Origin of the sequence: Enterobacter sp. BNK-16 (assembly GCF_048684955.1) — a bacterium.
Taxonomy (GTDB): Bacteria; Pseudomonadota; Gammaproteobacteria; order Enterobacterales; family Enterobacteriaceae; genus Enterobacter; species Enterobacter bugandensis.
On sequence record NZ_JBLQTQ010000001.1, the window covers coordinates 687,107 to 742,278 of the forward strand.

64 protein-coding genes (2 of these 64 running past the window's edge) are annotated in these 55,172 nt (G+C 55.0%); 19 read left to right on the forward strand and 45 right to left on the reverse strand.

Annotated features, from left to right (window positions below):
* The 12 genes from rplN to rpsJ all read right to left on the reverse strand — a co-directional run.
* Positions 1–45: the start of a 50S ribosomal protein L14 gene (gene rplN / locus ACMGGH_RS03345; protein ID WP_002919748.1), read on the reverse strand. It extends 327 nt beyond the left edge of the window; the window shows 45 of its 372 coding nt (coding positions 1–45); the start codon lies at positions 43–45; its stop codon lies beyond the left edge, outside the window.
* A gap of 166 nt (positions 46–211) precedes the next feature.
* The gene (gene rpsQ, locus ACMGGH_RS03350; protein ID WP_008503489.1) at positions 212–466 is read right to left on the reverse strand and encodes a 30S ribosomal protein S17; all 255 of its coding nucleotides are present in this window, start codon (positions 464–466) and stop codon (positions 212–214) included.
* Complete coding sequence (gene rpmC, locus ACMGGH_RS03355; RefSeq protein ID WP_003863282.1) at positions 466–657, reverse strand: 50S ribosomal protein L29; 192 nt, start codon at positions 655–657, stop codon at positions 466–468. The genes rpsQ and rpmC overlap by 1 nt, the downstream gene beginning before the upstream one ends.
* Positions 657–1,067, reverse strand: coding sequence for a 50S ribosomal protein L16 (gene rplP / locus ACMGGH_RS03360; protein WP_002919759.1), 411 nt, complete (start codon positions 1,065–1,067; stop codon positions 657–659). The genes rpmC and rplP overlap by 1 nt, the downstream gene beginning before the upstream one ends.
* A 12-nt stretch (positions 1,068–1,079) precedes the next feature.
* A complete protein-coding gene (gene rpsC, locus ACMGGH_RS03365) occupies positions 1,080–1,781 on the reverse strand; it encodes a 30S ribosomal protein S3 (protein ID WP_000529945.1) in 702 nt (233 codons plus the stop codon).
* Positions 1,782–1,798: 17 nt separating this feature from the next.
* Positions 1,799–2,131 carry a 50S ribosomal protein L22 gene (gene rplV, locus ACMGGH_RS03370; RefSeq protein WP_002919773.1) on the reverse strand — a complete coding sequence of 111 codons (333 nt, stop codon included), beginning with the start codon at positions 2,129–2,131 and terminating at the stop codon, positions 1,799–1,801.
* Positions 2,132–2,145: 14 nt separating this feature from the next.
* Entirely contained in the window at positions 2,146–2,424 is a 279-nt protein-coding gene (gene rpsS / locus ACMGGH_RS03375; RefSeq protein ID WP_001138117.1) for a 30S ribosomal protein S19, read from the reverse strand.
* 16 nt (positions 2,425–2,440) lie between these two features.
* On the reverse strand, positions 2,441–3,262 hold the full coding sequence (gene rplB / locus ACMGGH_RS03380; protein WP_000301859.1) for a 50S ribosomal protein L2: 822 nt from the start codon (positions 3,260–3,262) through the stop codon (positions 2,441–2,443).
* A 17-nt stretch (positions 3,263–3,279) separates the two neighbouring features.
* Positions 3,280–3,582, reverse strand: coding sequence for a 50S ribosomal protein L23 (rplW, locus tag ACMGGH_RS03385; RefSeq protein WP_000617546.1), 303 nt, complete (start codon positions 3,580–3,582; stop codon positions 3,280–3,282).
* A complete protein-coding gene (rplD, locus tag ACMGGH_RS03390) occupies positions 3,579–4,184 on the reverse strand; it encodes a 50S ribosomal protein L4 (protein ID WP_000424395.1) in 606 nt (201 codons plus the stop codon). The genes rplW and rplD overlap by 4 nt, the downstream gene beginning before the upstream one ends.
* A gap of 10 nt (positions 4,185–4,194) precedes the next feature.
* On the reverse strand, positions 4,195–4,824 hold the full coding sequence (gene rplC / locus ACMGGH_RS03395; protein WP_003863274.1) for a 50S ribosomal protein L3: 630 nt from the start codon (positions 4,822–4,824) through the stop codon (positions 4,195–4,197).
* 32 nt (positions 4,825–4,856) lie between these two features.
* Positions 4,857–5,168 (reverse strand): 30S ribosomal protein S10, encoded by a 312-nt coding sequence (rpsJ, locus tag ACMGGH_RS03400; protein WP_001181005.1) that lies wholly within the window; start codon positions 5,166–5,168, stop codon positions 4,857–4,859.
* A 381-nt stretch (positions 5,169–5,549) separates the two neighbouring features.
* Here rpsJ and ACMGGH_RS03405 point away from each other — a divergent pair, with 381 nt between their 5' ends.
* Positions 5,550–6,023, forward strand: a complete 474-nt coding sequence (locus tag ACMGGH_RS03405) for a prepilin peptidase (protein ID WP_188246100.1) — start codon at positions 5,550–5,552, stop codon at positions 6,021–6,023.
* Here ACMGGH_RS03405 and bfr read toward each other — a convergent pair.
* The 11 genes from bfr to fkpA all read right to left on the reverse strand — a co-directional run bounded on the left by bfr (position 6,007) and on the right by fkpA (position 14,207).
* Positions 6,007–6,483 carry a bacterioferritin gene (bfr, locus tag ACMGGH_RS03410; RefSeq protein WP_028014636.1) on the reverse strand — a complete coding sequence of 159 codons (477 nt, stop codon included), beginning with the start codon at positions 6,481–6,483 and terminating at the stop codon, positions 6,007–6,009. The two genes, ACMGGH_RS03405 and bfr, sit on opposite strands and share 17 nt — an antisense overlap.
* Before the next feature lie 72 nt (positions 6,484–6,555).
* Positions 6,556–6,750, reverse strand: a complete 195-nt coding sequence (gene bfd / locus ACMGGH_RS03415; protein WP_003863268.1) for a bacterioferritin-associated ferredoxin — start codon at positions 6,748–6,750, stop codon at positions 6,556–6,558.
* Between the two features lie 176 nt (positions 6,751–6,926).
* Complete coding sequence (gene tuf, locus ACMGGH_RS03420) at positions 6,927–8,111, reverse strand: elongation factor Tu (protein WP_014068448.1); 1,185 nt, start codon at positions 8,109–8,111, stop codon at positions 6,927–6,929.
* 69 nt (positions 8,112–8,180) lie between these two features.
* Positions 8,181–10,295, reverse strand: a complete 2,115-nt coding sequence (gene fusA, locus ACMGGH_RS03425) for an elongation factor G (protein WP_028014637.1) — start codon at positions 10,293–10,295, stop codon at positions 8,181–8,183.
* 96 nt (positions 10,296–10,391) lie between these two features.
* Positions 10,392–10,862, reverse strand: a complete 471-nt coding sequence (rpsG, locus tag ACMGGH_RS03430; RefSeq protein ID WP_003861706.1) for a 30S ribosomal protein S7 — start codon at positions 10,860–10,862, stop codon at positions 10,392–10,394.
* A 96-nt stretch (positions 10,863–10,958) separates the two neighbouring features.
* Positions 10,959–11,333, reverse strand: coding sequence for a 30S ribosomal protein S12 (gene rpsL / locus ACMGGH_RS03435; protein ID WP_000246815.1), 375 nt, complete (start codon positions 11,331–11,333; stop codon positions 10,959–10,961).
* Positions 11,334–11,457: 124 nt separating this feature from the next.
* Entirely contained in the window at positions 11,458–11,745 is a 288-nt protein-coding gene (gene tusB / locus ACMGGH_RS03440) for a sulfurtransferase complex subunit TusB (protein ID WP_041911943.1), read from the reverse strand.
* 7 nt (positions 11,746–11,752) lie between these two features.
* Positions 11,753–12,112, reverse strand: coding sequence for a sulfurtransferase complex subunit TusC (gene tusC / locus ACMGGH_RS03445; RefSeq protein ID WP_028014639.1), 360 nt, complete (start codon positions 12,110–12,112; stop codon positions 11,753–11,755).
* A complete protein-coding gene (gene tusD / locus ACMGGH_RS03450) occupies positions 12,112–12,498 on the reverse strand; it encodes a sulfurtransferase complex subunit TusD (protein ID WP_063438500.1) in 387 nt (128 codons plus the stop codon). The genes tusC and tusD overlap by 1 nt, the downstream gene beginning before the upstream one ends.
* Positions 12,498–13,220, reverse strand: coding sequence for a helix-turn-helix transcriptional regulator (locus tag ACMGGH_RS03455; RefSeq protein WP_014885489.1), 723 nt, complete (start codon positions 13,218–13,220; stop codon positions 12,498–12,500). The genes tusD and ACMGGH_RS03455 overlap by 1 nt, the downstream gene beginning before the upstream one ends.
* A gap of 165 nt (positions 13,221–13,385) precedes the next feature.
* Complete coding sequence (gene fkpA, locus ACMGGH_RS03460; protein ID WP_023331457.1) at positions 13,386–14,207, reverse strand: FKBP-type peptidyl-prolyl cis-trans isomerase; 822 nt, start codon at positions 14,205–14,207, stop codon at positions 13,386–13,388.
* 238 nt (positions 14,208–14,445) lie between these two features.
* Here fkpA and ACMGGH_RS03465 point away from each other — a divergent pair, with 238 nt between their 5' ends.
* Positions 14,446–14,664: a protein SlyX gene (locus ACMGGH_RS03465; RefSeq protein WP_028014642.1), complete on the forward strand. Its 219-nt coding sequence runs from the start codon at positions 14,446–14,448 to the stop codon at positions 14,662–14,664.
* A gap of 51 nt (positions 14,665–14,715) precedes the next feature.
* On the opposite strand, the gene slyD is transcribed toward ACMGGH_RS03465, so the two are convergent.
* From slyD to kefG, 4 genes are all read right to left on the reverse strand, one after another.
* Positions 14,716–15,306, reverse strand: a complete 591-nt coding sequence (slyD, locus tag ACMGGH_RS03470; RefSeq protein ID WP_003861691.1) for a peptidylprolyl isomerase — start codon at positions 15,304–15,306, stop codon at positions 14,716–14,718.
* A gap of 94 nt (positions 15,307–15,400) precedes the next feature.
* Complete coding sequence (locus tag ACMGGH_RS03475; RefSeq protein ID WP_003861689.1) at positions 15,401–15,601, reverse strand: YheV family putative zinc ribbon protein; 201 nt, start codon at positions 15,599–15,601, stop codon at positions 15,401–15,403.
* Positions 15,602–15,614: 13 nt separating this feature from the next.
* On the reverse strand, positions 15,615–17,420 hold the full coding sequence (gene kefB, locus ACMGGH_RS03480; protein WP_028014643.1) for a glutathione-regulated potassium-efflux system protein KefB: 1,806 nt from the start codon (positions 17,418–17,420) through the stop codon (positions 15,615–15,617).
* Complete coding sequence (gene kefG / locus ACMGGH_RS03485; RefSeq protein ID WP_006812200.1) at positions 17,420–17,971, reverse strand: glutathione-regulated potassium-efflux system ancillary protein KefG; 552 nt, start codon at positions 17,969–17,971, stop codon at positions 17,420–17,422. The genes kefB and kefG overlap by 1 nt, the downstream gene beginning before the upstream one ends.
* Positions 17,972–18,103: 132 nt before the next feature.
* On the opposite strand from kefG, the gene ACMGGH_RS03490 reads away from it, so the two are divergent.
* From ACMGGH_RS03490 to ACMGGH_RS03505, 4 genes are all read left to right on the forward strand, one after another.
* Positions 18,104–20,008, forward strand: a complete 1,905-nt coding sequence (locus ACMGGH_RS03490) for an ABC transporter ATP-binding protein (RefSeq protein ID WP_232949161.1) — start codon at positions 18,104–18,106, stop codon at positions 20,006–20,008.
* A gap of 111 nt (positions 20,009–20,119) precedes the next feature.
* Positions 20,120–21,142, forward strand: a complete 1,023-nt coding sequence (locus tag ACMGGH_RS03495; protein ID WP_045259342.1) for a hydrolase — start codon at positions 20,120–20,122, stop codon at positions 21,140–21,142.
* Positions 21,139–21,357 (forward strand): YheU family protein, encoded by a 219-nt coding sequence (locus tag ACMGGH_RS03500; RefSeq protein ID WP_013099053.1) that lies wholly within the window; start codon positions 21,139–21,141, stop codon positions 21,355–21,357. The genes ACMGGH_RS03495 and ACMGGH_RS03500 overlap by 4 nt, the downstream gene beginning before the upstream one ends.
* A 30-nt stretch (positions 21,358–21,387) precedes the next feature.
* Complete coding sequence (locus ACMGGH_RS03505) at positions 21,388–22,257, forward strand: phosphoribulokinase (protein ID WP_028014646.1); 870 nt, start codon at positions 21,388–21,390, stop codon at positions 22,255–22,257.
* Between the two features lie 66 nt (positions 22,258–22,323).
* Here the strand turns inward: ACMGGH_RS03505 and ACMGGH_RS03510 are convergent, their stop codons facing one another.
* Positions 22,324–22,728, reverse strand: a complete 405-nt coding sequence (locus ACMGGH_RS03510; protein WP_008503018.1) for an OsmC family protein — start codon at positions 22,726–22,728, stop codon at positions 22,324–22,326.
* 311 nt (positions 22,729–23,039) lie between these two features.
* On the opposite strand from ACMGGH_RS03510, the gene crp reads away from it, so the two are divergent.
* Both crp and ACMGGH_RS03520 read left to right on the forward strand, forming a co-directional pair.
* Positions 23,040–23,672, forward strand: coding sequence for a cAMP-activated global transcriptional regulator CRP (gene crp, locus ACMGGH_RS03515; RefSeq protein ID WP_000242758.1), 633 nt, complete (start codon positions 23,040–23,042; stop codon positions 23,670–23,672).
* A gap of 57 nt (positions 23,673–23,729) precedes the next feature.
* Complete coding sequence (locus tag ACMGGH_RS03520; protein ID WP_059357226.1) at positions 23,730–25,817, forward strand: YccS/YhfK family putative transporter; 2,088 nt, start codon at positions 23,730–23,732, stop codon at positions 25,815–25,817.
* On the opposite strand, the gene argD is transcribed toward ACMGGH_RS03520, so the two are convergent.
* The 4 genes from argD to ppiA all read right to left on the reverse strand — a co-directional run bounded on the left by argD (position 25,814) and on the right by ppiA (position 28,979).
* A complete protein-coding gene (gene argD, locus ACMGGH_RS03525) occupies positions 25,814–27,034 on the reverse strand; it encodes a bifunctional acetylornithine/succinyldiaminopimelate transaminase (RefSeq protein ID WP_193532537.1) in 1,221 nt (406 codons plus the stop codon). The genes ACMGGH_RS03520 and argD overlap by 4 nt on opposite strands.
* A gap of 86 nt (positions 27,035–27,120) precedes the next feature.
* Positions 27,121–27,684: an aminodeoxychorismate synthase component 2 gene (gene pabA, locus ACMGGH_RS03530; protein ID WP_028014649.1), complete on the reverse strand. Its 564-nt coding sequence runs from the start codon at positions 27,682–27,684 to the stop codon at positions 27,121–27,123.
* A gap of 30 nt (positions 27,685–27,714) precedes the next feature.
* Positions 27,715–28,299, reverse strand: a complete 585-nt coding sequence (locus tag ACMGGH_RS03535; protein WP_028014650.1) for a putative adenosine monophosphate-protein transferase Fic — start codon at positions 28,297–28,299, stop codon at positions 27,715–27,717.
* Between the two features lie 107 nt (positions 28,300–28,406).
* Positions 28,407–28,979 (reverse strand): peptidylprolyl isomerase A, encoded by a 573-nt coding sequence (gene ppiA / locus ACMGGH_RS03540; RefSeq protein ID WP_032644556.1) that lies wholly within the window; start codon positions 28,977–28,979, stop codon positions 28,407–28,409.
* A gap of 278 nt (positions 28,980–29,257) precedes the next feature.
* Between ppiA and tsgA the strand changes: the two genes are divergently transcribed.
* The 5 genes from tsgA to ACMGGH_RS03565 all read left to right on the forward strand — a co-directional run bounded on the left by tsgA (position 29,258) and on the right by ACMGGH_RS03565 (position 35,393).
* The gene (gene tsgA, locus ACMGGH_RS03545; RefSeq protein WP_045259345.1) at positions 29,258–30,442 is read left to right on the forward strand and encodes an MFS transporter TsgA; all 1,185 of its coding nucleotides are present in this window, start codon (positions 29,258–29,260) and stop codon (positions 30,440–30,442) included.
* Positions 30,443–30,702: 260 nt separating this feature from the next.
* Positions 30,703–33,246, forward strand: a complete 2,544-nt coding sequence (gene nirB / locus ACMGGH_RS03550) for a nitrite reductase large subunit NirB (RefSeq protein WP_232949162.1) — start codon at positions 30,703–30,705, stop codon at positions 33,244–33,246.
* Complete coding sequence (nirD, locus tag ACMGGH_RS03555) at positions 33,243–33,569, forward strand: nitrite reductase small subunit NirD (RefSeq protein WP_045259347.1); 327 nt, start codon at positions 33,243–33,245, stop codon at positions 33,567–33,569. The genes nirB and nirD overlap by 4 nt, the downstream gene beginning before the upstream one ends.
* Positions 33,570–33,704: 135 nt before the next feature.
* Positions 33,705–35,078 (forward strand): siroheme synthase CysG, encoded by a 1,374-nt coding sequence (cysG, locus tag ACMGGH_RS03560; RefSeq protein WP_028014655.1) that lies wholly within the window; start codon positions 33,705–33,707, stop codon positions 35,076–35,078.
* 144 nt (positions 35,079–35,222) lie between these two features.
* Positions 35,223–35,393, forward strand: coding sequence for a YhfL family protein (locus ACMGGH_RS03565; RefSeq protein WP_008503029.1), 171 nt, complete (start codon positions 35,223–35,225; stop codon positions 35,391–35,393).
* Positions 35,394–35,465: 72 nt separating this feature from the next.
* Here ACMGGH_RS03565 and trpS read toward each other — a convergent pair whose 3' ends face one another.
* The 12 genes from trpS to ACMGGH_RS03625 form a co-directional block, all read right to left on the reverse strand.
* Entirely contained in the window at positions 35,466–36,470 is a 1,005-nt protein-coding gene (gene trpS / locus ACMGGH_RS03570) for a tryptophan--tRNA ligase (RefSeq protein ID WP_028014657.1), read from the reverse strand.
* A complete protein-coding gene (gene gph, locus ACMGGH_RS03575) occupies positions 36,463–37,224 on the reverse strand; it encodes a phosphoglycolate phosphatase (RefSeq protein WP_048959300.1) in 762 nt (253 codons plus the stop codon). The genes trpS and gph overlap by 8 nt, the downstream gene beginning before the upstream one ends.
* Positions 37,217–37,894: a ribulose-phosphate 3-epimerase gene (gene rpe / locus ACMGGH_RS03580; protein WP_023333698.1), complete on the reverse strand. Its 678-nt coding sequence runs from the start codon at positions 37,892–37,894 to the stop codon at positions 37,217–37,219. Before rpe ends, gph begins: the two co-directional genes overlap by 8 nt.
* 41 nt (positions 37,895–37,935) lie before the next feature.
* Positions 37,936–38,748 (reverse strand): adenine-specific DNA-methyltransferase, encoded by an 813-nt coding sequence (gene dam / locus ACMGGH_RS03585; RefSeq protein WP_028014659.1) that lies wholly within the window; start codon positions 38,746–38,748, stop codon positions 37,936–37,938.
* 67 nt (positions 38,749–38,815) lie between these two features.
* A complete protein-coding gene (gene damX, locus ACMGGH_RS03590) occupies positions 38,816–40,117 on the reverse strand; it encodes a cell division protein DamX (RefSeq protein WP_047367190.1) in 1,302 nt (433 codons plus the stop codon).
* Between the two features lie 92 nt (positions 40,118–40,209).
* Entirely contained in the window at positions 40,210–41,298 is a 1,089-nt protein-coding gene (gene aroB, locus ACMGGH_RS03595) for a 3-dehydroquinate synthase (protein WP_041911921.1), read from the reverse strand.
* A gap of 57 nt (positions 41,299–41,355) precedes the next feature.
* The gene (gene aroK / locus ACMGGH_RS03600; protein WP_003861630.1) at positions 41,356–41,877 is read right to left on the reverse strand and encodes a shikimate kinase AroK; all 522 of its coding nucleotides are present in this window, start codon (positions 41,875–41,877) and stop codon (positions 41,356–41,358) included.
* A 286-nt stretch (positions 41,878–42,163) separates the two neighbouring features.
* A complete protein-coding gene (gene hofQ / locus ACMGGH_RS03605; protein WP_232949163.1) occupies positions 42,164–43,402 on the reverse strand; it encodes a DNA uptake porin HofQ in 1,239 nt (412 codons plus the stop codon).
* Positions 43,314–43,718: a HofP DNA utilization family protein gene (locus ACMGGH_RS03610; protein ID WP_045259352.1), complete on the reverse strand. Its 405-nt coding sequence runs from the start codon at positions 43,716–43,718 to the stop codon at positions 43,314–43,316. The genes hofQ and ACMGGH_RS03610 overlap by 89 nt, the downstream gene beginning before the upstream one ends.
* Positions 43,708–44,163: a hypothetical protein gene (locus ACMGGH_RS03615; RefSeq protein WP_063944158.1), complete on the reverse strand. Its 456-nt coding sequence runs from the start codon at positions 44,161–44,163 to the stop codon at positions 43,708–43,710. The genes ACMGGH_RS03610 and ACMGGH_RS03615 overlap by 11 nt, the downstream gene beginning before the upstream one ends.
* Before the next feature lie 3 nt (positions 44,164–44,166).
* A complete protein-coding gene (locus ACMGGH_RS03620) occupies positions 44,167–44,661 on the reverse strand; it encodes a PilN domain-containing protein (protein ID WP_136344095.1) in 495 nt (164 codons plus the stop codon).
* Entirely contained in the window at positions 44,658–45,434 is a 777-nt protein-coding gene (locus ACMGGH_RS03625) for a DNA utilization protein HofM (protein ID WP_232949164.1), read from the reverse strand. Before ACMGGH_RS03625 ends, ACMGGH_RS03620 begins: the two co-directional genes overlap by 4 nt.
* 120 nt (positions 45,435–45,554) lie before the next feature.
* Between ACMGGH_RS03625 and mrcA the strand changes: the two genes are divergently transcribed.
* Positions 45,555–48,107 (forward strand): peptidoglycan glycosyltransferase/peptidoglycan DD-transpeptidase MrcA, encoded by a 2,553-nt coding sequence (gene mrcA, locus ACMGGH_RS03630; protein ID WP_028014665.1) that lies wholly within the window; start codon positions 45,555–45,557, stop codon positions 48,105–48,107.
* 79 nt (positions 48,108–48,186) lie between these two features.
* On the opposite strand, the gene nudE is transcribed toward mrcA, so the two are convergent.
* Positions 48,187–48,747 carry an ADP compounds hydrolase NudE gene (nudE, locus tag ACMGGH_RS03635; protein WP_028014666.1) on the reverse strand — a complete coding sequence of 187 codons (561 nt, stop codon included), beginning with the start codon at positions 48,745–48,747 and terminating at the stop codon, positions 48,187–48,189.
* Positions 48,748–49,069: 322 nt separating this feature from the next.
* On the opposite strand from nudE, the gene ACMGGH_RS03640 reads away from it, so the two are divergent.
* The 5 genes from ACMGGH_RS03640 to pckA form a co-directional block, all read left to right on the forward strand.
* Positions 49,070–51,205 carry an intracellular growth attenuator family protein gene (locus ACMGGH_RS03640; RefSeq protein WP_420299067.1) on the forward strand — a complete coding sequence of 712 codons (2,136 nt, stop codon included), beginning with the start codon at positions 49,070–49,072 and terminating at the stop codon, positions 51,203–51,205.
* Positions 51,206–51,272: 67 nt separating this feature from the next.
* A complete protein-coding gene (gene yrfG / locus ACMGGH_RS03645) occupies positions 51,273–51,956 on the forward strand; it encodes a GMP/IMP nucleotidase (RefSeq protein WP_028014668.1) in 684 nt (227 codons plus the stop codon).
* Positions 51,953–52,354, forward strand: a complete 402-nt coding sequence (gene hslR, locus ACMGGH_RS03650) for a ribosome-associated heat shock protein Hsp15 (RefSeq protein WP_028014669.1) — start codon at positions 51,953–51,955, stop codon at positions 52,352–52,354. The genes yrfG and hslR overlap by 4 nt, the downstream gene beginning before the upstream one ends.
* Positions 52,355–52,372: 18 nt before the next feature.
* Positions 52,373–53,257, forward strand: a complete 885-nt coding sequence (gene hslO / locus ACMGGH_RS03655) for an Hsp33 family molecular chaperone HslO (protein WP_161495995.1) — start codon at positions 52,373–52,375, stop codon at positions 53,255–53,257.
* Between the two features lie 356 nt (positions 53,258–53,613).
* Positions 53,614–55,172, forward strand: the 5' portion of a protein-coding gene (pckA, locus tag ACMGGH_RS03660; protein WP_028014671.1) for a phosphoenolpyruvate carboxykinase (ATP). 61 nt of this gene lie beyond the right edge of the window; 1,559 of the gene's 1,620 nt are visible here — the first part of the coding sequence; its start codon is at positions 53,614–53,616; the stop codon falls past the right edge of the window.

The window sequence follows — 55,172 nt, forward strand, 5'->3', positions numbered from 1 at the left end:
ACCGGAGTTGTCGGCGACGTTCAGCATAGTCTGTTCTTGGATCATTTTAGTGCTCCGCTAATGTCAACTACTACCTGAGACTCTAAAATCAGAGCCGTTAAAAAGCCCCATATCGAGGGCGCGGCATTATAACACCGCTTCTGCAATATGGGTAGAAAAAATAAACGGCTCATCGCTGAGCCGTTTATTCGTATTGAGAAGGCGTACTGTATTACAGAACCGCTTTCTCTACAACGCGAACCAGCGTCCAGGACTTAGTCTTGGACAGTGGACGGCATTCACGGATTTCAACCTTGTCGCCGATACCACATTCGTTGTTCTCGTCATGTACGTGCAGTTTGGTCGTACGCTTGATGAATTTACCGTAGATCGGGTGTTTCACAATACGTTCGATAGCTACAACAATGGATTTCTCCATTTTGTCGCTAACAACACGACCTTGCAGAGTACGGATTTTATCGGTCATTACGCACCCGCCTTCTGAGTCAGTAAAGTCTTAACGCGTGCAACATTGCGACGCACTTGCTTCAGCAGGTGAGTCTGTTGCAGCTGGCCACTTGCAGCCTGCATGCGCAGGTTGAACTGCTCACGCAGCAGGTTCAGCAGCTCAGCGTTCAGCTCTTCAACGCTTTTTTCACGCAGCTCTTTTGCTTTCATTACATCACCGTCTTAGTTACAAAGGTGGTTTTGATAGGCAGTTTCGCTGCTGCCAGGCCGAAGGCTTCACGGGCCAGCTCTTCCGGAACACCGTCCATTTCATAAAGGACTTTGCCCGGTTGGATCAAGGCAACCCAGTACTCCACGTTACCTTTACCTTTACCCATACGAACTTCCAGTGGCTTCTCGGTGATCGGTTTGTCCGGGAATACACGGATCCAGATCTTACCTTGACGCTTAACTGCACGGGTCATTGCACGACGTGCTGCTTCGATCTGACGTGCAGTCAGACGACCACGGCCAACAGCTTTCAGACCGAAAGTGCCGAAGCTAACATCCGTACCCTGCGCCAGACCACGGTTGCGGCCTTTGTGCACTTTACGGAATTTTGTACGCTTTGGTTGTAACATCAGCGACGCTCCTTATTTACGGCCTTTACGCTGCTGCTTTTTAGGTTGAGCAGCCGGTTTTTCCGGTTGTTCAACAGCAGCCATACCACCCAGGATCTCACCTTTGAAGATCCATACCTTAACGCCGATTACACCGTAAGTGGTGTGCGCTTCAGAGGTGTTGTAGTCGATGTCAGCACGCAGAGTGTGCAGCGGTACGCGACCTTCACGGTACCATTCGGTACGTGCGATTTCCGCGCCGCCCAGACGGCCGCTAACTTCAACTTTGATACCTTTAGCGCCCAGACGCATTGCGTTCTGTACAGCACGCTTCATAGCACGACGGAACATAACACGACGTTCCAGCTGAGAAGTGATGCTGTCAGCAACCAATTTAGCGTCCAGTTCAGGCTTACGAACTTCAGCGATATTGATCTGTGCAGGAACGCCAGCGATATCCGCTACGACCTTGCGCAGTTTTTCTACGTCTTCGCCTTTCTTACCGATAACGATGCCAGGACGAGCAGTGTGAATAGTCACACGGATGCTCTTCGCTGGACGCTCGATAACGATACGAGATACAGACGCTTTAGCCAGTTCCTTAGTCAGGTACTGACGTACTTTAAAATCGCTGTCCAGGTTGTCAGCGAATTCTTTGGTGTTCGCAAACCAGGTAGAGTTCCATGGTTTTACAATACCCAGGCGAATACCATTAGGATGTACTTTCTGACCCATTGCTAGTCTCCAGAGTCTCAGCGATCGGACACAACCACAGTAATGTGGCTGGTGCGCTTCAGGATGCGATCTGCACGACCTTTCGCACGCGGCATAATGCGCTTCATGCTTGGGCCTTCATCTACGAAAATTTTCGCGACTTTCAGATCGTCGATGTCAGCGCCATCGTTGTGTTCAGCGTTAGCAATGGCAGATTCCAGTACTTTCTTGACCAATACCGCAGCTTTCTTGTTGGTATAGGTCAGGATGTCCAGGGCCTGCGACACTTTCTTACCGCGAATCAGGTCAGCAACAAGGCGAACCTTCTGTGCAGAAGAACGAGCATGGCGATGTTGAGCTAATGTTTCCATCTCTTCCTCCTACCTTATTTCTTCTTCGCTTTTTTATCAGCAGCGTGGCCGCGATAAGTACGAGTCGGTGCGAATTCACCCAGTTTGTGACCAACCATTTCGTCGGTAACAAAGACTGGAACGTGCTGACGACCATTATGGACAGCGATGGTCAAACCGATCATGTTAGGAAAGATCGTTGAACGACGGGACCAAGTGCGCAGGGGCTTCTTGTCTCCGCTTTCCACCGCTTTCTCTACCTTCTTCAGCAAGTGCAGGTCAATAAAAGGACCTTTCTTGAGAGAACGTGGCATGGCTTATCCTCTAAAATTATTTGCTACGGCGACGTACGATAAATTTATCAGTACGCTTGTTGCTGCGGGTCTTCTTACCTTTGGTCTGAACGCCCCACGGAGTTACCGGGTGCTTACCAAAGTTACGACCTTCACCACCACCATGTGGGTGGTCGACTGGGTTCATCGCAGTACCGCGAACGGTAGGACGAACACCACGCCAGCGTGCAGCACCAGCTTTACCCAGAACGCGCAGCATATGCTCAGCATTGCCAACTTCGCCCAGAGTAGCGCGGCAGTCTGCTTCGACTTTACGCATTTCACCAGAACGCAGACGCAGGGTGACATAAGCACCGTCACGCGCAACGATCTGAACGTAAGTACCAGCGGAACGTGCCAGCTGACCGCCTTTACCTGGTTTCATTTCTACGTTATGAACGGTAGAACCAACCGGGATATTGCGCATCGGCAGGGTGTTGCCTGCTTTGATTGCAGCATCAACGCCAGACTGAATCTGGTCGCCAGCTTTCAGGCCTTTAGGGGCCAGGATGTAACGGCGTTCGCCGTCTTTGTACAGAACCAGCGCGATGTTCGCGGAACGGTTCGGATCGTACTCAAGACGTTCAACAACTGCTGGGATACCGTCTTTGTTGCGTTTGAAGTCAACAATACGATAAGCCTGCTTGTGGCCACCACCGATGTGACGAGTGGTGATACGGCCATTGTTGTTACGACCACCGGATTTGCTGTTTTTTTCCAGCAACGGAGCAAAAGGTTTGCCCTTGTGCAGCTCAGGGTTAACCACTTTAACTACGTGGCGACGACCCGGAGATGTCGGTTTACATTTAACAACTGCCATTGTATTACTCCTCCGACTTACTCAGCGCCGCCAACGAAGTCCAGGTTCTGGCCTTCTTTCAGGGTGACGTAAGCTTTTTTCCAGTCGCTACGACGACCGATACGCTGTCCGTGACGTTTAACTTTCCCTTTAACTACCAGGGTGTTAACGACTTCGACTTCGACTTCAAACAGTTTCTGCACAGCAGCTTTGATCTCTGCTTTGGTCGCGTCTTTAGCAACTTTGAGAACGATGGTGTTTGTTTTTTCCATCGCAGTAGACGCTTTTTCAGAAACGTGCGGTGCGCGAAGCACCTTCAGCAGACGTTCTTCACGAATCATGCCAGCATCTCCTCAACTTGCTTAACAGCATCAGCAGTCATTACGACTTTGTCGAAGGCGATCAGGCTAACCGGGTCGATACCAGTCGCATCGCGTACGTCAACCTTGTGCAGGTTACGTGCGGCCAGGAACAGGTTCTCGTCCAGCTCACCGGTGATGATCAGCACATCTTCCAGAGCCATGTCTTTCAGTTTCTGTGCCAGCAGCTTAGTTTTAGGCGCTTCAACAGAGAACTTCTCGACAACGATCAGACGATCCTGACGTACCAGTTCGGACAGGATGCTTTTCAGCGCGCCGCGGTACATCTTTTTGTTAACTTTTTGACTGTGGTCCTGTGGACGCGCAGCGAAGGTCACGCCACCTGAACGCCAGATCGGGCTCTTGATAGAACCTGAACGCGCACGGCCGGTACCTTTCTGGCGCCATGGCTTTTTGCCAGAACCAGTTACTTCAGCACGAGTCTTCTGAGCACGAGTACCCTGACGAGCACCAGCTGCATAAGCAACAACAACCTGGTGAACCAGCGCTTCGTTGAAATCACGACCGAAGGTAGTTTCGGAAACAGTCAGCGCGCTCTGCGCGTCTTTCAATACTAATTCCATTGCTATCCCCTTACGCCTTCACAGCTGGTTTAACGATCAGGTCGCTACCGGTTGCACCCGGGACCGCACCTTTAACCAGCAGCAGGTTGCGCTCAGCGTCAACACGTACTACGTCCAGGCTCTGAACGGTTACACGTTCGTTACCCAGCTGACCTGCCATTTTCTTGCCTTTGAACACTTTGCCCGGAGTCTGGTTCTGACCGATAGAACCCGGAACGCGGTGAGACAAGGAGTTACCGTGAGTAGCGTCCTGGGTACGGAAGTTCCAGCGCTTAACGGTACCAGCAAAACCTTTACCTTTAGAGGTACCGGTTACGTCAACTTTTTTAACGTCAGCAAACAGCTCAACGCTAATGTCCTGACCTACGGTGAACTCTTCGCCTTCAGCAAGACGGAATTCCCACAGACCACGGCCAGCTTCTACGCCAGCTTTAGCGAAGTGACCCGCTTCTGGTTTGGTTACACGGTTAGCTTTTTTAGCTCCAGTGGTAACCTGAATAGCGCGGTAGCCATCGTTAGCCAGATCTTTAACCTGAGTAACGCGGTTTGCTTCAACTTCGATTACGGTTACTGGGATAGAAACGCCATCTTCAGTGAAGATGCGGGTCATACCCACTTTTTTACCGACTAAACCAATCATTGTTTCAACCTCTCAATCGCTCGATGACCTGATTAACCCAGGCTGATCTGCACGTCTACACCGGCAGCCAGATCCAGACGCATCAGAGCATCAACGGTTTTCTCAGTTGGCTCAACGATGTCAACCAGACGCTTGTGAGTGCGGATTTCGTACTGATCGCGCGCGTCTTTGTTGACGTGCGGGGAGATCAGAACGGTGAAGCGCTCTTTGCGGGTCGGCAGCGGGATCGGACCACGGACTTGCGCACCAGTGCGCTTAGCAGTCTCGACGATTTCCGCGGTTGATTGATCGATCAGACGATGATCAAACGCTTTAAGGCGGATACGGATTCTTTGGTTCTGCATGAGACCAGAGCTCCAATTATTTTATAAACGAAAATGATTACTCCTCAAACCCATTACGATTGATGGGAGAGTGTAACCGTTCTTACGTAGCCCCCCAATTGGGAGCATTGTTGAGTAACAAAATGAGCTACTCTGGTTCTGATTGAACCCGCCGTCAATTACGACAAGCCCGCGCATTATACGTAAATCAGAGAAAGACGCAAGTGCCGTTTAGAAATTAAGCGTCAAAGGCTCAGTATGCGTAGGACTGCGCAACTTTTTACGCCATATATCCTTTCTGATTTTTTTTATTTGAAGCCGCTACGCAATTGCTGTTTTTGTGCGTTGCCGGACAGGCAGATTGTAACGAGTATGCGCTCAAAACCTTTTGAGGCCTTTTCCATGCTAACCACCCTCCCCTTCCTGATGATCTATTTTTCTCTGACGGCCTTACTCGTACGCGCTGATATTCGCGACGGTTTGCTGCCCGATAAATTTCTCTGCCCGCTGCTCTGGACGGGCCTGCTCTACCAGGTCTTTATCCATCCTGATTTTCTGCCGAGTGCCGTAATGGGGGCGGTGGCTGGATATCTTGGTTTTGCCACGATTTACTGGGGCTATCGGCTTATCTGCCGGCGGGAAGGAATGGGATATGGCGATGTGAAGTATCTGGCAGGACTTGGTGCGTGGCATGGCTGGTGCATACTGCCTAAACTGGCGTTACTCGCCGCGCTTATGGCGCTGCTTTGCATTCTTGTTTTTTCGTTTCTCACCTCAGATAAAGGAGCATTAAAAAACCCACTGCCTTTTGGACCATTTCTGGCAGCAGCGGGTTTATGCGTTGGATGGGAAAATCTGATTAATTTTCCACTTTGATCTGAGACTGTAGGTAGTTCTGAAGGCCAATTTTGCTAATGAGATCCAGCTCGGTTTCCAGCCAGTCAATGTGGCCTTCTTCATCGGCCAGGATCTGGATCATCATATCGCGGCTGACGTAGTCATGTACGCTGTCAGCATAGGCAATGGCTTCACGGAGATCTTTGGCACCTTCAAGTTCCAGCCGGAGGTCAGAACGCAGCATCTCTTCAACATCTTCTCCGATGCCCAACTTGCCGAGATCCTGCAGGTTTGGGATGCCTTCAAGGAATAAGATACGCTCGATGTATTTATCGGCGTGTTTCATCTCATCTATAGATTCATGGTACTCAACGTCATTCAGACGTGTCAGACCCCAGTTTTTAAACATTCTCGCGTGAAGAAAGTACTGGTTGATTGCGACAAGCTCATTTCCCAATAATTTATTGAGATAACTTATGATTTTAACATCACCTTTCATTATATAGTCCCTCCGCTTCCACTCATTGAAGCGTAGAACGGGCTACGGGGATGTCAAAAAAAAGATAGAGGCTTACGCGATCTCTTTGAATTCCGGGATCTGCATCAGTTCGTCCTGCATGATCTCACGCGCTGCGCGAACGCATTTACCGCATTGATTTCCCACCGGAACAAATTTGCGAAGCTGCTGGAAAGATTGTGGCTGAAACTGGCGAACGGCCTGACGAATTTTTTTGTCGCTTACACCATTACATAAACAAACGTACATAGAGACTCCCGTTCAAAATATGCGCAAAGTGTAAGTGAGAATGGTTATGATTACAATAGCACATACGCCAGGATACGGGCCGGGAGCGGTTAAAAAATGCGAAATTTTGTGACAAGGAAAGGTACAGAAAACAAAAAAGGACGCCGAAGCGTCCTTTTTTATTCAGGGATAATTAATTAGCCCAGAACTTTAGCAACAACGCCCGCGCCAACGGTACGGCCGCCTTCACGGATTGCGAAACGCAGACCGTCGTCCATCGCGATTGGGTGGATCAGAGTCACAACCATCTTGATGTTGTCGCCTGGCATTACCATCTCTACGCCTTCTGGCAGTTCGATGGTACCGGTCACGTCAGTTGTACGGAAGTAGAACTGTGGACGGTAGCCTTTGAAGAACGGAGTATGACGGCCGCCTTCGTCTTTGGACAGAATGTACACTTCAGATTCGAACTTGGTGTGTGGCTTGATTGAGCCTGGCTTCGCCAGAACCTGACCACGTTCGATTTCTTCACGTTTGATACCACGCAGCAGAACACCAACGTTCTCACCAGCACGGCCTTCGTCCAGCAGTTTGCGGAACATTTCAACGCCAGTACAGGTAGACTTCGCAGTCTCTTTGATACCAACGATTTCAACTTCTTCACCAACTTTGATGATACCGCGCTCTACACGACCGGTAACAACGGTACCACGACCGGAGATGGAGAATACGTCTTCGATTGGCAGCAGGAATGGCTTGTCAATCGCACGCTCTGGTTCTGGGATGTAAGAATCCAGGAAGCCAGCCAGTTCGATGATTTTCGCTTCCCACTCTGCTTCGCCTTCCAGCGCTTTCAGCGCGGAACCGCGAACGATTGGAGTGTCGTCGCCCGGGAAATCGTACTGAGACAGCAGTTCACGAACTTCCATCTCTACCAGTTCCAGCAGCTCTTCGTCATCAACCATGTCGCATTTGTTCAGGAACACGATGATGAAAGGAACGCCTACCTGACGACCCAGCAGGATGTGCTCACGAGTCTGAGGCATTGGGCCGTCAGTCGCAGCAACAACCAGGATCGCGCCGTCCATCTGCGCAGCACCGGTGATCATGTTTTTAACATAGTCGGCGTGGCCTGGGCAGTCTACGTGTGCGTAGTGGCGAGTCGGGGTGTCGTACTCAACGTGAGAGGTGTTGATGGTGATACCACGAGCTTTTTCTTCTGGCGCGTTATCGATCTGGTCGAATGCACGAGCAGAACCACCGTAGGTTTTAGCCAGAACGGTAGTGATTGCAGCGGTCAGGGTAGTTTTACCATGGTCAACGTGGCCGATAGTACCAACGTTGACGTGCGGTTTTGTACGTTCAAATTTTTCTTTAGACACGGCTATATTCCTTACTATAGTGCTCTCCCCTCTGGAGAGAGCACGGGACTTAGGTTTTAATCCTGTGGATTACTTACCACGGGCTTCAATAACGGCCTGAGCAACGTTGTTAGGCGCATCATCATACTTCAGGAATTCCATGGTGTATGATGCACGACCTTTGGTCAGAGAACGCAGCTGAGTTGCATATCCGAACATTTCAGACAGCGGAACTTCAGCGTGGATCTTAACGCCAGTTACTTCGGATTCCTGACCACGCAGCATACCGCGACGACGGCTCAAGTCACCGATAACGTCACCGGTGTTCTCTTCAGGAGTTTCTACTTCAACCTTCATGATTGGCTCAAGCAGAACTGGTTTTGCTTTCTTAAAGCCTTCTTTAAAGGCAATAGACGCAGCCAGTTTAAACGCCAGTTCAGAGGAGTCAACGTCGTGGTAAGAACCGAAGTGCAGACGGATACCCATGTCAACAACCGGATAGCCAGCCAGAGGGCCCGCTTTCAGCTGTTCCTGGATGCCTTTATCAACGGCTGGGATGTATTCGCCAGGAATTACACCACCTTTGATGTCGTTGATGAACTCGTAACCTTTCGGGTTAGAGCCCGGCTCCAGTGGGTACATGTCGATCACAACGTGACCGTACTGACCGCGACCACCAGACTGCTTAGCGTGTTTACCTTCAACATCGGTAACTTTCGCGCGAATCGCTTCGCGGTAAGCAACCTGAGGTTTACCCACGTTCGCTTCAACGTTGAATTCACGCTTCATACGGTCAACGATGATGTCCAGGTGCAGTTCACCCATACCAGCGATGATGGTCTGGTTAGATTCTTCATCAGTCCATACGCGGAATGATGGGTCTTCTTTCGCCAGACGGCCCAGAGCCAGACCCATTTTTTCCTGGTCAGCTTTGGTTTTTGGTTCAACCGCGATGGAGATTACCGGCTCAGGGAATTCCATACGCTCCAGAATGATCGGGTGATCCGGGTCACACAGGGTGTCACCAGTGGTCACGTCTTTCAGACCGATAGCTGCAGCGATGTCGCCCGCACGAACTTCTTTGATCTCTTCACGTTTGTTAGCGTGCATCTGTACGATACGGCCAAAACGTTCACGCGCCGCTTTCACGGAGTTCAGGATGGTGTCACCAGAGTTAACCACACCAGAGTAAACGCGGAAGAAGGTCAGGTTACCCACGAATGGGTCGGTAGCAATTTTGAACGCCAGTGCAGAGAACGGCTCGTCATCACTTGCGTGACGCTCAGCCGGAGTATCTTTACCGTCGTCCAGGATGCCGTTGATCGCAGGAACGTCAACCGGGGATGGCAGGTAGTCAACTACCGCATCCAGCATCGCCTGAACACCTTTGTTCTTGAACGCAGAACCACAGGTTACCAGGATGATTTCGTTGTTCAGAACGCGCTGACGCAGAGCTTTTTTGATCTCTTCTTCAGACAGTTCTTCACCACCCAGGTATTTCTCCATCAGCTCTTCAGAAGCTTCAGCAGCGGATTCGATCAGGTTCTGGTGCCATTCGTCAGCCAGGTCCTGCATCTCAGCCGGGATATCTTCGTATTCGAAGGTAACGCCCTGGTCTGCATCGTTCCAGTTGATGGCTTTCATTTTCACCAGGTCGATAACGCCGGTGAAGCCTTCTTCAGCACCAATTGCCAGCTGCAGCGGAACAGGGTTCGCGCCCAGACGGGTTTTGATCTGGCCAACAACTTTCAGGAAGTTAGCACCCATACGGTCCATTTTGTTAACGAACGCGATGCGTGGAACTTTATATTTGTTCGCCTGACGCCATACGGTTTCAGACTGTGGCTGAACACCACCAACTGCGCAATAAACCATTACCGCGCCGTCAAGAACACGCATGGAACGTTCTACTTCGATGGTGAAGTCAACGTGGCCCGGGGTGTCGATGATGTTTACGCGATGCGGTTCGTACTGCTTAGCCATACCTGACCAGAATGCAGTAGTCGCTGCGGAGGTGATGGTAATACCACGCTCCTGCTCCTGTTCCATCCAGTCCATGGTGGCTGCGCCGTCATGAACTTCACCGATTTTATGGTTTACACCGGTGTAGAACAGAATACGTTCGGTAGTAGTGGTCTTACCGGCGTCGATGTGCGCACTGATACCGATGTTACGGTAGCGTGCGATGGGTGTTGTACGAGCCATTTGATTCCTCGTTTGTTTCTTTAGGCGTTCAGTTAAGTTACCCAGAGCGGGCAGCTTCTCTGAAGCGCCCGCCTGGTGACTAATACTCCGAAGGGATTACCAACGGTAGTGTGCGAACGCCTTGTTGGCTTCTGCCATACGGTGAACGTCTTCACGTTTCTTAACTGCAGTACCTTTGTTTTCTGCAGCATCAGAAAGTTCGTTCGCCAGACGCAGAGCCATGGATTTATCACCGCGTTTACGAGCAGCTTCAACGATCCAACGCATTGCCAGGGCATTACGACGAACCGGACGAACTTCAACTGGAACCTGATAAGTAGAACCACCAACACGGCGGGACTTAACTTCTACAGTTGGGCGAACGTTGTCGAGAGCGACTTCGAAAGCTTCCAGTTCATTTTTACCAGAACGCTGAGCCAGGGTCTCCAGCGCGCTGTATACGATTGCTTCTGCAGTAGATTTTTTACCATCTACCATCAGGATATTTACAAATTTTGCCAGCAGTTCTGATCCGAACTTCGGATCTGGAAGAATTTTACGCTGACCAATGACGCGACGACGTGGCATGGGAATACTCCGTTGTTAATTCAGGATTGTCCAAAACTCTACGAGTTTAGTTTGACATTAAGATAAATCAGTTTGGCCTTACTTAACGGAGAACCATTAAGCCTTAGGACGCTTCACGCCGTACTTGGAGCGAGCCTGCTTACGGTCTTTAACACCTGAGCAGTCCAGCGCACCACGAACGGTGTGGTAACGAACACCCGGAAGGTCTTTAACACGACCGCCACGGATCAGGATCACGGAGTGCTCCTGCAGGTTGTGACCTTCACCACCGATGTAGGAAGTCACTTCGAAACCGTTAGTCAAACGCACACGGCATACTTTACGCAGTGCGGAGTTTGGTTTTTTAGGAGTGGTGGTATATACACGAGTACATACGCCACGTTTCTGCGGGCAGGCTTCCAGCGCAGGCACGTTGCTTTTTGCAACTTTGCGTGCACGTGGTTTGCGTACCAGCTGGTTAACTGTTGCCATTAAATAGCTCCTGGTTTTAGCTTTTGCTTCGTAAACACGTAATAAAACGACCTCATACAATATGAGGACGCGAAATTTTAGGGCTACGTCGAAAAGGTGTCAAGAAATATACAGCGATCTCAAATCACCAGTTCATTTGACTGGCGTGCGTCACAGTAAGATTGACGAAATCAGTATAGCCAACCACGTCAATTTTGGCTGAAATTTGACCAGAAAGACCCCGCGCATCCAGATCGTCCTTCAGCGCAGAGACCGTTATGGGGGCATTCGTGAGAATTTCAACGAAACGTCCACCTTCAAGTGCAGCGAGCACGCCATCCTGAATCAGCAGCAGATCGTCACCTTCGCGCAGCATGCTCAACAGCGTGTCGATATCACATTGCCATGGTGAATGGCTGAGAATATGGAGCATGGAAGCCTCAGAAAGTCAGAATGGTGTCGTAGTGGGATAGTTGTTCACGCAGTGCTGCGGCAGGTAAGGTCGTCACATCCAGCACAAAAGGCGTCTTGTCGCTTAAACCGCGCGCCGTTAAAGAGTCGGCACAGACATAGCAGGTTTCGATATCGTAAAGCGGCAGCACTTTGAAGGTGGCGATGTAGTCGCGCGCCAGAATGGCCTGCGGCTGTTGGCCCGCCAGAAGCTGAAGCACGCCGTCCCCCAGAAAGAAGACACCGATATCTTCTGTTAACGCCGATGTCGCAAGCAGCGCATCCAGGCCTTCGCGGCCAGAGGTGCTGCCGTGCGGCGCAGAAGTAAAAACAAATGCCACACGCTTCATCAGAATTGCACCACTCTGTCGCAGGTTAACGCCGCCTGAGCCAATGCGCCCAGACCACTCAACGAAAAACCAGGCTGCAGGTTAGCGCCTGAAAACCCCAGGCGCTCGGCTTCGGCTGCATCCGTCACGCCGCGACGCAACGCCGCCGCCACGCAGATATGCAGCTCAACGCCCTGCTTTTCATTTAACGCCTGCCAGGCGCGGACCAGATCAAACTCGTCGCTCGCCGGCGACGTAAACTGGTTCGCGTTATACACCCCTTCCCGATAGAAGAAGACGCTCGCCAGTTCGTGTCCGGCCGCCAGCAGCGCATGCGCAAACTGCAGCGCGCTGCTGGCCTGTTGAGTCCCATACGCCGGGCCCGTCACCATTAATGCAAAACGCATTACTTATCTTGCCCCACGAAATCGCCGCTTTTGAACTGACGGATGTAGAGGTAAACCGTATGCTTGGAGATGTTCAAACGATCGGCCACCTGGTTGATGGCATCTTTAATGTCGAAAATCCCTTTCTCGTAGAGATTGAGTACGATCTGGCGATTCTTGGCGTTGTTCGATACGTTGCGGTCAGCATTGACCTCTTCAATGGTGAACTCAAGCGTCTGCGTGACGAGATCTTCAACGGAGGAGGCAAAGTTAACAGAAGAGCCAACGTCTGGCGTTTCTGGCGGAATAAAGGTGCTCATGATCTGCGAGAATGGCACATCAAGGTTCATGTTGATGCACAGCAGCCCAATCACACGATGCTCGCGATTTCGAATCGCGATGGTTTCTGATTTCATCAGCACGCCGCTTTTGGCGCGGGTGAAATAACATTTTGAGACGCTGCTGTCCGCGCCGGTCATGTCATGCAACATACGCAATGCAAGGTCGGTAATTGGCGAACCAATTTTACGGCCGGTATGCTCACCATTAGCAATGCGGATGGCGGAACACTTCAGATCTTGCAGGGAGTGCAATACGATTTCGCAGTGGGAACCAATGAGCATCGCTAACCCGTCCACTACCGCTTCATAGGATTTCAGAATATCGAAGTCGGTCTGGTCAAAAGGACGTTGATCCAGCAAATCAAGTTCACTGGTTTCGTTGGTTAAAAGCGACCTGGACATGAAAAAAACACTCCTTTTCAGGAGCCTGTCGTTAGGTTTTCAGGGCAGGCTCATTATCTACACGGACAACTAAATTAATACAGCGTGCCTAACGCTTTCCAGTGTTAATTATATCTGCCCCACAATAAAAAACCGCCGCCTTAAAAGGCGGCGGTTTGCATCACATTACTTCTTAGCGTCTGTCGCAGCTTTCTGATCTGCCTGCGCTTCCGGTTTCGCATCCGCTTTCGGCGCTGGTTTGATGTCCAGCAGCTCTACGTCGAAGACCAGCGTGGAGTTAGCCGGGATACCCGGAACGCCAGTTTTGCCATAGGCCAGATCCGGTGGGATAACCAGCTTGATTTTGCCGCCTTTTTTGATGTTTTTCAGGCCTTCAGTCCAGCCTGGGATCACACCGTCAAGACGGAAGGAAAGAGGTTCACCACGGGTGTAAGAGTTGTCGAACTCTTTACCGTCGATCAGCGTACCTTTGTAGTTCACCACAACGGTGTCGCTGTCTTTAGGCGCATCACCAGTACCTTCTTTCTCAACTTTGTACACCAGACCAGTAGAAGAGGTTTTCACACCCTTCTCTTTAGCAAAGGTGTCGCGGTAGGCTTTGCCTTTCGCTTCGTTGTCTTTAGCGTCCGCTTCCATCTTGGTCTGAGCGGCACCCTTCACGCGCGCTTCGAACGCCTGCAGAGTCTGTTCGATTTCCTGGTCAGACAGTTTGCTCTTATCAGCAAAGGCGTCCTGAACACCCGCGATCAGCTGGGCTTTGTCCAGTTTGATGCCCAGTTTCTCTTGTTCTTTCAGAGAGTTTTCCATGTAGCGGCCCAGAGATGCGCCCAGTGCGTAGGCGGATTTCTGGTCGTCATTTTTGAACGCCGCTTTGCTGTCTGCAGTGGCAGCAGGCTTCGCAGCAGTATCAGCAGCGAATGACAGCGGCGCGTTCAGTGCAACAGCCATCGTCGTCGCCAGCAGCGTTACTTTAAACAGTGATTTCATCCATATCTCCAGGGCCTGGGGACTCTCACCCCAGCGTTAAACGTAAATGAGTGACGTACTATAAAACGTTGCGGAAGAAATCTACAGACAGACACTTCCAATTCTCGCCACTTTTCAGACTATTTTTGTTTAAATAAGTTTCTTGCCAACGGGATAGAGACTGCACTTAAGGATAAACTCAGTTAAACTGCGCCGCCGCTGGGCCAATATGGCGTATCAGATATAAACGAGGTGAATGATGAAGGACACAATGATAGAAGCGAGAATGGCTGAGCTGGAAAGCCGCCTGGCTTTTCAGGACATCACCATCGAAGAGCTTAACCAGACCGTGACCGCGCACGAACTCGAAATGGCGAAACTGCGGGATCATATGCGCCTGCTGACGGAAAAGCTGAAGGCGACGCAGCCGTCAAATATTGCCTCTCAGTCGGAAGAGACGCCACCACCTCATTATTGAGGCGTAAAAAAAGCGGGATTATCCCGCTTTTTTATTTTCCGCATGACGGAATTAGTGGCAACCGCAGCCGCCGTTGCCGCAACCACCTTTACCGTGGCCGTGGTCATGACCATGGTCGTGGCCGTGACCACCGCAGCAGCCGTCGTGGCCGTGATCGTGATCATGGTCGTGACCATGAGCACCGTGAACGTGGCCATGAGCCAGCTCTTCTTCGGTCGCTTCACGGATCGCAACAACTTCTACGTTGAACTTCAGGTTCTGGCCAGCCAACATGTGGTTGCCGTCAACCACGACGTGATCGTCTTCAACTTCAGTGATTTCAACAGGAACCGGCCCCTGGTCAGTTTCAGCCAGGAAGCGCATGCCAACCTGCAGCTCGTCAACGCCCATGAACACGTCTTTAGGAACGCGCTGAACCAGGTTGTCGTCATACTGACCGTAAGCGTCGTTCGCGCCTACAGCAACGTCGAATTTATCGCCAACTTCATGACCTTCCAGCGCAGTTTCCAGGCCGGAAATCAGGGAACCGTGACCATGCAGGTAGTCCAGCGGCGCACTCACCGGAGACTCATCAACCAACACACCGTCTTCTGTACGTACCTGATAGGCCAGGCTGACCACCAGGTCTTTTGCTACTTTCATGATATCTCCTGAGCGTGGGAAAATTGCTGGCGCAGATTGTAGCGGAAATCTGCACCCGTGTACCCTTAAGCTTAAAAAAACTCAGAGCATATCGCTAGTCTGGATGAAAAATGCCGATCACTTGCTCTTCTTTGCGAACGTGATCGCGTGCTTCTTTGTCAGCCTCACGCATCTGGTGACCGCACTTAACGCACTCAACTATATCAATATTATTTTCGCGCCACATGGCCAGCGTATCTTGAGCCTGGCAAGACGGGCACTTTGCGCCCGCGATAAAGCGTTTACGTACAGCCATCTTTCGTTACCTTTTATTCAAATTCATCCCAGCCGTCGAGCTGGCGTCGTTCCTGTTGCATCTCTCGCTGAAAGATCTCCTCCAGCTCGCGCCGCGCTTCCCGCACGCGGGAGATCTGCGCCGTATCGCTATGTACAGGCATTAATTCGCGCAGCATGCGCATATCCAGCCGGCGGAAGTGCATCTGGGCGCGCTGCGCCTGGTGAGGATGCATCCCCAGGGAGATTAACGCCTTGCGCCCCAGTTCCAGCGCACTGGAGAACGTCTCACGGGAGAAGTGTTTCACACCTGCCTGCAACAATTCGTGAGCTTCAACACGCCCCCGGGCACGCGCCAGAATATTCAGGTGCGGGAAGTGCTGCTGACATAGCTCCACCAGCTTCATTGTATCTTCCGGATCGTTGCAGGTGATGACGATAGACTCCGCGGCTTCCGCCCCGGCCGAGCGCAGAAGCTCAAGCTGGGTGGCATCGCCGTAATAGACCTTGTAGCCATATTTGCGCATCAGGTTGACCGCGCTGATATCGCGCTCCAGCACCGTAATGCGCATTTTGTTCGCCATCAACAGGCGGCCAATCACCTGCCCGAAGCGGCCGAAGCCCACGACGATCACCTGCGGCTTATCGTCTTCTACCCACGGCGCTTCATCTTCATCGTCTGCCGGATTCAGGCGGCGCGACAGCAGTTTATCCACCATCTTCATCAGCAGAGGCGTGGTCATCATCGACAGCGTTACCGTCACCAGCAGCAGCGCCATCTGGTCATCTTTAAACAGCTTCTGGGAGGAGGCGGTGGAGAACAGCACAAACGCAAACTCACCACCCTGGCTCAACACGCTGGCAAACTGCATGCGTTCAGAACTGCGCAACCCGTAGATACGTGCCATGACGTACAGCACCAGCATTTTCACCGCCACCAGGATCGCAACACTCACCGCAACCCAGAGCAAATGGGTATAAAGCACGCCAAGATTGAGCGCCATTCCCACCGAAATAAAGAACAGGCCTAACAGCAGCCCTTTGAAGGGATCGATGGCAATTTCCAGTTCGTGCCGATATTCACTCTCCGCCAGCAGCACGCCGGCAATAAAGGTGCCCAGCGCCATCGACAGCCCCAGCGCGTCCATAAACAGCGCCGAGCCGAGCACCAGCAGCAGCGTCGCGGCGGTAAACACCTCGCGCACGCCCGAGGCGGCAATAAAGCGGAACACCGGACGTAACAGGAAACGTCCGCCAATCAGCATGCCCGCGAAGGCCAGCACCTTCATGGAAATTTTTGCCCAGTCGAAGTGATCGTCGCCCGAGCCCGCCAGCAGCGGCACCAGTGCCAGCGCCGGGATCACCGCTAAATCCTGGAACAACAGCACCGAAAAGCCCAGCTGTCCGGCTTCATTGCGGTTCATCCCCTTGTCGCGCATCAGCTGCAGCGCCATCGCCGTCGACGACATTGCGAGACCAATCCCGCCAATCACCGCCGCCTGCCAGGAAAAGTTGGTCAGCATTAACAGGCCAGCCAGAATCGCGGCGCTAAACAGCACCTGCGCGGCGCCCACGCCAAAGATAGAGCGTCGAAGCTGCCACAGCTTCGAGGGGTTCAGTTCGAGGCCGATGATGAACATCAGGAACACCACGCCGAGCTCCGAGAAGTGGAGAATTTCATCCACGTCGCTGATGAAACCCAGTCCCCATGGGCCAATGGCGATCCCTGCGAGCAAATACCCCAGCACCGCCCCGATGCCGATACGGGCGGCAAGCGGCACCGCGACGACGGCGGCAAATAAAAATAGCACCCCGGCGAGGAGTAAATTCGATCCTTCCATTAACGACCTCCTGCCGGAATCGGTGATGCCAGCCATTCGCCGTAGGCTCTGGCGTGGCTTGCGAGCGCTTTCGGGTCCTGACGCCGCGCCCAGTAAACAATAATCGGGCTCATCCAGTGCATGCGGCACATGGCCGCCGTCAGCTCGAACGGCCTCAGGATGTCGCTCATGGGATAGCGGTTCAGCCCGTCGTGACGGTAAGCGCTTTCGGGTTCACCGGTGGTAATGACGCTCCGCCAATACTTTCCCGCCAGCTGGTTGCCCCCCACCCCGCTGGAAAAGCCCCGGCTCAGCACGCGGTCCAGCCACTCTTTCAGCAGTGCCGGACAGCTGTAGGTATAGAGCGGATGCTGAAATACAATCACGTCATGCTGACGCAGCAGTTCCTGCTCGTAAGGAATATCGATAAAGAAATCAGGATAGTGCGCGTAGAGATCGTGCACCGTGACGTTACTGAGCTGTGTGGCCGGCTTAAGCAGCACCCGGTTCGCCACCGAATCCTGAGATTCCGGATGGGCATACAGCAGCAGCACTTTCGCTGTCTGAGACATCACTCCCCTCCCGGTTCTGTTTTTGTGTATTGTTGTCGTTTTGGGCTACCATGGCGGCCCGGTGGGGAAAATGGCCCACACCTTACATTATCATAATGACAAATTAACATAGTCGGAACATACGGCGCTTCTATGATTGTTTTCTCCTCGTTACAAATTCGTCGCGGCGTGCGCGTCCTGCTGGATAACGCCACTGCTACCATCAACCCGGGCCAGAAAGTGGGTCTGGTCGGCAAAAACGGCTGCGGTAAATCCACCCTGCTGGCGCTGCTGAAAAACGAGATTAGCGCGGATGGTGGTAACTTTACCTTCCCGGGGAACTGGCAGCTCGCGTGGGTAAACCAGGAGACGCCAGCCCTGAGCGAACCGGCGCTCGACTATGTTATCGACGGCGATCGCGAATACCGTAAGATCGAAGCGGAACTCAACGCGGCCAACGAGCGCAACGACGGTCACGCCATCGCTACCGTTCACGGCAAGCTGGACGCCATCGACGCGTGGACCATTCGCTCCCGCGCCTCCAGCCTGCTGCACGGCCTGGGCTTCAGCAATGAACAGCTTGAACGCCCGGTAAGTGACTTCTCCGGCGGCTGGCGCATGCGCCTCAACCTGGCGCAGGCGCTGATCTGCCGCTCAGACCTGCTCCTGCTCGATGAACCGACCAACCACCTCGATCTCGATGCGGTTATTTGGCTCGAGAAGTGGCTCAAGAGCTATCAGGGCACTCTGATTCTCATCTCCCACGACCGCGACTTCCTCGACCCGGTGGTGGATAAAATCATTCATATCGAACAGCAAACCATGTTCGAGTACACCGGCAACTACAGCTCCTTCGAGCGCCAGCGCGCGACGCGCCTTGCTCAGCAGCAGTCGATGTATGAAAGCCAACAGCAGCGCGTGGCGCACCTGCAGAGCTTCGTGGATCGCTTCAAAGCTAAAGCGTCAAAAGCCAAGCAGGCCCAGAGCCGCATTAAAATGCTGGAACGCATGGAGATGATCGCCCCGGCACACGTGGATAACCCGTTCCACTTCAGCTTCCGCGCGCCGGAAAGCCTGCCGAACCCGCTGCTGAAAATGGAAAAAGTGAGCGCAGGCTATGGCGATCGCATCATCCTCGACTCTATCAAGCTTAACCTGGTGCCGGGTTCGCGCATTGGCCTGCTGGGGCGCAACGGCGCCGGTAAATCAACGTTAATTAAGCTGCTCGCGGGCGAGCTTAACCCAACCAGCGGTGAAATCGGCCTGGCGAAAGGCATTAAGCTTGGCTATTTCGCCCAGCATCAGCTGGAATTTTTACGCGCGGATGAATCGCCGATTCAGCATCTGTCGCGTCTTGCCCCGCAGGAAATGGAGCAGAAGCTGCGCGACTACCTCGGCGGCTTCGGCTTCCAGGGCGATAAGGTGACCGAAAACACCGAGCGTTTCTCGGGCGGCGAAAAAGCCCGTCTGGTGCTGGCGCTGATCGTCTGGCAGAGACCCAACCTGCTGCTGCTCGATGAACCGACCAACCACCTGGATCTCGACATGCGTCAGGCGCTGACCGAAGCGCTGATTGAGTTCGAAGGCGCACTGGTTGTCGTGTCGCACGATCGCCACCTGATCCGCTCCACCACCGACGATCTCTACCTGGTACACGGTGGCAAAGTCGAACCGTTCGACGGCGATCTTGAAGACTACCAGCAGTGGCTGACGGACGTACAAAAGCAGGAAAACCAGCCGGAAGAGTCAGCGAAAGACAACGTCAACAGCGCACAGTCGCGTAAAGACCAGAAGCGCCGCGAAGCGGAACTGCGCACCCAGACCCAGCCGCTGCGTAAAGAGATTGCCCGTCTTGAAAAAGAGATGGAAAAGCTCAACGCCACGCTTGCCGCCGTCGAAGAGAAGCTGGGCGACAGCGATCTGTACGATCAGAGCCGTAAAGCGGAGCTAACGGATTGTCTGCAAACGCAGGCGAAAGCCAAATCCAGCCTCGAAGAGTGCGAAATGGCATGGCTGGACGCGCAGGAACAGCTGGAAGCGATGCTGCAGGCAGACTGAATTTTTACCCCGTTGTGCGAACGGAATCTATCTCTGGTTCGGAAATCCAGGCTAAACGGGGTACAATTCGGAAAGTATAGTGAATTTCTGACAAGAATCAGCATCGTCCTTATGACCCAAATCATTCCATCAGACTTCGACATTACAGCCGAAGACAGCACCGAGTTCGTGCCCATGCGCGGCGTGACCAACTGCCATTTGCAGACCATGCTGCCGCGGCTGATCCGCCGCAAGGTCCAGTTCACTCCGCACTGGCAACGGCTCGATCTGCCGGACGGTGATTTTCTGGATCTCGCCTGGAGCGAAGCGCCGGAACAGGCTCTTCATAAGCCGCGTCTGGTGGTTTTTCACGGTTTAGAAGGCAGCCTGCACAGTCCGTATGCGCATGGGTTAATTGAGGCCGCCAAAGCGCGCGGCTGGCTCGGCGTGGTGATGCATTTTCGCGGCTGTAGCGGCGAGCCGAATCGTCAGAAACGCATTTATCACTCGGGTGAAACCGAAGATGGCACGTGGTTTCTGCACTGGCTGCGGGAAAATTATGGCGCCGCGCCAACGGCCGCCGTGGGCTACTCGCTGGGCGGTAATATGCTCGCCTGTCTGCTGGCCAAAGAGGGCGACAGCGTACCGCTGAATGCAGCAGTGATTGTCTCCGCACCGTTTATGCTGGAGCAGTGCAGCTACCACATGGAAAAAGGCTTTTCTCGCGTCTATCAGCGCTATCTGCTCAACCTGCTGAAAGCCAACGCGGCGCGAAAGCTGAAGGCCTATCCGGATACCCTGCCGGTAAGCCTGCGCCAGCTGAAAAAGGTTCGCTGCATCCGCGAATTCGACGATCTGATCACCGCCAAAATTCACGGCTTCGCCGATGCTATCGACTATTACCGACAGTGCAGCGCCATGCCGCTGCTCAGCAAAATCACGCAGCCGACGCTGATCATTCACGCCAAAGATGACCCGTTCATGGATCATCACTCTATTCCCGCGCAGGAATTCCTGCCTGACAACGTTCACTACCAGCTGACCGAACATGGTGGCCACGTGGGGTTCATCGGCGGCACGCTGCGCAGGCCGAAAATGTGGCTGGAAGCGCGCATTCCTGACTGGCTGACTCCTTATCTGGATGGTGCAAAATGATCATTCCCTGGCAGGATCTGGCTCCCGAAACGCTCGATAATCTGATTGAAAGCTTTGTATTACGCGAAGGCACCGATTATGGTGAACATGAGCGTTCGCTTGAGCAAAAGGTCAACGATGTAAAACGCCAGCTGAAAAGCGGCGACGTGGTGCTGGTGTGGTCAGAACTGCATGAGACGGTCAATATCATGCCCCGCAACGCGTTTCACGGCTGATCTTCCAACCTTTTCCGTCAGGGAGTTGCTATGTCTGCCAGACATCCCATTATTGCCGTTACGGGGTCGAGTGGTGCGGGAACCACCACCACCAGCCTCGCTTTTCGCAAGATTTTCGCCCAGCTGAATCTCCGTTCGGCGGAGGTCGAAGGCGACAGCTTTCACCGCTATACGCGGCCTGAGATGGACATGGCGATCCGCAAGGCACGCGATTTGGGTAAACACATCAGCTACTTTGGCCCGGAAGCCAATGATTTCGGCCTGCTGGAGCAAACCTTCCGCGAATACGGTCAGAGCGGTACCGGGCAGTCCCGTAAGTATCTGCACACATATGACGAAGCCGTACCCTGGAACCAGGTGCCGGGCACCTTTACCCCCTGGCAACCGCTGCCGGAACCCACCGACGTGCTGTTTTATGAAGGATTGCACGGCGGCGTTGTCACACCTCAGCACGACGTGGCGCGCCATGTGGATCTGCTGGTCGGGGTGGTGCCGATCGTTAACCTGGAGTGGATCCAGAAGCTGACGCGCGACATGAGCGAGCGCGGCCATTCGCGCGAGGCGGTAATGGACTCGGTGGTGCGCTCCATGGAAGATTACATCAACTATCTCACGCCGCAGTTCTCCCGCACGCACATTAACTTCCAGCGCGTGCCGACGGTGGACACTTCCAATCCGTTCGCGGCGAAAAGCATCCCGTCGTTGGATGAGAGCTTTGTGGTGATCCACTTCCGCAATCTTGAAGGCATTGATTACCCCTGGCTGCTGGCGATGCTGCAGGGCTCGTTTATTTCCCACATGAATACGTTAGTGGTTCCCGGTGGAAAAATGGGGCTGGCAATGGAGCTGATCATGACGCCGCTGGTGGAGCGACTGATGGAAGGGAAACAGATCGCGTGAACATGTTCCCTCTCCCCGTGGGAGAGGGTTAGGGTGAGGGCATCAACACGCACGATGCCCCAATAATTAAGCCTCGATCACTTCATACGAATGGGTGATTTTTACCGCTTTCTCCAGCATTAACGCCACAGAGCAGTATTTCTCCGCAGAGAGATCCACCGCGCGTGAGACCGCCGCGTCTTTCAGTTCTTTCCCGGTGACAACAAAGTGCAGATTAATGTGGGTGAACAGGCGTGGCGCCTCTTCGCGACGCTCTGAGGTGAGTTTAACCTCGCAATCCGTCACGTCATGACGGCCTTTTTGCAGAATCGACACCACGTCGATCGCGCTGCATCCGCCTGCCGCCATCAGCACCATTTCCATTGGGCTTGGAGCTTTATCGCCGGAGTTACCATCCATCAAAATCTGGTGTCCTGATGCGGACTCGCCCAGGAACGTTAAACCTTCAACCCACTTCACGCGCGCTTGCATATTCATTAACTCCAACGTTGCATTTTTGGTGACAGATTACGCGTGCGTTACATTTCTCGCAATGGAAGGCGACCTGCATCATGCTGAAGCGAGACACCAGGAGACACGCGGCAAAAGCTATGCTAAAACACTCAGGATGCTACAGTAATACATTGACGTTACACATGTATGCAGAGGACATCAAACTTTACTGGCTGCGAAACGTTACGACAGCCGACTTCCCAGGGTATGGGTAAGAATTCGATTGCAACCCCAGAGTCCGGATGCATCTGATGACTCTGGTGACAGCTTATAACAGAGGATAACAGCGCATGGTGCTTGGCAAACCGCAAACAGACCCGACTCTCGAATGGTTCTTGTCTCATTGCCACATTCATAAGTACCCATCGAAGAGCACGCTGATTCACCAGGGTGAAAAAGCGGAAACGTTGTATTACATCGTCAAAGGCTCGGTGGCAGTGCTGATCAAAGATGAGGAAGGCAAAGAGATGATCCTTTCCTATCTGAACCAGGGCGATTTTATCGGTGAACTGGGCCTGTTTGAAGAAGGCCAGGAACGTAGCGCCTGGGTTCGTGCAAAGACAGCATGTGAAGTGGCTGAAATTTCTTATAAGAAATTCCGTCAGTTGATTCAGGTAAACCCTGACATCCTGATGCGTCTTTCTTCCCAGATGGCGCGCCGTCTGCAGGTGACGTCAGAGAAAGTGGGTAACCTCGCCTTCCTGGACGTGACTGGCCGTATTGCGCAGACTCTGCTGAACCTGGCGAAACAGCCAGACGCGATGACCCACCCGGACGGCATGCAAATTAAAATTACCCGTCAGGAAATCGGTCAGATCGTCGGTTGCTCCCGCGAAACGGTGGGCCGTATTCTGAAAATGCTGGAAGATCAAAACCTGATCTCCGCCCACGGTAAAACCATCGTGGTTTACGGAACCCGTTAATCCTGCCTAAACGGCGTGCCATCGCGAGGTGTCACGCCGTTTTTGTCTCTTTTCCCCATGTGGCGCAGGCTGATCTATCACCCGGAAGTTAACTACGCACTACGACAAACGCTGGTGCTGTGTCTTCCCGTGGCCGTGGGCCTGATCCTGGGACATCTTCAGCAGGGCCTGCTGTTTTCTCTCGTCCCCGCCTGCTGCAACATTGCCGGTCTGGACACGCCCCATAAACGCTTTTTCAAACGTCTGATAATTGGCGGCTCGCTGTTTGCTGGCTGTAGCCTCGCGGTGCAGCTTCTGCTGGCTCGCGATATTCCCCTGCCGCTGATCCTGACCGTGCTGGCGATGACCCTCGGCGTCACCGCCGAAATCAGCTCGCTCCATGCCCGGCTGCTTCCCGCGTCACTCATTGCGGCCATCTTCACCCTGAGCCTCGCCGGTAATATGCCCGTGTGGGAGCCGCTGCTGATCTACGCCCTCGGCACGCTGTGGTACGGGCTGTTTAACTGGTTCTGGTTCTGGCTGTGGCGGGAGCAGCCGCTGCGCGAATCTCTGAGCCTGCTCTACGTGCAGCTTGCGGATTACTGTGAAGCCAAATACACCCTGCTCACCCAGCATACGGATCCGGAAAAATCCTTACCGCCGCTGCTGACGCGCCAGCAAAAGGTGGTAGACCTGATAAGCCAGTGCTATCAGCAGCTGCATATGCTCGCCGCCAACAAGAACCACGAATATAAACGGCTGTTGCGCACCTTTCAGGTGGGGCTGGATCTTCAGGAGCATATCTCCGTTAGCCTTCACCACCCGCAGGAGGTGCAAAAGCTGGTTGAGCGCAGCCATGCCGAAGCGGTGATCCGCTGGAACGCGCAGACCGTCTCCGCGCGCCTGCGGGTGCTGGCCGATGATATTCTCTACCACCGCTACCCCACGCGCTTTAACATGGACAAACAGCTCGGCGCGCTGGAGAAAATTGCCCGTCAGCACCCGGATAACCCGGTCGGCCAGTTTGCCGCCTGGCACTTCAGCCGCATCGCCCGCGTGCTGCGCACCCAGCGCCCGCTTTATTCCCGTGACCTGATGGCGGATAAACAGAAACGTCTGCCGCTGCTGCCGGCGCTGAGAAGCTACCTGTCTCTCAAATCTTCCGCTCTGCGCAACGCTGCAAGGATTAGCGTCATGCTCAGTATCGCCAGCCTGATGGGCATGGCGCTCCACCTGCCGAAACCCTACTGGATCTTAATGACCGTGCTGTTTGTTACCCAGAACGGCTATGGCGCCACGCGGGTGCGCATTCTGCACCGGGCAGGCGGCACGATGGCGGGGCTGATTATTGCGGGCGTGACGCTGCATTTTCACGTGCCCGAGGGCTATACCCTGGCAGGGATGCTGGTGGTCACCCTGGTAAGCTATCTAATCATTCGCAAAAACTACGGCTGGGCAATGGTGGGCTTTACGGTGACGGCGGTATATACCCTGCAGCTGCTGACGCTTAACGGCGAACAGTTCATCGTTGCCCGCCTGATCGACACGCTAATTGGCTGCCTGATCGCCTTTGGGGGCATGGTCTGGCTGTGGCCGCAGTGGCAGAGCGGGCTGCTGAGGCAGAACGCCCACGACGCGCTGGAGGCCGATCAGCAGGCCATTCGACTGATCCTGAGCGACGATCCGCAGCCTTCCCCGCTGGCGTATCAGCGGATGAAGGTCAACCAGGCGCACAACGCCCTGTTTAACTCGCTCAACCAGGCGATGCAGGAGCCGGGCTTTAACTCACACTATCTTGCCGATATGAAGCTGTGGGTCACGCACAGCCAGTTTATCGTCGAGCACATTAACGCCATGACCACGCTGGCGCGCGAGCACACCATGCTGACGCCGGATCTGGCGCAGCGCTATTTGCAGTCCTGTGAAATTGCCCTGCAGCGGTGTCAGCAGCGTCTGGAGTATGACGCGCCGGGTGAGTCGGGGGATTCGAACATTCTGGAGGCACCGGAGACGCTGACCCACGGCCCGATGAGCACCCTGGAGCAGCATTTGCAGCGCGTGCTGGGACATCTGAACACCATGCACACCATTTCGTCGGTGGCATGGCGTCAGCGCCCGCATCACGGCATTTGGTTAACGCGGCGGTTAAAGCGAACCGAGTATTAGCCTTTTACGATCTTCTCGACCGCCGCGGCAAAGCGGGTTAACCCGTCGTCAATATCTTTCTCTTCCACTACCAGCGACGGCGCAAAACGCATCACGTCCGGCCCGGCGTTGAGCACCATCACCCCTTCGCGAGCGGCTGCGTGCAGGAAATCGCGCGCGCGGCCTTTGTACTGCGGCTTAAGTTCCGCACCAATCAGCAGCCCCATGCCGCGGATCTCGCTGAAGACGTCGTACTTATTGTTAATCTGCTGGAGATGCTGCACAAACAGCTCGCGTTTCGCGCTAACGCCGTTTAGCACCTCAGGGGTGTTGATGATGTCGAACGCGGCACCCGCCACGGCGCTCGCCAGCGGGTTACCGCCGTAGGTCGAGCCGTGAGACCCGACGTGGAACGCAGAGGCGATCTCCTGCGTCGTCAGTACCGCACTCACCGGAAAACCGCCGCCGAGCGCTTTGGCGCTGGTCAGAATATCCGGCGTCACGCCGTAGTGCATGTAGGCAAACAGCTCTCCGGTACGCCCCATCCCGCACTGCACTTCATCAAACACCAGTAGCGCCTGATGTTCGTCGCACAGTTCGCGCAGCCCTTTCAGGAATTCCGGGGTTGCCGCGGTCACGCCGCCTTCGCCCTGAATCGGCTCCACCACCACCGCGCAGGTGTGGTCGTCCATCACCGCTTTCACCGCGTGCAGATCGTTAAACGGCACGTGGATAATGTCGGCTGGTTTCGGACCGAAGCCGTCGGAATACTTCGGCTGGCCGCCAACGGAGACGGTAAAGAAGGAGCGCCCGTGGAAGGCGTTATGGAAGGCGATGATTTTAGTTTTGTACGGGCTGTGGCGCGTAGTTGCGTAGTAGCGCGCCAGCTTAAAGGCGGTTTCGTTGGCTTCGGTGCCGGAGTTCATAAACAGCACGCGCTCGGCAAACGTGGCATCAATGATCTTGCGGCCCAGGCGCAGCGCAGGTTCGTTGGTGAACACGTTGCTGGTGTGCCACAGGGTTTCACCCTGGGTTTTCAGCGCGTCCACCAGCGCAGGATGGCAGTGGCCCAGCGCCGTGACCGCAATACCGCCAGCGAAATCCACATACTCCTTGCCCTGCTGATCCCAGACGCGGCTGCCTTTCCCCTTCACCGGGATAAACTCAGCCGGTGCATAAATCGGCAGAATCACTTCATCGAATGTCGCGCGGGTAATTGCTGGTTGTTCAGTTGCCATGTCATGCCCATCCATTTTATGTCACATTCATTGTGAAAATATAATCACAAAATATGCATAAAAACTCACAACAAGGCAACAGATATTCAGCGATTGAGGAAATTTGCCAGCAGGGCGTGCCCCTGCTCGCTGAGGATACTTTCAGGGTGGAACTGCACGCCTTCGAGATCCCACTCGCGGTGGCGAATCCCCATGATCTCCTGCGTATCGCTCCAGGCGGTCACGTCAAAGCAGTCGGGCAGCGTCGGTGGGTCAATCACCAGCGAATGGTAGCGCGTCACGGTTAACGGGTTATTGAGCCCTGTGAATACGCCCGTGCCGGTGTGGGTGACCGGCGAGGTTTTGCCGTGCATCACTTTCGCGGCACGCACGATGGTAGCCCCAAATGCCTGGGCAATCGCCTGATGACCGAGACAGACGCCCAGGATCGGCAGCCTGCCGGCATAGTGGTGAATAACCTCCAGAGAAATGCCCGATTCCGACGGCGTACACGGTCCCGGCGAAATGACGATTTTCTGCGGAGCCAGCGTCTCAATATCAGACAGGCTAAGTTCGTCGTTGCGGCGGACAACCACCTCTGCACCCAGTTCACAAAAATACTGGTAAAGGTTCCAGGTGAAGGAATCGTAGTTATCAATCAGCAGAATCATGGCGGCTCCCGAAAAAAATGCCGCCCTATTCTACTCAGATTCCCGCGCTTCGCTCACTACTTTGGCAAAGATAGCGCTCAGCGCGGTCAAATCGCCCGTGGCACCGCTTCGGTTCGCCGCCACCCACTGCTCGGGATCAATATCCCGCCAGTCCAGCGCGTAATTCGCGTGGATGGCCAGCTGCTCAAAGAAGACGCGCTGAGCTATGCCATTACCGCGCATAAAGGGATGCAGCATATTGATTTCACAGTAGTAATGGCTCACTTTTTCAACAAACGCCGCTTTTTCAAGACCCACAAGATACTTATCACTTTCCAGCGCCGCCATCAGTTCGTTACCCATCGTCTCGATGTACTCAAAATGGCAGAAGGGAATGTCACCCTTAAAAATATCGTCGGTACGGAATTCGCCTGCCTGCTTCATCTCTCTGTGATACAGATGGCGATGAATGAGGCACAGATGCGGTAGCCCGGGCGCTGAAGGCCCAAGCTCCAGCGTCTCAATGCCGGGCTCTGAAGGACCATTACCTTTTTCAAGGAGACAACTGGCCTGAAAATTGACGTTACGCTGTTGCTCCCAGAGACGGGATTTTTGCTTATCGGTGAGTTTTTTCAATTAACGCCTCCCTGAATAGTCCGTTTGCCACAAGTATAAGCAGCAAAACGCGCTTTCGCAGGGAGGGCTGAAAGACACGGGCAGGATATGCCCGTGTGGGAGAACGATTACGGCAGCACTTTCGCGGAGAGAATCACCACTGGTTTAGACGGCACATTCTGGTATGGACCGACATCGTGGGTCTGAACCTGAGAGATTTTGTCCGCCACGTCCATCCCTTTCACAATTTTACCGAAGACCGCATAGCCGAAGTCGCGCTGGCCGTGGTCGAGGAAAGCGTTATCCGCCACGTTGAGGAAGAACTGGCTTGTGGCGCTGTCTTTATCCGCCGTGCGCGCCATGGAGATGGTGCCGCGCTTGTTCAGCAGGCCGTTGTCCGCTTCGTTTTTGATGGGTGGGTTAGGCTGTTTCTGCTGCATCTGCTCGTTGAAGCCGCCGCCCTGAATCATGAAGCCAGGGATCACGCGGTGGAAGGTGGTGTTGTTATAGAAACCACTGTTCACATAGTCGAGGAAGTTTTTTACAGAAACCGGAGCTTTCTGGCTATTCAGTTCCAGCTCAATGTTCCCGGCAGAGGTGGTCAGCAGAACGTGAGGGTCCCCTTTGGCTGCCAGCGCAGCAGGGGAAACGGCAGAAAGAGCAAACACAGCTGCGACAGCCGCCAGTGTTGATTTGAGCATGAGAATTCCTTAACAAAGCGCAGTATAAAAAGCGAATGGCTTGATTCTAAAGAGCAGTATGAACCGAGACCAGCCTTTTACCTAATTTTACGAAATTGAAACAATTATTACTGCGCAAACGATTGGTTATACCGCCATTTAGTGTGACTTGGATCACACTAAAACCTGCAATGGCATATTCATTTCCCTTAAAAGATAGGAATAGATCACTTTAGCGACTAAAATCTGCCCGCTCTCAGCGCCCTTCCGGCGCTTTTCTTTTTCTGAACAGGCCAGACATGACTAACAGCAATCGCATCAAGCTCACATGGATAAGCTTCTTCTCCTACGCCCTGACCGGCGCGTTGGTGATCGTCACCGGGATGGTGATGGGAAATATCGCAGACTACTTCCAGCTGCCCGTTTCCAGCATGAGTAACACCTTCACCTTCCTCAACGCGGGGATCCTGATCTCAATTTTCCTGAATGCCTGGCTGATGGAAATCGTCCCGCTGAAAACCCAGCTGCGCTTCGGCTTCGTACTGATGGTTGCCGCCGTGGCGGGCCTGATGTTGAGCCACAGCATCGCCCTGTTCTCCGCCGCCATGTTCGTGCTGGGCCTGGTCAGCGGGATCACGATGTCGATCGGTACGTTCCTTATTACGCACATGTATGAAGGCCGCCAGCGCGGCGCGCGCCTGCTGTTTACCGACTCCTTCTTCAGCATGGCCGGGATGATTTTCCCGATGGTCGCCGCGTATCTGCTCGCGCGCAGCATTGAATGGTACTGGGTATACGCCTGTATCGGTCTGGTCTATGTCGCGATCTTCATTCTGACCTTCGGCTGTGACTTCCCGGTGCTGGGCAAAAAAGCGCAGACCACCTCAGAGCCGGTGGCGAAGGAAAAATGGGGTATCGGCGTGCTGTTCCTCTCCATTGCCGCCCTGTGCTACATCCTCGGTCAGTTGGGCTTTATCTCGTGGGTACCTGAATACGCCAAAGGTCTGGGCATGAGCCTGAACGACGCGGGCAAACTGGTGAGCGATTTCTGGATGTCTTACATGTTCGGCATGTGGGCCTTTAGCTTCATCCTGCGCTTCTTCGACCTGCAACGTATTCTGACCGTCCTGGCGGGTCTGGCGACCGTGCTGATGTATCTGTTCATCAACGGTGCCCCGGAGCATATGCCATGGTTCATCCTGACCCTGGGCTTCTTCTCCAGCGCGATTTACACCTCAATCATCACCCTGGGCTCCCTGCAGACCAAAGTGGCTTCGCCAAAGCTGGTGAACTTCGTGCTGACCTGCGGCACCATCGGCACCATGCTGACCTTCGTGGTCACGGGCCCGATTGTGGCGCACAGCGGCCCGCTGGCCGCGCTGCACACCGCTAACGGTCTGTATGCCGTGGTGTTTATCATGTGTTTCATTCTGGGCTTCGTGACCCGTCACCGTCAGCACAATACGGCAACGGCTACCCACTAATCGTCAAAACCCCTTTGCGTTCTGCAAAGGGGTTTTACTCTGCTTACCCGCTCTGACTGCCGATTCGTAAAAAACCCCGTCAAATTTGTGCGAAAAACAAGCAAGCACAAAAATCAAACAATATCCGTTACTTATAAAAAACCTGACAAATCATAGATATACCCACTAAGGAGTAGGTGAAGGCGTATTTGATTTGCATCAATAAGTGCCCCTGCTGAATCGTTAAGGTAGGCAGTAATAGAAAAGAAATCGAGGCAAAAATGAGCAAAGTCAGACTCGCTATCATCGGTAACGGCATGGTCGGCCACCGCTTTATTGAGGATCTTCTCGATAAAGCCGATGCTGACCAGTTCGATATTACCGTGTTCTGTGAAGAACCCCGCAAGGCGTACGACCGTGTGCACTTGTCTTCCTACTTCTCTCACCATACCGCCGAAGAGCTCTCTCTGGTGCGCGAAGGGTTCTACGAGAAGCATGGCGTAAAAGTGCTGGTGGGCGAACGCGCTATCACCATCAACCGTCAGGAGAAAGTGATCCACTCCAGCGCCGGGCGTACGGTTTTTTACGATAAGCTGATCATGGCGACTGGCTCGTATCCGTGGATCCCGCCGATTAAAGGGTCGGAAACCCAGGATTGCTTCGTTTACCGTACCATTGAAGACCTCAACGCCATTGAATCCTGCGCTCGTCGAAGCAAACGCGGTGCGGTTGTTGGCGGTGGCCTGCTGGGCCTGGAAGCGGCAGGCGCGCTGAAAAACCTCGGCGTTGAAACCCACGTTATCGAATTTGCCCCGATGCTGATGGCGGAACAGCTGGACCACATGGGCGGCGACCAGCTGCGTCGTAAAATCGAAAGCATGGGTGTGAAGGTTCACACCAGCAAGAACACCAAAGAGATCGTGCAGGAAGGCACAGAGGCGCGTAAAACCATGCGCTTTGCCGACGGCAGCGAGCTGGAAGTGGACTTCATCGTCTTCTCCACCGGTATTCGTCCGCGCGACAAGCTCGCCACGCAGTGCGGCCTGGCCGTAGCCCAGCGCGGCGGGATCATGATTAACGATACCTGCCAGACCTCCGATCCGGATATCTACGCCATCGGCGAGTGCGCCAGCTGGAATAACCGGGTATACGGTCTGGTGGCGCCAGGATACAAAATGGCGCAGGTCGCCGTGGACCATATCCTCAGCAGCGAAAACGCCTTCACCGGCGCAGACATGAGCGCCAAGCTGAAGCTGCTGGGCGTGGACGTAGGCGGTATCGGCGATGCGCATGGCCGCACCCCGAACTCCCGCAGCTACGTTTACCTCGACGAAAGCAAAGAGGTCTATAAACGCCTTATCGTCAGCCAGGACAACAAAACCCTGCTCGGTGCGGTGCTGGTGGGCGATACCAGCGACTTCGGTAACCTGCTCCAGCTGGTACTGAACGCCATTGAGCTGCCGGAAAACCCGGACGCGCTGATCCTGCCGGCGCACGCATCCAGCGGTAAACCATCTATCGGCGTAGATAAACTACCGGACAGCGCGCAGATTTGCTCCTGCTTCGACGTCACCAAAGGCATGCTGATCTCCGCCATCAACAAAGGCTGCCACACCGTTGCGGCGCTGAAGGCCGAAACCAAAGCCGGTACCGGCTGCGGCGGCTGTATTCCACTGGTGACTCAGGTGCTGAACGCTGAACTGGCGAAACAGGGCATCGAAGTGAACAACAACCTGTGCGAGCACTTCGCCTACTCTCGCCAGGAGCTGTACCATCTGATCCGCGTGGAAGGCATCAAGTCCTTCGACGAACTGCTGGAGAAACACGGCCAGGGTTACGGCTGTGAAGTGTGTAAACCGACCGTCGGCTCCCTGCTGGCGTCCTGCTGGAATGAGTACGTGCTCAAACCAGAACACACGCCGCTGCAGGACACCAACGATAACTTTCTGGCGAACATCCAGAAAGACGGTACTTACTCCGTCATTCCGCGTTCCGCCGGTGGCGAAATCACCCCGGAAGGGCTGGTCGCCGTGGGCCGTATCGCACGTGAGTTTAATCTGTACACCAAAATCACCGGTTCCCAGCGTATCGGCCTGTTTGGCGCGCAGAAGGATGACCTGCCGGAAATCTGGCGTCAGTTGATTGAAGCGGGCTTCGAAACCGGTCACGCGTATGCCAAAGCGCTGCGTATGGCGAAAACCTGCGTGGGCAGCACCTGGTGCCGCTACGGCGTGGGCGACAGCGTGGGATTCGGCGTCGAGCTGGAAAACCGCTACAAAGGCATCCGTACCCCGCACAAAATGAAGTTCGGCGTCTCCGGCTGTACCCGTGAATGTGCGGAAGCGCAGGGTAAAGACGTAGGGATCATCGCCACCGAGAAAGGCTGGAACCTGTACGTGTGCGGCAATGGCGGGATGAAACCACGCCACGCGGACCTGCTGGCGGCGGATCTCGATCGCGACACGCTGATCCAGTATCTCGACCGCTTCATGATGTTCTACATCCGTACCGCCGATAAGCTGACCCGTACCGCTTCCTGGCTCGATAACCTGGAAGGCGGTATCGACTACCTGAAGTCGGTCATCATTGATGACAAGCTGGGTCTGAACGAACAGCTGGAATCCGAGATGGCTCGCCTGCGCGAGGCGGTGATCTGCGAGTGGACCGAAACCGTCAACACCCCGGCGGCGCAGACGCGCTTCAAACACTTTATCAACAGCACCCAGCGCGACCCGAACGTGCAAGTGGTGCCGGAGCGCGAACAGCATCGTCCTGCAACCCCGTATGAACGCATTCCGGTGATGCTGGTGGAGGAAAACGCATGAGCCAGTGGGTAAACATCTGCAACATTAACGACATTCTGCCAGCAACCGGCGTCTGTGCTTTGCTGGGTAACGAGCAGGTAGCTATTTTCCGCCCTCGCCACGATGAACAGGTCTTTGCCATCAGCAATATCGATCCGTTCTTTGAGGCCAGCGTGCTCTCCCGCGGTCTGATTGCTGAACATCAAGGTGAGCTGTGGGTCGCCAGCCCGCTGAAAAAGCAGCGTTTCCGCTTAACCGACGGGCACTGCATGGAAGATGAAAGCTTCTCCGTGAAGCACTACGACGCCCGCGTGAAGGACGGCAAGGTGCAGCTCAAAGCGTAACCCTCCGCCTTTCCAATAGGAAAGGCTTATGACCCCTTATGGGTAACGGCAGGAAAAACCGTATGTTCTGTACGATTCCTGCTGTTATCCTGACGTCAATTCTTACCCCCTCCTTGAATGCTGTGAGGTAACGTCGTGGACCACCTGCCGATTTTCTGTCAATTACGCCATCGCGACTGCCTGCTTGTGGGCGGCGGCGATGTGGCTGAACGCAAAGCGCGCCTGTTGCTGGATGCTGGAGCCCGACTGACCGTCAATGCCCTCACCTTCGCTCCGCAGTTTGACGTCTGGGCTCAGGAAGGGATGCTCACGCTGGTGCAGGGGGAGTTTGATGAGTCCCTGCTGGATACCTGCTGGCTGACAATTGCCGCGACGGATGACGATGAAGTGAACCAGCGCGTCAGCGACGCCTGCGAAGCGCGCCGGATCTTCTGCAACGTGGTGGATGCGCCGAAAGAGGCCAGCTTTATCATGCCGTCGATTATTGACCGTTCACCGCTGATGATCGCGGTGTCTTCCGGCGGCCGCTCGCCCGTACTTGCCCGCCTGCTGCGGGAAAAACTGGAAGCTATTTTGCCGCAGCATCTCGGCCAGATAGCCCACTACGCCGGGCAGCTTCGCTCCCGCGTGAAGCAAACCTTCTCAACCGTGGGTGAGCGTCGTCGCTTCTGGGAGAAATTTTTCGTTAACGACAGGCTGGCGCAGTCGCTGGCGAATCAGGACGCGAAAGCGGTTGAAGAGACGACCGAGCAGCTGCTGAGCGAGCCGCTGGATCACCGTGGTGAAGTGGTGCTGGTCGGGGCTGGTCCGGGAGATGCGGGTTTACTGACCCTGAAAGGGCTCCAGCAGATCCAGCAGGCGGATATCGTGGTTTATGACCGCCTGGTCTCCGATGACATCATGAACCTGGTGCGCCGCGACGCCGACCGCGTCTTCGTCGGTAAACGGGCAGGCTACCACTGCGTGCCGCAGGAGGAGATTAACCAGATCCTGCTGCGTGAAGCGCAAAAGGGAAAACGCGTGGTGCGCCTTAAGGGCGGCGATCCGTTTATCTTTGGCCGCGGCGGCGAGGAGCTGGAAACCCTGTGCAATGCAGGCATTCCGTTCTCCGTGGTGCCGGGCATAACGGCGGCATCCGGCTGTTCAGCCTACTCAGGCATTCCGTTGACCCATCGCGACTACGCCCAGAGCGTGCGTCTGGTGACGGGCCACCTGAAAACCGGCAGCGAGCTGGACTGGCATAACCTGGCTGCTGAAAAGCAGACGCTGGTGTTCTACATGGGGCTGAACCAGGCCGCCACCATCCAGGCGAAACTGCTGGAACACGGCATGGAGGCTGATATGCCCGTTGCGCTGGTGGAAAACGGGACGTCAATCAAGCAGCGCGTGGTGAATGGCGCGCTGACGCAGCTCGGTGAGCTGGCGCAGCAGGTCGAAAGCCCGGCGCTGATTGTGGTGGGTCGCGTGGTTGAACTGCGCGATAAGCTGAACTGGTTCTCGAATCACTAACGCATATTCTCCCTCCTTCGAGTAGTCCTTAAGCGGACTACTCCCTTCATACCTCAGTCGATAACATACCGCTCGCATAGTGGAACTTTTCCATTTATTCCCTCGTGTTACATCCAATTTAAGATTTTTAGACAAGGAATGCGTATGTTCAAGCTGGCAAAAGCCGCCGTTCTGGTTGGCCTGTTATCGACTCTGACCGCCTGCACCGGTCACGTTCAAAATACTAAAAATAACTGCAGCTACGATTACCTGCTGCACCCGGCGATCTCCATTTCGAAGATCATCGGCGGTTGCGGCCCGGCGGCACAGCAGTAAGCGTTTTTCAGGCGTAAAAAAACCGGGGATTTCCCGGTTTTTTTATTGAGTCCGTATTTGTCGGGTGGCGGCTTAAGGTTTCGCCACAAACCCAATCGCCTCGTATACCGCTTTCAGGGTTTCGGACGCGCGCGCGCTGGCTTTTTCCGCACCGTCTTTCATCACCTTCTGCAGGAAGGCTTCGTCGTTACGGTAGCGGTTGTAGCGCTCCTGCAGCTCGGTCAGCATGCCGGAAACCGCCTCTGCCACTTCACCCTTCAGGTGGCCGTACATCTTGCCTTCGAAGTGTTTTTCCAGCTCGGGAATGCTCTGGCCGGTCACGCCGGAGAGAATGTCCAGCAGGTTGGAGACGCCCGCTTTGTTCTGCACGTCGTAGCGCACCACAGGCGGCTCGTCGGAGTCGGTGACCGCGCGCTTGAGCTTTTTCACCACAGATTTCGGATCTTCCAGCAGGCCGATAACGTTGTTGCGGTTATCGTCAGACTTGGACATCTTCTTGGTTGGCTCCAGCAGCGACATCACGCGCGCGCCGGATTTAGGAATAAACGGCTCTGGCACTTTGAATACGTCACCGTAAAGCGCGTTAAAGCGCTGGGCGATATCACGGCTCAGCTCCAGGTGCTGCTTCTGGTCTTCACCCACCGGCACCTGGTTGGTCTGGTACAGCAGGATGTCGGCCGCCATCAGCACCGGATAGTCGAACAGGCCAGCGTTGATGTTTTCAGAGTAGCGGGCAGACTTATCCTTGAACTGGGTCATGCGGCTCAGCTCGCCGAAATAGGTATAGCAGTTCAGCGCCCAGCCCAGCTGCGCATGCTCCGGCACGTGAGACTGAACGAAAATGGTGCTCTTTTCAGGATCGATACCGCAGGCCAGATAGAGGGCCAGGGTGTCCAGGGTGGCTTTGCGCAGCTTCTCAGGATCCTGACGCGCGGTGATAGCATGCAAATCTACGATGCAGTAAATGCAATGGTAGTCATCCTGCATGCTGACCCACTGACGCAACGCACCCATGTAGTTACCAATGGTCAATTCACCTGAAGGCTGTGCGCCACTAAAAACGATGGGCTTAGTCATTATTCAATTCCTGATGTTCACTGTGCGAAAGCCCGAGTGCGGGCAACAAATCTTTGAAGTGGTCGAACACAACATCCGGCTCACTCAGCGTAATGGCCTCACCGTAGTTGTAGCCATAGGTTAAACCGACGGAAGGACACCCAGCCGCTCGGGCAGCCAGAATATCATTACGCGAATCCCCGACAAAGAGCAGCTCCGCAGGCGTTAAGGATAATTTTCCTGCCACCAGCAATAGCGGCTCCGGATGCGGCTTTTTGTTCTGCACGTCATCCCCGCCTACAATCACGGAGAAATATTTCGCGATATTGAGCGCTTCCAGCAGCGGCGCAACAAACGGCGTCGGCTTGTTGGTCACCAGTCCCAGCGGGATGCCTTTCGCGTGCAGCACGCTCAGAGTTTCCTGGACGTCCGGGAACAGAAAGCTTCCCTCCTCGACGGCCTCTTCGTAGAAGCGATCGAACAGTTTGCGCAGAATACGCAGTTGCTCATCCTGCGGGATATCGGCGTGATCGACGCTTGGTTTCCCCTGCGCGGAACGTTGCGACGCGCGTTCCTGACGAGCCCACGTCAACGCGCGCTCCATCAGGACATCGGCACCGTTGCCAATCCACGTAATCACACGATCTTCGCCCGCAACGGGCAGTTCCAGTGCATACAGCGCCTGATCGACGGCGCTCGTTAAGCCCGGCGCGCTGTCCACCAGCGTGCCGTCGAGGTCGAATGCCACACCCCGAATTGCCTGCAATTTATCCATGACTTACCTTCGCCAGCTCGCGGCGCATTTCATCAATGACTTTTTTGTAATCCGGTTGGTCGAAAATTGCCGAACCTGCAACGAACATATCCGCGCCCGCTGCCGCAATTTCGCCAATATTATTCACTTTCACACCGCCGTCCACTTCCAGACGAATATCATAGCCAGACTCGTCAATGCGACGGCGCACTTCGCGCAGCTTATCCAGCGTGTGAGGGATGAACGACTGACCGCCAAAGCCCGGGTTGACGGACATCAGCAAAATCACGTCCAGCTTGTCCATCACGTAATCGAGATAGCTCAACGGTGTTGCCGGGTTAAACACCAGCCCCGCCTTACAGCCGTTCTCTTTGATCAGCTGCAGCGTGCGGTCAACGTGCTCGGAGGCTTCCGGATGGAAAGTGATAATGCTGGCGCCCGCTGCGGCAAAGTCAGGCACGATGCGGTCGACAGGCTTCACCATCAGGTGAACGTCGATCGGTGCGGTAATGCCGTAGTTACGCAGGGCCTTGAGCACCATCGGACCGATGGTCAGATTGGGAACGTAGTGGTTATCCATAACGTCGAAATGGACGACATCTGCGCCAGCTGCGAGAGCTTCCGCCGTGTCTTCACCCAGGCGGGCAAAATCGGCCGACAGAATTGAGGGGGCAATCAAAAACTGTTTCATCCGCATCTCCTTGAAATGTGTTTACCGGCGGGCAAAACGGCTCAGGGGCGATAAAGAGCCAGGAGTTCGTCCACCTTTTTACGTGTGCCGCCGTTGCTGCTAATGCTACGCCGCACCTTAACCTGAAAATGCTTCGCGGCTTTGTACCATTCGCGCGTATCAGGGGTATCGTGATTTGAAATTAACACCGGAATTCTTTTGCTGACCAGTTTTTCCGCCATCTCCGCCAGGCGGGCCTGTTCGGCCGGGCTGAAGCTATTGGTGTGGTAGGCGGTGAAGTTCGCCGTCGCAGACAGCGGCGCATAAGGCGGATCGCAGTAGACCACCGAGTTTACGCCTGCCAGTTCCATGCACTCTTCATAGGAGAGGCAGTGGAACTCTGCATTCTGCGCTTTCTTCGCAAAATGATACAGCTCGTCCTGCGGGAAGTACGGGCGCTTATAACGACCAAACGGCACGTTAAATTCGCCGCGCAAATTATACCGGCACAGGCCGTTGTAACCATGACGGTTGAGGTAAAGGAACAGCAGCGCGCGGCGGAACGGATCCTGGCTCTGATTAAATTCCGTGCGGAACTGATAGTAAACGTCAGGGCTGTTGTTCTCTGGCGTAAACAGCTTGCGCGCCTCTTCCACATACTCATCGGTACGCAGTTTGACGATGTTATAGAGGCTGATAAGGTCGCTGTTAATATCCGCCAGGATATAACGAGAAAAATCGGTGTTCAGGAACACCGATCCCGCACCCACGAAGGGCTCGATAAGACACTCGCCTTTTGGCAGGTGCTTTTTAATATCATCGAGCAGGGGGTATTTCCCCCCTGCCCATTTCAGAAAAGCGCGATTTTTTTTCATGCTGACTAACTGATTACACCTTCTCCGGCTGTGGAGAAAGCTCCGACAGCATCCTGCGCTTTAAACATTACTTCAGATCGGCCTGCACCTGATGAATCGGCTTCGCCCACGGGTTTTTCGCCTGAACGTCTGCTGGCAGTGTCGCCACGGCGCGCTTCGCTTCATCTTTGGAAGCATACACACCGCTCACCAGCACGTACCACGGCTGTCCGTTACGGGTCGTCTGATAAACCACGTAGTTTTTCAGATTCGATTTCTTCGCCCAGCCGTTGAGGTTGTCATAGTTAGACGAACTGCTCAACTGCAGCGTGTAGTTGCTGGACGGTGCAGATTTCAGCGAACCGACGTTGCCAGCTGATTTACCTGCTGCAGCACTGGAAGCCGTCGCCGTTGCGGCAGGCGCAGCGGTGGCAGCAGGTGCCGTTGTGGTTGCCGTCGCTTTCGGCGCAGTCTGCGTGACTGGCGCTTTGGCCGGCTCGCTCACGGCAGCCGTTTCAGAGCGTTTCGGCTGTGCCGGTGCGGCTTTCACTTCAGGCGCTTTTACCACGGCCTGAGGCTTGGTTTCACGCTTCGGCTCAATGACCGCCTGCTTACGTTCAGGACGCGTCGCAGTTTGCGTCTGGCGCGGTTTAGTTTCCGTTGCTGCCGTCTGCGGCTGCGCGGTAGCACCGTGGATCGGCGCGACGGTTGCAGGTTCAGTTGGCAGCGTAGAGTTAACCACAACGTTATCAACCTGCTGCTGGTTTTGCGGCTGCATCAGCGCATTGTTCAGGTCTCCCTGAACTTCAACACGCTGCTGGCCTTCGGGCGTGACAGGTGCCTGGCCCTGAGCAGGCGTTGATGAAACGGGCGGCAGAGAAACATCCTGCGGCGTCGTTGTGTTGCTGGCAGTCTGCTCAGCGGAAGTGGTGCCCGGCGCTGGCTGTGCACCATTCGCCTGATCCGTCGCATCATTACCGGAGAGGTTGATGCTCTTCTCTGCGGAGGCGGTTTGTTCGGTTGAGTTGGTGGACGGTGCTTTCAGCGCAGAGCCAATGCCAACAATCAGCAGCACAAGTACCAGAACGCCAAGTCCCATCATGATGTACTGACGGGAGGCCGGTTTCTGCGCAGCGGCTTTTTTACGTTTACGCGGGCGACGCTCTACAGGCTGTTCGTCCATTGAATCTTCTTCGGACTCATAATCCTCTTCTTCTCGCTCATCACGCGCGTTGCGGCTGCGCGAAGGGCGACGATCGTCTGCATCCAGATCAACATCGTCAAAGTTGATCTGCGGCTCGTTATCACGTTCTGAAGATTGACGAGAACGACCAGTACGACGATCGCTGGGATCGGGTTTCAGCTCGTCTTCTGGTTTGAATTCATCCATTTAACACCCCACTCAAAGGCTTATGCCTACGTCTTTGCATTTCGCCTGAAGCTAAACGACCACCGATAACAGTGGCCTGACCTTTCTAGTTGTTACGCCTGCTGGCAATCAGCAATGGCGCCAAGAACGACATCGTGCGACACTCCGCCGCGCACTTCACTCTTCCCTATTGCAAGCGGGAGTACAAGACGCATCTCACCTGCCAATACTTTTTTATCGCGCATCATGTGGGGTAAATACGCCTGCGCCGACATCTCCTGCGGCCCGGTTACCGGCAAACCTGCACGTTCAAGTAGCGCAATGATACGTGCCGTCTCTTCCGGTTTAAACTGCCCAAGACGTTCAGAGGTGCGGGCTGCCATGACCATGCCAGCCGCGACGGCTTCACCGTGCAGCCAGTTGCCGTAACCCATTTCGGCTTCAATGGCGTGGCCAAACGTATGCCCAAGATTCAGTAAAGCACGTAAGCCGGTTTCACGCTCGTCTGCCGCGACAACTTCTGCTTTCAGCTCACAACAACGACGAATGCAGTATGCCAGTTTCGCCTCATCCAGGCGCAGCAGCGCATCCATATTCTCTTCAAGCCAGTTAAAGAACTCGCCATCCAGAATAATGCCGTATTTGATCACTTCAGCCAGGCCAGAGGCCAGCTCGCGTTTCGGCAGGGTTTTCAGGCAGTCGAGATCCACCACCACCGACGCAGGCTGGTAGAACGCGCCAATCATGTTTTTGCCGAGGGGATGGTTGACTGCCGTTTTGCCACCGACAGAGGAGTCGACCTGAGACAGCAACGTGGTCGGGATTTGAATAAAACGGACGCCACGCTGATAGCTTGCGGCCGCAAAGCCGGTCAGATCGCCCACAACACCGCCGCCCAGGGCAAGCAGTGTTGTATCGCGACCGTGCGGTTTTTGCAGCAATGCGGTAAAGACGGTATCGAGTACCGTCAGGCTTTTATACTGCTCGCCATCGGGCAGAATCACACTGTCGACTTTTACGCCTGCCTGCTCAAGCAGGTGACGCACGCGGTCGAGATAAAGCGGAGCCAGCGTCTCATTGGTGACCAGCATCGCCTGATCACCCGCTTTTAGTGGTAAAAAGGAAGCTGGGTCGTTAAACAAACCAGCCGCGATGGTGATAGGGTAACTACGTTCCCCGAGAGTAACTGTAATCCTCTCCATGACGCGACATCCACCTTTAATGCTTTTACCCGCAGGCGAGTGTATATAAAGCCAGAATCAGTTGCTTTCCAGCATATGAATAATCTGGTTTGCAACCACTTTAGCGCTCTGATCGTCAGTACGAATGGTCACATCGGCAATCTCTTCATACAGCGGATTGCGTTCGTCGGCCAACGCTTCCAGAACTTCGCGTGGTGGCGTTTCAACCTGCAGCAGCGGGCGCTTTTTATCGCGCTGCGTACGTGCCAGCTGTTTCTCAATGGTCGTCTCAAGATAGACCACTACGCCACGGGCGGAGAGACGGTTGCGGGTTTCGCGAGATTTCACAGAGCCGCCGCCTGTTGCCAGTACGATGCCCTGTTTTTCCGTGAGTTCGTTGATCACTTTTTCTTCTCGGTCACGGAAACCTTCTTCGCCTTCTACATCGAAAACCCAGCCCACATCAGCTCCGGTTCGTTTCTCAATCTCTTGATCAGAATCGTAAAATTCCATATTGAGTTGTTGAGCTAACTGACGCCCAATAGTGCTTTTGCCGGCACCCATAGGCCCAACCAGAAAGATATTGCGTTTCTCTGCCATTTTATCGGTACTACTAAGACTATTCGTTAATGGTAATCCCCGCTTCGCAGACACCCGGCGTAGCAGGACATGAACTGAAACCTCATATGCAATAGAGCGAGAGTCAGACTAAAAATTATCTCAATACTCCGGCTTGTTTGGCAACTGATTAAATCACCGCGCCGGACGCATAAGGTAATAAGACGTAAGTCCAACTCAAATCGGTACTCCTTGTATGCTAATTCATGCCCCACGTCAAACATCTGCAACAAACTGAATGCAAAATCATTGCGGGGATCGTTACCCGTTAGTGAATACCGACCAGACGTGGCGTAATAAACACCACTAACTCACGCCGCTCATTATCTTTTCCATCATGGCGAAAAAGCTGTCCCAGCCAGGGGATGCTCCCAAGCCCGGGCACGCTGTCACTGCCGGTTTTGTTCTTTTGCGAGAAAATTCCCCCCAGCGCCAGCGTTTCTCCACTTTTTACCTCCACCTGGGTTTCTATCTCCTGCTTATCGATGGCAAGCGTTTCGCCATTGGCCTGCTGCAGCACCTGTCCCGGCATGTTTTCACTGATGTGTAGCTTCAGGCGCACGCGCCCACCGGGCAATACTACCGGCGTGACCTCCATTCCGAGTACCGCCTCTTTGAACTCCACCGAGGTCGCCCCGCTTTCACCGCTTGAAACCTGATACGGGATCTCACTCCCCTGCTTAATGCTGGCCGGTTGCATGTGCGAGGCCAGCAGCCGCGGGCTGGCAATGATATCGACCTGCTGTTTTTGCTCCAGCGCAGAGAGCTCCAGATCCAGCAGCCTGCCGTTAATTCGCCCGATGTTAAACCCCACATGCGTGGTAGCACTGGCTACAGAAAGATCGCTGCCAAGCGTCGTGAGCTGTCCAACCTTGCCCGCTTCAGTGGCCTCGGCAAGATTCCACTTCACCCCCAACTCTCGCAGGCTTTTTTCATTAATGGTGACAATGTGCGCCGCCAGTTCGACCTGCTCGACGGGAATATCCATCTGAGCCGCCCACTGCTGCAGCGCCTCCAGTACCACCTGGTTATCCCTGATGAGCAGACGGTTGGTGCGTTTGTCGAGAGATAAACTCCCCTTTGGGCTCAGGAGCTTTTCAGCCGCTTTTTGCAGTTCTCCGGCATCCGCATAAGAAAATGGGATGCTGTGCGAGACCAGCGGAGCATCAAGCTGTCGACGCGCTCGCTCCTGCTCTAAACGTTCCCGCTGTTCACGCTGCCAGGCCGCGGTATGGACATAATAAATACCGCCCTCCTCTCGTAAAACGAGTCCGGCGCTGGTGACTACCGTCTGTAACGCCTGCCGCCAGGGAACGCGCGTCAGGTTAAGCGAGAGCGTGCCGCCGACATCCGGCGATACCACCAGATTACGGTTCTCCTGCGCAACCAGCGCCTGTAGCACCTGAACCACCGGCACGTCATCCACCACCAGCGTGACCGGCTTTGGCGCGACTGCCCACAGCGGGCGGCTGAACGCCAGCAGCAACAGCACTATCCTTAACTTCATTTTTATCCTTTCCTTCTCGTTGCCACGCCCATTCTTCGGGATCGCATGTGTCACCCACATCAACAACCAGTTCCGTTTCATTGATGGCCGTTATCCGCCAGCCCGCCGGGAAACGATCGTGCTCTTTCAGACGATGCCAGCGCCGTTGCCCATCCAGCAAAATACCAACGCGCTGCTGCCCTCCCACCATTCCGCGGTAGTGCCACTGTGCCAGTTCGGCTGTGGCGCAGGGGTCGTCCGGCGGGCGAAACGGATCGCGCATGCCGGTCAACAGCAGCGCCGAGCAAACCAGCAGGTATCTCGCGCTATTTCGCATATTCCAGCTCCAGCCTCAGGCGTAACGCCGTACTTTGTGGCGCAAGCGTGAAAGCAGCGACCCGCACATCCCGCTGCGCCAGCCGGGAAAAAAGAGGCGGGATCGCCTGCCACTGCGCCTCCAGCGCCAGTTCACCGCCGTTTTGCAACGGCTTCCAGTGAAGGAGCCTTGTGCCCTCCCCCTGAAAATCGAGCGGTGAAAAGGACTTTATCTCCAGTGCCGTCCGGGTTTGCGGGCTAAACGGCACCTGACTGGCGGTGGGCCACAGCGACGCGTTAGTCCGCGCCGCCTGGCTCAACTGCTGCCGCTGATCCGCACACTGCCTCTCTGCTGGCCGGAGCAATACACCCCATGCTGTCAGGCCCATCAGGAGGATACCCAGCCCCCCGCAGACCAGCCGACACCAGGGACGACTTTCACACCAGCGTTCTAGCAAGGTCTCCATGCATTACCCCTCGCTTTTCAGGTGCAGAGTGAACATCCAGCGCCCCTGGCTATCCTGCCGGAGTTCCCCCTCAGAACCGGGCGTAAAGCCGTCTATGTGCTCCAGCCCATTCCGCAAGGCAGAGAGCGCCGGCAGGGTAGTGGCATATCCGATCAACATCAGAGCAGGAGGCTGATAACGCAGCTCTGTCAGCCATACCTGCGCAGGCATGGCCTCAGAAAGTGACTCCAGCACCGGTTGCCATGCGCGGCGTTGCGGCGTGCCCGCAGGGTTCTGCACCTCTGCGGTGGGTCGCTGGCGAGACACAAGACCACGCTGCACGGACTGCGTACCCGCCAGTTGAGCCTGCAGCGCGCGCAGCGTTACCAGATGATTCATCCTTACGCTAAAAACGGTCACCAGCATGAGCAGCAATGCGCCGACAAATACGCCGCCCCAGAAACGCAGGCATCGCGCGCGCCGCTGCTGACGCCAGGGCAGGAAGTTGGTCACGTTCATTCAGGCACCTCGCTCATGGCCAGCGCCAGCGCGACGGTATAGTCAGCCCCGCATTCGGGAAGAGGCGCATGCCAGCGCTGCAGCGTTTCCCATGGGGTTCGTTCGGCATCAAAGAACGCGATGTCATTCTGGTTGAGGGCCAGCAGCGCCGCCAGCTCAGTGGCGTTTTCTGCTTCAGTGGTATAACGACGCCCCCACTGATGGCGCATAGCCCACAGCCAGTGATGCGCATCTCGCCAGGCGACGCACAGCGTCGGCGCTACCGCAGGCAGCAGGTTCGTCAGCGCGCTGGCATCCGGGGTGATGGTCGCCAGCCGCAAACGTAGCGTTTTCGCCAGATCAAGAAGCGTTTCAACCTCTTTGTTTTGTGCAGCAGTCACGTGAAACGTATTGCTGAAGGTGTCCTGGGTGTAGTCGAAACAGAGGGACTCTGTCGACATCTCCAGTTCGCGCGAAAACGCCGCCCCCATCCACGAGAGCTGCTCGCTGTCGCGCAATGCAAGAGCCGGTCGGGGCAACGTTTTTTGCAGAGTCCGTGCAGCAGGAAAGGAGAGAAATACCCGGTGGTAGTGCGGGAGCGCTTTTCGCCAGTCGCGTAAGGCATCGGCCAGCGCTTCTGGCTGACAAATTTTGCCGTCACGAATGATGCCTTCGGCCAGAGAAATGGCCCACCAGCGGCGTAAGCACCAGCCGTCTCTCTCCCGGACCAGTGCCGTAATCAGGACCTTATCCTGTTGAATATGAACGCCCGTTTGCCATGTTTTGAAAGCCATGCTTCACGATCTCCTTATCGCCCGTCGCCTTGACGGCTATATCAATGAATCAGGCTTGCCTTTATACTACCGCGCGATTGTTTAGAAACTGCCCAAGTGAAACCAAATGGGAAATCTCCGGTGAAGTTCGTAAAGTATTTATTCATCCTTGCAGTCTGTTGCATTCTGCTGGGAGCAGGCTCGATTTACGGTTTGTACAAATATATTGAGCCACAGCTACCTGATGTCGCCACGCTCCGCGATGTGCGTCTCCAGATCCCAATGCAGGTCTATAGCGCCGATGGCGAGCTGATGGCGCAGTATGGCGAGAAGCGTCGTATCCCGCTGACCTTAAACCAAATTCCTCCCGTGATGGTGAAAGCTTTTATCGCCACGGAGGACAGCCGTTTCTACGAGCACCACGGTGTCGATCCGGTCGGGATTTTCCGTGCCGCAAGCATTGCGTTGTTCTCCGGTCACGCCTCGCAGGGGGCGAGCACCATTACGCAACAGCTGGCGCGTAACTTCTTCCTCAGCCCTGAAAAGACGCTGACGCGTAAGATCAAAGAGGTGTTCCTGGCGATCCGTATTGAGCAACTGCTGAACAAGGACGAGATCCTTGAGCTGTACCTCAATAAAATCTATCTGGGCTATCGTGCCTATGGCGTGGGGGCAGCCGCGCAGGTGTACTTCGGTAAGCCTGTTGAACAGCTCACCCTAAGCGAAATGGCAACCATTGCCGGTCTGCCAAAAGCGCCGTCCACGTTTAACCCGCTTTATTCGCTCGATCGCGCTACCTCACGTCGTAATGTCGTCCTGTCACGTATGCTGAGCGAAGGCTATATCAGCCAGAGCGAGTACGACCAGGCGCGTAACGACGTCATTGACGCCAATTATCACGCCCCTGAGATCGCCTTCTCAGCCCCTTATCTGACCGAAATGGTGCGCCAGGAGATGGTGAGTCGTTATGGCGACAAGGCCTATGAAGATGGCTATCGCGTATACACCACCGTTACCCGTAAAGTGCAGCAGGCAGCTCAGGACGCGGTGCGCAATAACGTGATGGACTACGATATGCGTCACGGCTATCGCGGACCGTCGAACGTGCTCTGGAAAGTGGGCGAAAGCGCATGGGACAGCAAAAAAATCACCAGCACGCTGAAAGCGCTGCCAACCTATGGTCCGCTCCTTCCAGCCGTAGTGACGCAGGCCGATCCTCAGGAAGCCGTTGCGACGCTGGCGGACGGCACGTCCGTCTCCCTGCGCATGGACGGTATTCGCTGGGCGCGTCCATACCGTTCGGACACCTTGCAGGGGCCAACGCCGCGCAAGGTGACCGACGTGGTACAGGCCGGGCAGCAGATTTGGGTGCGCAAGTCAGGCGATGCCTGGTGGCTGGCGCAGGTACCGGATGTGAACTCGGCTCTGGTCTCCATCAACCCACAGAACGGGGCGGTAATGGCGCTGGTCGGCGGGTTCGATTTCAACCAGAGCAAATTTAACCGCGCCACGCAGGCGCTGCGTCAGGTGGGTTCCAACATCAAGCCGTTCCTCTACACGGCAGCGATGGATAAGGGACTGACCCTTGCCAGCATCCTAAACGACGTGCCGATCTCCCGCTGGGATGCCGGTGCCGGTTCCGACTGGCAGCCGAAGAACTCTCCTGCGGAGTATGCCGGTCCTATTCGTCTTCGCCAGGGTCTGGGGCAGTCGAAAAACGTGGTGATGGTGCGTGCCATGCGCGCGATGGGCGTCGACTATGCGGCAGAGTACCTGCAGCGCTTCGGCTTCCCGGCTCAGAACATCGTTCGCACCGAGTCGCTGGCGCTGGGCTCAGCCTCCTTTACGCCGCTTCAGGTCGCCCGCGGATACTCGGTGATGGCCAACGGCGGCTTCCTGGTTGACCCGTACTTCATCAGCAAAATCGAGAACGACCAGGGCGGCGTGCTGTTTGAAGCGAAGCCGAAAATTGCCTGCCCTGAGTGTGATATTCCGGTCATTTACGGCAATACGCCGAAATCCGAGGTGCTCGAAAACAAGGACATGGAAGACCCTGCCGTTTCTCAGGAGCAGCCAAATATCGTCTTGCCGCAGCCGCAGCTGGAGCAGGCTAACCAGTCGCTGGTGGCGCAAACCGGCGCGCAGGAGTATGCCCCGCACGTGATCAACACGCCGCTAGCGTTCCTGATCAAGAGCGCGCTGAACACCAACATCTTCGGTGAACCCGGCTGGCAGGGTACCGGCTGGCGAGCAGGGCGCGATCTGCAGCGCCATGATATCGGCGGTAAAACCGGGACAACTAACAGCTCGAAAGATGCGTGGTTCTCCGGCTATGGGCCGGGCGTGGTGACGTCAGTCTGGATCGGTTTCGACGATCATCGCCGTGATTTAGGCCGTACCACGGCATCCGGCGCGATTAAAGATCAGATTTCCGGCTACGAAGGCGGCGCCAAAAGCGCGCAGCCGGCGTGGGATGCCTACATGAAATCCGTTCTTGAAGGCGTGCCGGAGCAGCCGCTGACGCCGCCACCGGGCGTGGTGACGGTCAATATTGACCGCAGCACCGGCCAGCTCGCTAACGGCGGTAATAGCCGTGCCGAGTATTTCATCGAAGGTACGCAGCCAACCACACAGGCGGTGCATGAGGTGGGAACAGAGATTATTGATAACGGCGAGACGCACGAGCTGTTTTAAGCATAAAAATGCCCGGTAAAAACCGGGCAAAGAATTGCAGGCCGGGTAAGGCGAAGCCGCCACCCGGCTTTTTTATGGCCTACAGCCGCCCTTGCCCTTTCAGCCACTCGCGAACCAGGAACAGTGCGCTCACGTTGCGAGCCTCGTTAAAGTCAGGGTCTTCAAGCAGATCCATCAGATGCGCCAGCGGCCAGCGAACCTGCGGCAGCGGCTCTGGTTCATCTCCCTCCAGCGATTCAGGATAGAGATCTTCAGCCACCACAATGTTCATTTTGCTGGAAAAATAGGACGGCGCCATGCTCAGCTTTTTCAGGAACGACAGTTCGTTCGCGCCAAAACCCACCTCTTCTTTCAGCTCGCGGTTTGCTGCTTCAAAGACCGTTTCACCCGGATCGATGAGCCCTTTCGAGAACCCAAGCTCGTAAGATTCCGTCCCCACGGCGTATTCGCGGATCAAAATCAGATGATCGTCGACGATAGGGACAATCATCACCGCTTCGCGCGAAGAGGGGCGCATACGCTCATAAACACGACGCACACCGTTGCTGAACTCCAGATCCACACTTTCGACGTTAAACAGGCGCGATTTGGCGACAGTTTCAACGTGCAGAATGGTGGGTTTTTGTAGTGGTTTGCTCATCTTGATGGGGTCTTAGCAGTGTGAACTGGCGTTATTGTGCGATATGCCGCACGGTTTCGGCAATGTCAATTGTTCTTTATTTACATTTATGCAACGCAGCAGGGATCAATCCTCAATTCAAAACAAATGTCAAGAGGTTGAAATGTTTCCAGGAATTTGCTGATATCGCGCCATGACAGGCTTTGCTATCATCACCGGTCACTGGGATGCGCTTTAGAATGCTCAAGTTCGACTCCATACTTGCCGATAGCCAGCCACAGACTCTCATTCAATGTAAAGGTGCTACTGACTACACCTGTAAGATAAGTAAGATGGGGAAAGCATGAGCACCATTTTGATTGTTCTCGCTTCTATGCTGGTCAGCGCATTGATTGCAGGGTGGCTGTACAGGCGACGCATACAGCGCCGTTACCGGCTGCCCTTTTTAAATGCCTTCGCGGGTGCGACAACGCGTAAACTCACGCAAGACGAGCGCGATGCAGTTGAAAACTATCTCGAAACGCTGAACCGTTCTCAGTTAACGCCTGGGCCGACGGGAGCCACGACTGCACCTGTCGCGCTTAAGCTTAACGCGCAAAGTGACACCGTGCTCTGCGTGACGCGCTCCATCACGCGCTACGGCATTACGACTGACGACCCCAACAAGTGGCGCTACTACCTGGATTCGGTTGAGGTGCATCTGCCTCCGTCCTGGGAGCAGTACATTAACGACGAAAACAGCGTTGAGCTAATTCACACCGATTCGCTGCCGCTGGTAATCTCGCTCAACGGCCATACCCTGAATGACTATCTTCACGAAGCCCCGCGCTTTGCGCTGGAACGCGCGAGTTCAACGCAGGCCTCTATTCGTGGTGAAGAGACCGAGCAGATTGAGCTGCTGAATATTCGTCAGGAGACGCATGAAGAGTATGCCCTGAGCCGTCCGGACGGTATTCGTGAAGCCATCCTGATCGTTGCCGCTTTCCTGCTCTTTTTTGTCTGCCTGCTGACGCCGGACGTCTTTGTCCCATGGCTGGCGGGTGGCGCGGTGTTGCTTCTTGCGGCCGGGCTGTGGGGGCTCTTTGCCCCGCCGGCCAAAACCTCGCTGCGGGAGATCCACTGCCTGCGCGGCACGCCAAAGCGCTGGGGCCTGTTCGGTGAGAACGATCAGGAGCATCTCAACAATATCTCACTCGGGATTATCGACCTGATCTACCCGCGCCACTGGCAACCGTGGATTGCGCAGGATTTAGGGCAGAAAACCGATATTGATATCTATCTTGACCGCCACGTTGTGCGACAGGGGCGCTTCCTGTCTCTGCATGATGAAGTGAAAAATTTCCCGCTTCAGCACTGGCTCCGCAGCACGGTCATCGCCGCCGGCGCCGGGCTGGTGTTTATCATGCTGCTGCTTTTCGTGCCGCTGGATATGCCCATCAAATTTACCCTGTCGTGGATCAAAGGCGCGCAGACCATCGAGGCGACCAGCGTCAACCAGCTCGATGAAGCGGGTGTACGGGTGGGCGATACGCTGCGCCTGAAAGGCACCGGAATGTGTAATATCCATACCCCGGGGGCGTGGAACACGCGCCAGAATTCACCGTTCACGCCGTTCGACTGTTCGCAAATTATCTGGAACGACGCCCCGCCGCTGCCGCTGCCGGAATCCGAAGTGGTGAATAAAGCCACGGCGCTGACCCAGACGGTCAACCGCCAGCTGCACCCGAAACCGGACGATGATTCACGCGTCAGCCCCGCGCTGCGTTCCGCCATCCAGAAATCAGGCATGATTCTGCTGGATGATTTTGGCGACATTGTCCTGAAAACCCAGGACTTATGCTCCTCGCAGGATGAGTGCATACGCCTCAAGAACGCGCTGGTTAACCTCGGGAACAGTAAAGACTGGGACTCGCTGGTGAAACGCGCCGAGGCGGGACGACTGGATGGCGTCAACGTGCTGCTGCGTCCGGTCAGCGCGGAATCGCTTGATAACCTGGTCGCCACCTCGACATCGCCTTTTATGATGCGCGAAACCACCCGGGCGGCTCAGGCGCTCAACAGTCCGGCACCGGGCGGCTTTGTGATTGCCAGCGATGAAGGCAGCGACCTGGTCGATCAGCCTTACCCGCAGGTAGCGCTTTATGACTACCCGGCCCAGGAGCAGTGGAGCCAGTTCCAGCGTCTGGCGCAGATGCTGATGCAAACGCCGTTCAGTGCCGAAGGGATTGTCACAAGCATCTACACCGACGCCAACGGCACGCGCCATATCGGCCTGCACCGGATGCCGGACAGCGCAGGATTGTGGCGTTACATTGGCACCTCTCTGCTGATGATCGCCATGCTGATCGCCATTTTCTGGAACGGTTTTATGGCCCTGCGCCGCTACCAGCGCTCCCGCACGCGTCTGGCTGAGATCCAGCAATATTATGAGAATTGCCTCAATCCTAAGCTGATCCCCTCCTCTGAGAGCCTGATCTGATAACGTCGTTGCGCGACAAGATGTGCTACCCTGTCGCGCACGTTTCTTCTGGCTGGAGTTCCCCCCTATGCATCTTGATATCGACTGGCAGCAGGTCGACACCGTTCTGCTGGATATGGACGGCACGCTGCTCGATCTCGCCTTTGATAACTATTTCTGGCAAAAGCTGGTGCCGGAAACCTATGGTGAGCAGCAGGGTATCTCCCCGGCAGAAGCGCAGGCGTTCATTCGTTCGCAATATAGCGCGGTGCAACATACGCTAAACTGGTACTGTCTGGACTACTGGAGCGAGCGCCTCGGTTTGGATATTTGTGCCATGACCACTGCCCAGGGACCACGCGCCGTGCTGCGCGAAGATACGGTTCCCTTCCTGGACGCGCTGAAAGCAAGCGGCAAGCGCCGTATTTTGCTGACTAACGCGCATCCACATAACCTGGCCGTGAAGCTGGAGCATACGGGACTGGCGTCGCACCTTGATTTATTACTTTCCACCCACACATTTGGTTATCCGAAAGAGGATCAGCGGTTGTGGCATGCGGTGAAGGAAGAGACCGGCCTGCAGCCGGAGCGCACGCTGTTCATTGACGACAGCGAGCCTATTCTGGATTCTGCGGCAACATTTGGCATTCGCTACTGTCTGGGTGTCACTAATCCTGACTCTGGCCTGGCTGAAAAAAGCTATCTGCGCCATCCGGGACTGAACGACTACCGCCAGATGATCCCCTCACTGACCGTGAAGGAGACGCCATGAAAGAAAAGCCCTCAGATGGGGTAAGACTGGATAAATGGCTGTGGGCAGCCCGTTTTTATAAAACGCGCGCCCTTGCCCGTGAAATGGTTGACGGCGGTAAAGTGCATTACAACGGCCAGCGCAGCAAGCCGAGCAAGCTGGTTGAGCTGAACGCCACCTTAACGCTGCGCCAGGGCAACGACGAACGTACGGTAGTGATTAAAGCCATTACCGAACAGCGGCGGCCCGCATCGGAAGCCGTACTGCTTTACGAAGAGACGGCTGAAAGCGTTGAAAAGCGCGAGAAGACCGCGCTGGCGCGCAAAATGAATGCGCTGACCATGCCCCACCCGGACCGGCGACCGGATAAAAAAGAGCGCCGCGATCTGATGAAATTTAAACACGGTGAGAGCGAGTAACCCTCACCCGCACGAGAGATGAAAATGGCCCAACACGACCAATTACACCGCTATCTGTTTGAACAATTCGCCGTGCGCGGCGAGCTGGTCACCGTATCCGAAACCTGGAAACAGATTCTGGAAAACCACAACTACCCGCTGCCGGTGAAGACCCTGTTGGGCGAACTGCTGGTTGCCACCAGCCTGCTGACCGCAACGCTGAAGTTTGCAGGTGATATCACCGTGCAGCTGCAGGGTGACGGCCCGATGACGCTGGCGGTGATCAACGGCAATAACCAGCAGCAGATGCGCGGCGTAGCGCGCGTTCAGGGCGACGTTCCTGAAAATGCTGATCTCAAAACGCTGGTGGGCAATGGCTACCTGGTGATCACCATCTCCCCGGAGGAAGGTGAACGCTATCAGGGCGTGGTCGGTCTGGAAGGCGATACCCTGGCAGCCTGCCTGGAAGATTACTTCATGCGCTCCGAACAGCTGCCGACGCGTCTGTTCATCCGTACCGGTGAAGTGGACGGCCAGCCTGCTGCGGGCGGCATGCTGCTGCAGGTTCTGCCAGCGCAGGACGCGCAGACCAATGACTTTGAGCATCTGGCGACGCTGACCGAAACCATCAAGGCGGAAGAGCTGTTCAACCTGTCGGCGACCGACGTGCTGTGGCGTCTGTACCACGAAGAAGAAGTGACCGTGTACGATCCGCAGTCCGTGGAGTTTAAGTGCACCTGCTCGCGCGAGCGCTGCGCTGGCGCACTGAAAACTCTGCCGGATGAAGAGATCGACAGCATCATGGCTGAAGACGGCGAAATTGATATGCACTGTGACTACTGCGGTACGCACTACGTGTTCAATTCAATGGATATCGCTGAAATCCGCAATAACGCCTCTCCGGCAGATCCGCAGGTTCATTAATACGCTACCCCTCACCCTGCCCTCTCCCCCTTGCGGAGAAGGTTAGGGTGAGGAGCAAAAATCCCCCAAAAGCTGAATCGTTTTCCCTGTGTAACTCTTACGTAATTTTCTTACATGTATGCGATTACATTCACATTCTTTCCGATAAAATCACCACCTCTTAACCTTTTCGGAACATTTTCCCCAACCAAAAAGCGATTCCTGCGATAATCCGCCTGCACTGTGACTGGAGTCGCAGCGTTTTCCGTTAGTAAGGGTTTTATCCAGATGCACAAATCTATGAGCCCCGTCGCGGTTAACATCCCCAGAAAAACCCTACAATTTCAGGCAGTACATATTGGCTAAGGAGCAGTGATATGCGTGTTACTGGTTTAACCCCGCAAGATCTCAAGGCTTATGGTATTCACGACGTCCAGGAAGTGGTCTACAACCCCGATTACGATACGCTGTATCAGGAAGAGCTCAATCCAGCACTGGAAGGATACGAGCGCGGTGTGTTGACGAACCTTGGTGCTATCGCCGTCGATACCGGTATCTTTACCGGTCGTTCGCCGAAAGATAAATATATCGTCCGAGACGAAACTACCCGCGATACGCTGTGGTGGGCTGACAAGGGCAAAGGGAAGAACGACAACAAACCGCTCTCCCCGGAAACCTGGCAGCATCTGAAAGGGCTCGTCACCCATCAACTTTCCGGTAAGCGTCTGTTCATTGTCGACGCTTTCTGCGGCGCTAACGCCGACACCCGCCTTTCCGTGCGTTTCATTACCGAAGTGGCCTGGCAGGCGCATTTCGTTAAGAATATGTTTATTCGTCCGACCGACGAAGAGCTGCAGGACTTCACACCTGACTTCATCGTGATGAACGGTGCGAAATGCACTAACCCACAGTGGAAAGAGCAGGGTCTGAACTCCGAAAACTTCATTGCCTTCAACCTGACCGAACGTATTCAGTTGATCGGCGGTACCTGGTATGGCGGCGAAATGAAGAAAGGGATGTTCTCGGTCATGAACTACCTGCTGCCGCTGCGCGGTATTGCCTCTATGCACTGCTCGGCGAACGTCGGCGAGAAAGGCGACGTAGCGGTGTTCTTCGGTCTTTCCGGCACCGGGAAAACCACGCTCTCCACCGATCCAAAACGCCGTCTGATTGGCGATGACGAACACGGCTGGGACGATGACGGGGTGTTTAACTTCGAAGGCGGCTGCTACGCGAAGACCATTCGCTTGTCTGAGGAGGCCGAGCCGGATATCTTCCACGCGATCCGCCGCGACGCGCTGCTGGAAAACGTCACCGTGCGTGCCGACGGCTCTATCGACTTCGACGATGCGTCAAAAACCGAAAACACCCGCGTCTCTTACCCGATCTACCACATCGACAACATCGTGAAGCCGGTGTCAAAAGCGGGCCATGCCACGAAGGTGATTTTCCTGACGGCGGATGCGTTCGGCGTGCTGCCACCGGTTTCCCGCCTGACCGCCAGCCAGACGCAGTACCACTTCCTCTCTGGCTTTACCGCCAAGCTGGCGGGTACCGAGCGTGGCGTCACGGAGCCAACCCCAACCTTCTCCGCCTGCTTCGGTGCAGCCTTCCTGTCGCTTCACCCGACGCAGTACGCTGAGGTGCTGGTGAAACGCATGCAGGCATCCGGCGCGCAGGCCTACCTGGTGAATACCGGCTGGAACGGTACCGGCAAGCGTATCTCCATCAAAGATACCCGCGCCATTATCGACGCCATTCTGGATGGTTCTCTGGATAACGCCGAAACCTTCACGTTGCCGATGTTCGATCTGGCCATTCCGACGGAACTGCCGGGTGTGGACACGCGTATCCTCGACCCGCGCAATACCTACGGATCGCCGGAACAGTGGCGCGAGAAAGCGGAATCGCTGGCGAAGCTGTTTATCGAGAACTT

Coding starts and splice junctions, on each gene's coding strand:
- rpsQ (WP_008503489.1), bottom strand. CDS start 466: ATGACCGATAAAATCCGTACTCTGCAAGGTCGTGTTGTTAGCGACAAA.
- rpmC (WP_003863282.1), bottom strand. CDS start 657: ATGAAAGCAAAAGAGCTGCGTGAAAAAAGCGTTGAAGAGCTGAACGCT.
- rplP (WP_002919759.1), bottom strand. CDS start 1,067: ATGTTACAACCAAAGCGTACAAAATTCCGTAAAGTGCACAAAGGCCGC.
- rpsC (WP_000529945.1), bottom strand. CDS start 1,781: ATGGGTCAGAAAGTACATCCTAATGGTATTCGCCTGGGTATTGTAAAA.
- rplV (WP_002919773.1), bottom strand. CDS start 2,131: ATGGAAACATTAGCTCAACATCGCCATGCTCGTTCTTCTGCACAGAAG.
- rpsS (WP_001138117.1), bottom strand. CDS start 2,424: ATGCCACGTTCTCTCAAGAAAGGTCCTTTTATTGACCTGCACTTGCTG.
- rplB (WP_000301859.1), bottom strand. CDS start 3,262: ATGGCAGTTGTTAAATGTAAACCGACATCTCCGGGTCGTCGCCACGTA.
- rplW (WP_000617546.1), bottom strand. CDS start 3,582: ATGATTCGTGAAGAACGTCTGCTGAAGGTGCTTCGCGCACCGCACGTT.
- rplD (WP_000424395.1), bottom strand. CDS start 4,184: ATGGAATTAGTATTGAAAGACGCGCAGAGCGCGCTGACTGTTTCCGAA.
- rplC (WP_003863274.1), bottom strand. CDS start 4,824: ATGATTGGTTTAGTCGGTAAAAAAGTGGGTATGACCCGCATCTTCACT.
- rpsJ (WP_001181005.1), bottom strand. CDS start 5,168: ATGCAGAACCAAAGAATCCGTATCCGCCTTAAAGCGTTTGATCATCGT.
- ACMGGH_RS03405 (WP_188246100.1), top strand. CDS start 5,550: ATGCTAACCACCCTCCCCTTCCTGATGATCTATTTTTCTCTGACGGCC.
- bfr (WP_028014636.1), bottom strand. CDS start 6,483: ATGAAAGGTGATGTTAAAATCATAAGTTATCTCAATAAATTATTGGGA.
- bfd (WP_003863268.1), bottom strand. CDS start 6,750: ATGTACGTTTGTTTATGTAATGGTGTAAGCGACAAAAAAATTCGTCAG.
- fusA (WP_028014637.1), bottom strand. CDS start 10,295: ATGGCTCGTACAACACCCATCGCACGCTACCGTAACATCGGTATCAGT.
- rpsG (WP_003861706.1), bottom strand. CDS start 10,862: ATGCCACGTCGTCGCGTCATTGGTCAGCGTAAAATTCTTCCAGATCCG.
- rpsL (WP_000246815.1), bottom strand. CDS start 11,333: ATGGCAACAGTTAACCAGCTGGTACGCAAACCACGTGCACGCAAAGTT.
- tusB (WP_041911943.1), bottom strand. CDS start 11,745: ATGCTCCATATTCTCAGCCATTCACCATGGCAATGTGATATCGACACG.
- tusC (WP_028014639.1), bottom strand. CDS start 12,112: ATGAAGCGTGTGGCATTTGTTTTTACTTCTGCGCCGCACGGCAGCACC.
- tusD (WP_063438500.1), bottom strand. CDS start 12,498: ATGCGTTTTGCATTAATGGTGACGGGCCCGGCGTATGGGACTCAACAG.
- ACMGGH_RS03455 (WP_014885489.1), bottom strand. CDS start 13,220: ATGTCCAGGTCGCTTTTAACCAACGAAACCAGTGAACTTGATTTGCTG.
- fkpA (WP_023331457.1), bottom strand. CDS start 14,207: ATGAAATCACTGTTTAAAGTAACGCTGCTGGCGACGACGATGGCTGTT.
- ACMGGH_RS03465 (WP_028014642.1), top strand. CDS start 14,446: ATGAAGGACACAATGATAGAAGCGAGAATGGCTGAGCTGGAAAGCCGC.
- slyD (WP_003861691.1), bottom strand. CDS start 15,306: ATGAAAGTAGCAAAAGACCTGGTGGTCAGCCTGGCCTATCAGGTACGT.
- ACMGGH_RS03475 (WP_003861689.1), bottom strand. CDS start 15,601: ATGGCTGTACGTAAACGCTTTATCGCGGGCGCAAAGTGCCCGTCTTGC.
- kefB (WP_028014643.1), bottom strand. CDS start 17,420: ATGGAAGGATCGAATTTACTCCTCGCCGGGGTGCTATTTTTATTTGCC.
- kefG (WP_006812200.1), bottom strand. CDS start 17,971: ATGTCTCAGACAGCGAAAGTGCTGCTGCTGTATGCCCATCCGGAATCT.
- ACMGGH_RS03490 (WP_232949161.1), top strand. CDS start 18,104: ATGATTGTTTTCTCCTCGTTACAAATTCGTCGCGGCGTGCGCGTCCTG.
- ACMGGH_RS03495 (WP_045259342.1), top strand. CDS start 20,120: ATGACCCAAATCATTCCATCAGACTTCGACATTACAGCCGAAGACAGC.
- ACMGGH_RS03500 (WP_013099053.1), top strand. CDS start 21,139: ATGATCATTCCCTGGCAGGATCTGGCTCCCGAAACGCTCGATAATCTG.
- ACMGGH_RS03505 (WP_028014646.1), top strand. CDS start 21,388: ATGTCTGCCAGACATCCCATTATTGCCGTTACGGGGTCGAGTGGTGCG.
- ACMGGH_RS03510 (WP_008503018.1), bottom strand. CDS start 22,728: ATGCAAGCGCGCGTGAAGTGGGTTGAAGGTTTAACGTTCCTGGGCGAG.
- crp (WP_000242758.1), top strand. CDS start 23,040: ATGGTGCTTGGCAAACCGCAAACAGACCCGACTCTCGAATGGTTCTTG.
- ACMGGH_RS03520 (WP_059357226.1), top strand. CDS start 23,730: ATGTGGCGCAGGCTGATCTATCACCCGGAAGTTAACTACGCACTACGA.
- argD (WP_193532537.1), bottom strand. CDS start 27,034: ATGGCAACTGAACAACCAGCAATTACCCGCGCGACATTCGATGAAGTG.
- pabA (WP_028014649.1), bottom strand. CDS start 27,684: ATGATTCTGCTGATTGATAACTACGATTCCTTCACCTGGAACCTTTAC.
- ppiA (WP_032644556.1), bottom strand. CDS start 28,979: ATGCTCAAATCAACACTGGCGGCTGTCGCAGCTGTGTTTGCTCTTTCT.
- tsgA (WP_045259345.1), top strand. CDS start 29,258: ATGACTAACAGCAATCGCATCAAGCTCACATGGATAAGCTTCTTCTCC.
- nirB (WP_232949162.1), top strand. CDS start 30,703: ATGAGCAAAGTCAGACTCGCTATCATCGGTAACGGCATGGTCGGCCAC.
- nirD (WP_045259347.1), top strand. CDS start 33,243: ATGAGCCAGTGGGTAAACATCTGCAACATTAACGACATTCTGCCAGCA.
- ACMGGH_RS03565 (WP_008503029.1), top strand. CDS start 35,223: ATGTTCAAGCTGGCAAAAGCCGCCGTTCTGGTTGGCCTGTTATCGACT.
- trpS (WP_028014657.1), bottom strand. CDS start 36,470: ATGACTAAGCCCATCGTTTTTAGTGGCGCACAGCCTTCAGGTGAATTG.
- gph (WP_048959300.1), bottom strand. CDS start 37,224: ATGGATAAATTGCAGGCAATTCGGGGTGTGGCATTCGACCTCGACGGC.
- rpe (WP_023333698.1), bottom strand. CDS start 37,894: ATGAAACAGTTTTTGATTGCCCCCTCAATTCTGTCGGCCGATTTTGCC.
- dam (WP_028014659.1), bottom strand. CDS start 38,748: ATGAAAAAAAATCGCGCTTTTCTGAAATGGGCAGGGGGGAAATACCCC.
- damX (WP_047367190.1), bottom strand. CDS start 40,117: ATGGATGAATTCAAACCAGAAGACGAGCTGAAACCCGATCCCAGCGAT.
- aroB (WP_041911921.1), bottom strand. CDS start 41,298: ATGGAGAGGATTACAGTTACTCTCGGGGAACGTAGTTACCCTATCACC.
- aroK (WP_003861630.1), bottom strand. CDS start 41,877: ATGGCAGAGAAACGCAATATCTTTCTGGTTGGGCCTATGGGTGCCGGC.
- hofQ (WP_232949163.1), bottom strand. CDS start 43,402: ATGAAGTTAAGGATAGTGCTGTTGCTGCTGGCGTTCAGCCGCCCGCTG.
- ACMGGH_RS03610 (WP_045259352.1), bottom strand. CDS start 43,718: ATGCGAAATAGCGCGAGATACCTGCTGGTTTGCTCGGCGCTGCTGTTG.
- ACMGGH_RS03615 (WP_063944158.1), bottom strand. CDS start 44,163: ATGGAGACCTTGCTAGAACGCTGGTGTGAAAGTCGTCCCTGGTGTCGG.
- ACMGGH_RS03620 (WP_136344095.1), bottom strand. CDS start 44,661: ATGAACGTGACCAACTTCCTGCCCTGGCGTCAGCAGCGGCGCGCGCGA.
- ACMGGH_RS03625 (WP_232949164.1), bottom strand. CDS start 45,434: ATGGCTTTCAAAACATGGCAAACGGGCGTTCATATTCAACAGGATAAG.
- nudE (WP_028014666.1), bottom strand. CDS start 48,747: ATGAGCAAACCACTACAAAAACCCACCATTCTGCACGTTGAAACTGTC.
- ACMGGH_RS03640 (WP_420299067.1), top strand. CDS start 49,070: ATGAGCACCATTTTGATTGTTCTCGCTTCTATGCTGGTCAGCGCATTG.
- yrfG (WP_028014668.1), top strand. CDS start 51,273: ATGCATCTTGATATCGACTGGCAGCAGGTCGACACCGTTCTGCTGGAT.
- hslR (WP_028014669.1), top strand. CDS start 51,953: ATGAAAGAAAAGCCCTCAGATGGGGTAAGACTGGATAAATGGCTGTGG.
- hslO (WP_161495995.1), top strand. CDS start 52,373: ATGAAAATGGCCCAACACGACCAATTACACCGCTATCTGTTTGAACAA.